Origin of the sequence: Plantactinospora sp. BC1, assembly GCF_003030345.1 — a bacterium.
GTDB lineage: Bacteria > Actinomycetota > Actinomycetes > Mycobacteriales > Micromonosporaceae > Plantactinospora.
Window position 1 is genome coordinate 807,403 of sequence record NZ_CP028158.1, and the last position, 56,011, is coordinate 863,413.

Annotated in this window: 56 protein-coding genes and 2 pseudogenes (2 of these 58 running past the window's edge); 31 read left to right on the forward strand and 27 right to left on the reverse strand. The window is 74.0% G+C overall.

Annotation, left to right across the window (positions count from 1 at the left end; translation table 11 throughout):
• The 8 genes and pseudogenes from C6361_RS03350 to C6361_RS03385 form a co-directional block, all read left to right on the forward strand.
• Positions 1–1,094 carry the 3' portion of an amidohydrolase gene (locus C6361_RS03350; protein WP_107266713.1) on the forward strand. Its footprint begins 505 nt before the window's first position, so 1,094 of the gene's 1,599 nt are visible here — the last part of the coding sequence; its start codon lies beyond the left edge, outside the window; its stop codon occupies positions 1,092–1,094.
• Positions 1,095–1,115: 21 nt separating this feature from the next.
• On the forward strand, positions 1,116–2,714 hold the full coding sequence (locus C6361_RS03355) for a lysine 5,6-aminomutase subunit alpha (RefSeq protein ID WP_107266714.1): 1,599 nt from the start codon (positions 1,116–1,118) through the stop codon (positions 2,712–2,714).
• Positions 2,711–3,439 (forward strand): annotated as a pseudogene (locus C6361_RS03360) (OAM dimerization domain-containing protein); the annotation flags it as partial. The gene C6361_RS03355 and the pseudogene C6361_RS03360, both read left to right, overlap by 4 nt.
• A 104-nt stretch (positions 3,440–3,543) precedes the next feature.
• A complete protein-coding gene (locus tag C6361_RS03365; RefSeq protein ID WP_107266715.1) occupies positions 3,544–3,990 on the forward strand; it encodes a hotdog domain-containing protein in 447 nt (148 codons plus the stop codon).
• Between the two features lie 2 nt (positions 3,991–3,992).
• A complete protein-coding gene (locus C6361_RS03370) occupies positions 3,993–5,336 on the forward strand; it encodes a glutamate mutase L (RefSeq protein WP_107266716.1) in 1,344 nt (447 codons plus the stop codon).
• A 727-nt stretch (positions 5,337–6,063) separates the two neighbouring features.
• The gene (gene lnt, locus C6361_RS03375; RefSeq protein WP_369931478.1) at positions 6,064–7,704 is read left to right on the forward strand and encodes an apolipoprotein N-acyltransferase; all 1,641 of its coding nucleotides are present in this window, start codon (positions 6,064–6,066) and stop codon (positions 7,702–7,704) included.
• Positions 7,701–8,507 (forward strand): polyprenol monophosphomannose synthase, encoded by an 807-nt coding sequence (locus C6361_RS03380; RefSeq protein WP_234359297.1) that lies wholly within the window; start codon positions 7,701–7,703, stop codon positions 8,505–8,507. Before lnt ends, C6361_RS03380 begins: the two co-directional genes overlap by 4 nt.
• 60 nt (positions 8,508–8,567) lie before the next feature.
• A complete protein-coding gene (locus C6361_RS03385; protein WP_107266718.1) occupies positions 8,568–9,104 on the forward strand; it encodes an FxsA family protein in 537 nt (178 codons plus the stop codon).
• Positions 9,105–9,179: 75 nt separating this feature from the next.
• On the opposite strand, the gene C6361_RS03390 is transcribed toward C6361_RS03385, so the two are convergent.
• Both C6361_RS03390 and C6361_RS03395 read right to left on the reverse strand, forming a co-directional pair.
• Positions 9,180–9,521, reverse strand: a complete 342-nt coding sequence (locus tag C6361_RS03390) for an RNA polymerase-binding protein RbpA (protein WP_101366032.1) — start codon at positions 9,519–9,521, stop codon at positions 9,180–9,182.
• Between the two features lie 231 nt (positions 9,522–9,752).
• Positions 9,753–10,910, reverse strand: a complete 1,158-nt coding sequence (locus C6361_RS03395; RefSeq protein WP_234359298.1) for a hypothetical protein — start codon at positions 10,908–10,910, stop codon at positions 9,753–9,755.
• Between the two features lie 65 nt (positions 10,911–10,975).
• On the opposite strand from C6361_RS03395, the gene C6361_RS38815 reads away from it, so the two are divergent.
• Together C6361_RS38815 and C6361_RS03400 are read left to right on the forward strand one after the other, a co-directional pair.
• Complete coding sequence (locus C6361_RS38815; RefSeq protein WP_255416207.1) at positions 10,976–11,098, forward strand: hypothetical protein; 123 nt, start codon at positions 10,976–10,978, stop codon at positions 11,096–11,098.
• A 68-nt stretch (positions 11,099–11,166) separates the two neighbouring features.
• Entirely contained in the window at positions 11,167–11,877 is a 711-nt protein-coding gene (locus C6361_RS03400; RefSeq protein WP_107259106.1) for a class I SAM-dependent methyltransferase, read from the forward strand.
• Between the two features lie 49 nt (positions 11,878–11,926).
• Here C6361_RS03400 and C6361_RS03405 read toward each other — a convergent pair whose 3' ends face one another.
• Together C6361_RS03405 and C6361_RS03410 are read right to left on the reverse strand one after the other, a co-directional pair.
• A complete protein-coding gene (locus C6361_RS03405) occupies positions 11,927–12,931 on the reverse strand; it encodes an NAD(P)H-dependent glycerol-3-phosphate dehydrogenase (RefSeq protein ID WP_199853224.1) in 1,005 nt (334 codons plus the stop codon).
• A gap of 127 nt (positions 12,932–13,058) precedes the next feature.
• Positions 13,059–13,754: a TetR/AcrR family transcriptional regulator gene (locus C6361_RS03410; RefSeq protein ID WP_107266719.1), complete on the reverse strand. Its 696-nt coding sequence runs from the start codon at positions 13,752–13,754 to the stop codon at positions 13,059–13,061.
• Positions 13,755–13,849: 95 nt separating this feature from the next.
• On the opposite strand from C6361_RS03410, the gene C6361_RS03415 reads away from it, so the two are divergent.
• The gene (locus tag C6361_RS03415) at positions 13,850–16,258 is read left to right on the forward strand and encodes a PEP/pyruvate-binding domain-containing protein (protein WP_234359299.1); all 2,409 of its coding nucleotides are present in this window, start codon (positions 13,850–13,852) and stop codon (positions 16,256–16,258) included.
• Positions 16,259–16,454: 196 nt separating this feature from the next.
• Positions 16,455–17,342: an endonuclease/exonuclease/phosphatase family protein gene (locus tag C6361_RS03420; RefSeq protein WP_234359733.1), complete on the forward strand. Its 888-nt coding sequence runs from the start codon at positions 16,455–16,457 to the stop codon at positions 17,340–17,342.
• A gap of 36 nt (positions 17,343–17,378) precedes the next feature.
• On the opposite strand, the pseudogene C6361_RS37490 reads toward C6361_RS03420, so the two are convergent.
• Positions 17,379–17,507: pseudogene (locus C6361_RS37490) on the reverse strand (HTH domain-containing protein); the annotation flags it as partial.
• 134 nt (positions 17,508–17,641) lie between these two features.
• Here C6361_RS37490 and C6361_RS03430 point away from each other — a divergent pair.
• Positions 17,642–17,791 (forward strand): hypothetical protein, encoded by a 150-nt coding sequence (locus C6361_RS03430; protein WP_199853225.1) that lies wholly within the window; start codon positions 17,642–17,644, stop codon positions 17,789–17,791.
• 43 nt (positions 17,792–17,834) lie between these two features.
• Here C6361_RS03430 and C6361_RS03435 read toward each other — a convergent pair whose 3' ends face one another.
• Positions 17,835–19,067 (reverse strand): hypothetical protein, encoded by a 1,233-nt coding sequence (locus C6361_RS03435; protein WP_199853226.1) that lies wholly within the window; start codon positions 19,065–19,067, stop codon positions 17,835–17,837.
• 37 nt (positions 19,068–19,104) lie between these two features.
• On the reverse strand, positions 19,105–19,764 hold the full coding sequence (locus C6361_RS39135) for a MarR family transcriptional regulator (RefSeq protein ID WP_369931230.1): 660 nt from the start codon (positions 19,762–19,764) through the stop codon (positions 19,105–19,107).
• A 199-nt stretch (positions 19,765–19,963) separates the two neighbouring features.
• Between C6361_RS39135 and C6361_RS03445 the strand changes: the two genes are divergently transcribed.
• On the forward strand, positions 19,964–21,169 hold the full coding sequence (locus C6361_RS03445; protein ID WP_107266723.1) for a cytochrome P450: 1,206 nt from the start codon (positions 19,964–19,966) through the stop codon (positions 21,167–21,169).
• Between the two features lie 3 nt (positions 21,170–21,172).
• Complete coding sequence (locus tag C6361_RS03450) at positions 21,173–21,385, forward strand: ferredoxin (protein ID WP_107259098.1); 213 nt, start codon at positions 21,173–21,175, stop codon at positions 21,383–21,385.
• Positions 21,386–21,449: 64 nt separating this feature from the next.
• Here C6361_RS03450 and C6361_RS03455 read toward each other — a convergent pair whose 3' ends face one another.
• The 3 genes from C6361_RS03455 to C6361_RS03465 form a co-directional block, all read right to left on the reverse strand.
• A complete protein-coding gene (locus C6361_RS03455) occupies positions 21,450–21,989 on the reverse strand; it encodes a DUF1062 domain-containing protein (protein WP_234359300.1) in 540 nt (179 codons plus the stop codon).
• Between the two features lie 358 nt (positions 21,990–22,347).
• Positions 22,348–23,091 (reverse strand): class I SAM-dependent methyltransferase, encoded by a 744-nt coding sequence (locus tag C6361_RS03460; RefSeq protein ID WP_107266725.1) that lies wholly within the window; start codon positions 23,089–23,091, stop codon positions 22,348–22,350.
• Positions 23,092–23,431: 340 nt separating this feature from the next.
• Entirely contained in the window at positions 23,432–23,899 is a 468-nt protein-coding gene (locus tag C6361_RS03465; protein WP_107266726.1) for an HNH endonuclease, read from the reverse strand.
• An 86-nt stretch (positions 23,900–23,985) separates the two neighbouring features.
• Between C6361_RS03465 and C6361_RS03470 the strand changes: the two genes are divergently transcribed.
• The 3 genes from C6361_RS03470 to C6361_RS03480 are packed head-to-tail and all read left to right on the forward strand — an operon-like array spanning position 23,986 to position 26,397.
• Positions 23,986–25,014: a tyrosine-type recombinase/integrase gene (locus C6361_RS03470; RefSeq protein WP_107266727.1), complete on the forward strand. Its 1,029-nt coding sequence runs from the start codon at positions 23,986–23,988 to the stop codon at positions 25,012–25,014.
• A 46-nt stretch (positions 25,015–25,060) separates the two neighbouring features.
• Positions 25,061–25,840 carry a class I SAM-dependent methyltransferase gene (locus tag C6361_RS03475; RefSeq protein ID WP_107266728.1) on the forward strand — a complete coding sequence of 260 codons (780 nt, stop codon included), beginning with the start codon at positions 25,061–25,063 and terminating at the stop codon, positions 25,838–25,840.
• Between the two features lie 41 nt (positions 25,841–25,881).
• Positions 25,882–26,397 (forward strand): GNAT family N-acetyltransferase, encoded by a 516-nt coding sequence (locus C6361_RS03480; protein WP_107266729.1) that lies wholly within the window; start codon positions 25,882–25,884, stop codon positions 26,395–26,397.
• 123 nt (positions 26,398–26,520) lie between these two features.
• Here the strand turns inward: C6361_RS03480 and C6361_RS03485 are convergent, their stop codons facing one another.
• The 3 genes from C6361_RS03485 to C6361_RS03495 form a co-directional block, all read right to left on the reverse strand.
• Complete coding sequence (locus tag C6361_RS03485) at positions 26,521–27,009, reverse strand: deaminase (protein ID WP_107266730.1); 489 nt, start codon at positions 27,007–27,009, stop codon at positions 26,521–26,523.
• A gap of 176 nt (positions 27,010–27,185) precedes the next feature.
• Positions 27,186–28,202, reverse strand: coding sequence for an ABC transporter permease subunit (locus C6361_RS03490; protein WP_107266731.1), 1,017 nt, complete (start codon positions 28,200–28,202; stop codon positions 27,186–27,188).
• On the reverse strand, positions 28,199–29,104 hold the full coding sequence (locus C6361_RS03495) for an ABC transporter ATP-binding protein (protein ID WP_107266732.1): 906 nt from the start codon (positions 29,102–29,104) through the stop codon (positions 28,199–28,201). The genes C6361_RS03490 and C6361_RS03495 overlap by 4 nt, the downstream gene beginning before the upstream one ends.
• Before the next feature lie 135 nt (positions 29,105–29,239).
• Here C6361_RS03495 and C6361_RS03500 point away from each other — a divergent pair, with 135 nt between their 5' ends.
• A complete protein-coding gene (locus tag C6361_RS03500) occupies positions 29,240–29,461 on the forward strand; it encodes a hypothetical protein (RefSeq protein WP_159079155.1) in 222 nt (73 codons plus the stop codon).
• A gap of 51 nt (positions 29,462–29,512) precedes the next feature.
• Here C6361_RS03500 and C6361_RS03505 read toward each other — a convergent pair whose 3' ends face one another.
• Positions 29,513–30,376, reverse strand: coding sequence for an ABC transporter permease (locus tag C6361_RS03505; RefSeq protein WP_107266734.1), 864 nt, complete (start codon positions 30,374–30,376; stop codon positions 29,513–29,515).
• Positions 30,373–31,317: an ABC transporter ATP-binding protein gene (locus C6361_RS03510; protein WP_107266735.1), complete on the reverse strand. Its 945-nt coding sequence runs from the start codon at positions 31,315–31,317 to the stop codon at positions 30,373–30,375. The genes C6361_RS03505 and C6361_RS03510 overlap by 4 nt, the downstream gene beginning before the upstream one ends.
• Before the next feature lie 96 nt (positions 31,318–31,413).
• On the opposite strand from C6361_RS03510, the gene C6361_RS03515 reads away from it, so the two are divergent.
• The 4 genes from C6361_RS03515 (at position 31,414) to C6361_RS03530 (ending at position 33,939) form a co-directional block, all read left to right on the forward strand.
• Positions 31,414–32,634, forward strand: a complete 1,221-nt coding sequence (locus tag C6361_RS03515) for a sensor histidine kinase (protein ID WP_107266736.1) — start codon at positions 31,414–31,416, stop codon at positions 32,632–32,634.
• Entirely contained in the window at positions 32,631–33,290 is a 660-nt protein-coding gene (locus C6361_RS03520; RefSeq protein ID WP_107255773.1) for a response regulator transcription factor, read from the forward strand. The genes C6361_RS03515 and C6361_RS03520 overlap by 4 nt, the downstream gene beginning before the upstream one ends.
• 83 nt (positions 33,291–33,373) lie before the next feature.
• Positions 33,374–33,625, forward strand: coding sequence for a hypothetical protein (locus C6361_RS03525; RefSeq protein WP_107255774.1), 252 nt, complete (start codon positions 33,374–33,376; stop codon positions 33,623–33,625).
• Positions 33,622–33,939: a type II toxin-antitoxin system PemK/MazF family toxin gene (locus C6361_RS03530; RefSeq protein ID WP_107255775.1), complete on the forward strand. Its 318-nt coding sequence runs from the start codon at positions 33,622–33,624 to the stop codon at positions 33,937–33,939. The genes C6361_RS03525 and C6361_RS03530 overlap by 4 nt, the downstream gene beginning before the upstream one ends.
• A 79-nt stretch (positions 33,940–34,018) precedes the next feature.
• On the opposite strand, the gene C6361_RS03535 is transcribed toward C6361_RS03530, so the two are convergent.
• Positions 34,019–34,537 (reverse strand): MarR family winged helix-turn-helix transcriptional regulator, encoded by a 519-nt coding sequence (locus tag C6361_RS03535; protein ID WP_199853227.1) that lies wholly within the window; start codon positions 34,535–34,537, stop codon positions 34,019–34,021.
• A 69-nt stretch (positions 34,538–34,606) separates the two neighbouring features.
• On the opposite strand from C6361_RS03535, the gene C6361_RS03540 reads away from it, so the two are divergent.
• The 4 genes from C6361_RS03540 to C6361_RS03555 all read left to right on the forward strand — a co-directional run bounded on the left by C6361_RS03540 (position 34,607) and on the right by C6361_RS03555 (position 38,125).
• The gene (locus C6361_RS03540) at positions 34,607–35,842 is read left to right on the forward strand and encodes an MFS transporter (RefSeq protein WP_107266737.1); all 1,236 of its coding nucleotides are present in this window, start codon (positions 34,607–34,609) and stop codon (positions 35,840–35,842) included.
• Between the two features lie 92 nt (positions 35,843–35,934).
• Positions 35,935–36,432, forward strand: coding sequence for a GNAT family N-acetyltransferase (locus C6361_RS03545; protein WP_234359301.1), 498 nt, complete (start codon positions 35,935–35,937; stop codon positions 36,430–36,432).
• Between the two features lie 114 nt (positions 36,433–36,546).
• Entirely contained in the window at positions 36,547–36,972 is a 426-nt protein-coding gene (locus C6361_RS03550; RefSeq protein ID WP_107266738.1) for an Hsp20/alpha crystallin family protein, read from the forward strand.
• Positions 36,973–37,132: 160 nt separating this feature from the next.
• Positions 37,133–38,125 (forward strand): tyrosine-type recombinase/integrase, encoded by a 993-nt coding sequence (locus tag C6361_RS03555; protein WP_107266739.1) that lies wholly within the window; start codon positions 37,133–37,135, stop codon positions 38,123–38,125.
• Between the two features lie 37 nt (positions 38,126–38,162).
• Here the strand turns inward: C6361_RS03555 and C6361_RS03560 are convergent, their stop codons facing one another.
• Positions 38,163–39,863, reverse strand: a complete 1,701-nt coding sequence (locus C6361_RS03560; RefSeq protein WP_107266740.1) for an acyl-CoA dehydrogenase family protein — start codon at positions 39,861–39,863, stop codon at positions 38,163–38,165.
• A 177-nt stretch (positions 39,864–40,040) separates the two neighbouring features.
• On the opposite strand from C6361_RS03560, the gene C6361_RS03565 reads away from it, so the two are divergent.
• Positions 40,041–40,499 carry a DUF4878 domain-containing protein gene (locus C6361_RS03565; protein ID WP_107255781.1) on the forward strand — a complete coding sequence of 153 codons (459 nt, stop codon included), beginning with the start codon at positions 40,041–40,043 and terminating at the stop codon, positions 40,497–40,499.
• Between the two features lie 19 nt (positions 40,500–40,518).
• Here the strand turns inward: C6361_RS03565 and C6361_RS03570 are convergent, their stop codons facing one another.
• From C6361_RS03570 to C6361_RS03585, 4 genes are all read right to left on the reverse strand, one after another.
• Entirely contained in the window at positions 40,519–41,130 is a 612-nt protein-coding gene (locus tag C6361_RS03570) for a thymidine kinase (protein ID WP_234359735.1), read from the reverse strand.
• 175 nt (positions 41,131–41,305) lie between these two features.
• Positions 41,306–41,677, reverse strand: a complete 372-nt coding sequence (locus C6361_RS03575) for a hypothetical protein (protein WP_107266741.1) — start codon at positions 41,675–41,677, stop codon at positions 41,306–41,308.
• A 278-nt stretch (positions 41,678–41,955) separates the two neighbouring features.
• Positions 41,956–43,332, reverse strand: a complete 1,377-nt coding sequence (locus C6361_RS03580; RefSeq protein WP_107255783.1) for an MFS transporter — start codon at positions 43,330–43,332, stop codon at positions 41,956–41,958.
• Positions 43,333–43,394: 62 nt separating this feature from the next.
• Positions 43,395–44,168 (reverse strand): glycerophosphodiester phosphodiesterase, encoded by a 774-nt coding sequence (locus C6361_RS03585; RefSeq protein WP_234359302.1) that lies wholly within the window; start codon positions 44,166–44,168, stop codon positions 43,395–43,397.
• A 127-nt stretch (positions 44,169–44,295) separates the two neighbouring features.
• On the opposite strand from C6361_RS03585, the gene C6361_RS03590 reads away from it, so the two are divergent.
• Complete coding sequence (locus tag C6361_RS03590) at positions 44,296–45,582, forward strand: Hsp70 family protein (protein WP_107266742.1); 1,287 nt, start codon at positions 44,296–44,298, stop codon at positions 45,580–45,582.
• Between the two features lie 6 nt (positions 45,583–45,588).
• Here C6361_RS03590 and gndA read toward each other — a convergent pair whose 3' ends face one another.
• The 4 genes from gndA to C6361_RS03610 form a co-directional block, all read right to left on the reverse strand.
• Positions 45,589–47,055 (reverse strand): NADP-dependent phosphogluconate dehydrogenase, encoded by a 1,467-nt coding sequence (gndA, locus tag C6361_RS03595; protein WP_107266743.1) that lies wholly within the window; start codon positions 47,053–47,055, stop codon positions 45,589–45,591.
• A gap of 109 nt (positions 47,056–47,164) precedes the next feature.
• A complete protein-coding gene (locus tag C6361_RS03600) occupies positions 47,165–47,809 on the reverse strand; it encodes a hypothetical protein (protein WP_107266744.1) in 645 nt (214 codons plus the stop codon).
• Positions 47,802–49,727 carry a dynamin family protein gene (locus C6361_RS03605; RefSeq protein WP_107266745.1) on the reverse strand — a complete coding sequence of 642 codons (1,926 nt, stop codon included), beginning with the start codon at positions 49,725–49,727 and terminating at the stop codon, positions 47,802–47,804. Before C6361_RS03605 ends, C6361_RS03600 begins: the two co-directional genes overlap by 8 nt.
• Entirely contained in the window at positions 49,724–51,241 is a 1,518-nt protein-coding gene (locus C6361_RS03610) for a dynamin family protein (protein ID WP_107255788.1), read from the reverse strand. Before C6361_RS03610 ends, C6361_RS03605 begins: the two co-directional genes overlap by 4 nt.
• Before the next feature lie 210 nt (positions 51,242–51,451).
• On the opposite strand from C6361_RS03610, the gene C6361_RS03615 reads away from it, so the two are divergent.
• Positions 51,452–54,220, forward strand: coding sequence for a LuxR C-terminal-related transcriptional regulator (locus tag C6361_RS03615; RefSeq protein WP_234359303.1), 2,769 nt, complete (start codon positions 51,452–51,454; stop codon positions 54,218–54,220).
• 22 nt (positions 54,221–54,242) lie between these two features.
• The gene (locus tag C6361_RS03620) at positions 54,243–54,773 is read left to right on the forward strand and encodes a LuxR family transcriptional regulator (RefSeq protein WP_107255789.1); all 531 of its coding nucleotides are present in this window, start codon (positions 54,243–54,245) and stop codon (positions 54,771–54,773) included.
• A gap of 42 nt (positions 54,774–54,815) precedes the next feature.
• On the opposite strand, the gene cpt is transcribed toward C6361_RS03620, so the two are convergent.
• Positions 54,816–55,349, reverse strand: coding sequence for a chloramphenicol phosphotransferase CPT (gene cpt / locus C6361_RS03625; RefSeq protein ID WP_107266746.1), 534 nt, complete (start codon positions 55,347–55,349; stop codon positions 54,816–54,818).
• A 131-nt stretch (positions 55,350–55,480) separates the two neighbouring features.
• Positions 55,481–56,011, reverse strand: the 3' portion of a protein-coding gene (locus tag C6361_RS03630) for a 1-acyl-sn-glycerol-3-phosphate acyltransferase (protein ID WP_107266747.1). Its footprint extends 267 nt past the window's final position; only the last 531 of its 798 coding nucleotides appear in the window; the start codon falls outside the window, past its right edge; the stop codon is at positions 55,481–55,483.

Here is a 56,011-nt window from a genome sequence, read left to right on the forward strand (position 1 = left end):
GTCGGGACGCCCACCACGTGGTGCGGGAGCTGGCGTTGGGTTCGGTGACGGACGCGCAGCGGCGGGAGGCGCAGCGGGTGGCGTTGCGCCGGGCGGCGTCGTTGGGGATCGCGGCGGTGCACGAGTGCGGCGGGCCGGACATTTCCAGCGAGGCGGACTTCACCGCCGTGCTCGGCCTCTCCGGGGTCGACGGTCCGGAGGTGTACGGCTACTGGGGTGAGCTGATGGGTGCGCGGCGGGCCCGGGAGCTGGGTGCGGTCGGCGCCGGTGGTGACCTGTTCGCGGACGGGGCGCTGGGTGCGCGTACGGCGCACGTGTCGGTGCCGTACGACGACGGCGAGCCGGGGGCCTGTGGGCACGGCTATCTGACGGCGGAGCAGGTCCGGGACCATCTGTTGGACTGTGCGGCGCACGGGGTGCAGGGCGGTTTCCACGCGATCGGGGACGCGGCGATCGACACGGTGTTGTCGGGGTTCGCCGGTGCGGCGGAGGTGCTCGGGGTGGAGCGGTTGCGGGCGGCCCGGCACCGGATCGAGCATGCCGAGATCATGAACAAGCGGCTGATCGCCGGTTTCGTCGAGTACGGGATCGTGGCGAGCATGCAGCCGGCGTTCGACCGGTTGTGGGGCGGCGAGCGGCGGATGTACGCGTCCCGGCTGGGTGTGCGACGGTCGCTGGAGTCGAATCCGATGGGTGCGATGCACGGGGTGGGGGTGACGTTGGCGTTCGGTTCGGATTCGCCGGTGACGCCGCTGGATCCGTGGGGTTCGGTGCGGGCGGCGGTGGCGCATTTCAATCCGGCGCAGCGGATGAGTGTGCGGGCGGCGTTCGCGGCGCACACCCGGGGTGGTTGGCGGGCGGTGCCGGCGGGGGCCGGTGGCCGGGATCCGCGGCTGACCGAGGGGGTGCTGGTGCCGGGTGCGGCGGCGACGTTCGCGGTCTGGTCGACGCCGGCCGGGGTGGACGGCGGGCTGCCGGTGCTGGTGTCGGCGAGTCCGGAGGAGCGCGGGCCGGACGATCCGACGCCGTTGCCGTCGTGCCGGCGGACGGTGCTGCGCGGTGCGGTGATCTACGACGGGGAGGACGCGTCGTGACGGGACGGTTGGGGGTCGCCGATGACGTCGGGTAGCACGGGCAAGTTGGCGTTGGATCCGGTGCTGGTCGGTCGGGCGCGGGAGTTGGCCCGGCGGGCGGGACAGCCGGTGGTGGAGTTGGCCCGGGGTCATACGACGGTGTCGGTGGAGCGGGCGGTGTTGCGGCTGGCCGGGGTGACCGGTGCGGATCCGGACGGGATTCCGTGGGTGAACCGGCTGGTCGACGCGGTGGTCGCGGAGGTGGGGCTGGCGCACGGGGTGGCGGTGCCGGTCTTCGACGCGCTGCTGCGTGAGCTGGGTCCGGCGCCGGCGGGTCGGGACATCGGGGCGGCGGTGACGCTGCTGGCGCAGAAGGCGGCGGCCGGGTCGGTGCGGTTCGAGGTGCCGGCGGGTCGGGCGGCGAGGTCGGCCCGGGCGGCGGCGCGGCGGGCGGTCGGCGCCGGGTTGCGCCGGATCGACCGCCGTCGTTCGGAGCGGGATCGGTTGGTACGTCGGCACGGCGATCCCCGGCAGCGGCCGTGGATCTATCTGATCGTGGCGACCGGTGACATCTACGAGGACATTCCGCAGGCGCAGGCGGCGGCCCGGGCGGGTGCGGACGTGATCGCGGTGATCCGGTCGACGGGGCAGTCGTTGCTGGACTACGTGCCGGAGGGGGCGACCCGGGAGGGTTTCGCCGGCACGTACGCGACGCAGGAGAACTTCCGGTTGATGCGGGCGGCGCTGGACGAGTCCTCGCGGGAGCTGGGCCGGTACGTCCGGTTGACGAACTACGCCTCCGGGTTGTGCATGCCGGAGATGGCGGTGCTGGCCGGCCTGGAGCGGCTGGACATGATGCTGAACGACTCGATGTACGGGATCCTGTTCCGGGACATCAATCCGGTGCGGACCTTCGTGGACCAGCGGTTCTCCCGGCAGGTGCACGCCCGGGCGGGGATCGTCATCAACACCGGCGAGGACAACTACCTGACGACGGCGGACGCGGTCGACGAGGCGCACACGGTGACGGTTTCGCAGCTGCTCAACGAGTACTTCGCGCACGAGGCGGGGTTGCCGGACGCGCAGTTGGGGCTGGGGCACGCGTTCGAGATCGATCCGGATCTGCCGGAGTCGTTCCGGTTGGAGTTGGCGCACGCGTTGCTGGCCCGGGAGTTGTTTCCGGACGCGCCGCTGAAGTGGATGCCGCCGACCCGGCACATGACCGGGGACGTGTTCCGGGGCAATCTGCTGGACGGGTTCTTCAACCTGGTGGGTGCGATGACCGGGCAGGGGATCCTGCTGGTCGGGATGATGACCGAGGCGGTGGTGACGCCGTGGTTGTCGGACCGGGACATCGCGCTGCAGAACGTCCGGTACGTGCTCGGCGCGGCGGGCGGGTTGCACGAGGATTTCGTGCCGGCGCCGGGTGGGTTCATCCAGCGGCGGGCGGCGACGGTGCTGACCGAGGCGGTGGCGTTGCTGGAGCGGATCGTCGACGGCGGGTTGTTGCCGGCGATCGCGGACGGCACGTTCGGGATCACGAAGCGGCCGGCGGACCGGGGCCGTGGCCTGGACGGGGTGGCGGCGCACGCCGACGACTACTACAACCCGGCGACGGAGCTGTTGGAGGCGGGGCCGTGAGTGGTGGTCCGGTGGTGCGGCCGTACGGGGACGCGACCGGTGACGGGATGGTGCAGGTGTCGTTCACCCTGCCGGTGCCGCACGACAAGCGGGCCGAGGGGGCGGCGCTGCAGCTGGCGGCGAAGATGGGGCTGGAGCCGGCGATGCTGGTGCACTCCCGGCAGATGGGTGACGGTTTCACCTTCTTCGTCGTCTACGGCCGGGTGAACCATCTGGTGGACCTGTCGGCGGTGCGGGTGGTGGAGCGGGACTATCCGCTGCTGTCGGCGAAGGAGGTCAACGCGCTGATCCGGCGGCGGCTGCGGCGCAAGCTGTCGGTGGTGGGGGCGTGCATCGGTACCGACGCGCACACGGTCGGGATCGACGCGATCCTGAACGTGAAGGGGATTGCCGGGGAGAAGGGCCTGGAGTACTACCGGGAGTTGCGGGTGACGAACCTGGGTGCCCAGGTGAGCGTGCCGGACCTGGTGGCGGCGGCCCGGGCGGAGCGGGCGGACGCGGTGCTGGTGTCGCAGGTGGTGACGCAGCGGGACGCGCACCTGCACAACACCCGGGAGATGTCGGCGGCGTTCCGGGAGGCGATGCCGGCGGGCCGGCGTCCGCTGCTGGTGGTCGGCGGTCCCCGGTTCGACGAGTTGATGGCCGGGCAGTTGGGGGTGGACCGGATCTTCGGCCGGGGGACGACGCCGGGTGAGGTGGCGAGCTATCTGGTGCACCGGCTGGTGGCCGGTGGCGGCCCGGCGGGGCGGGACGGGGCGGTGGCCGGGGTGACGGCGGCCCGGGGTGATCGGGATCGGTCAGTGGGCCGGGGAGCGGAAGGGGTGCACGGATGACCGGAGTGGACGGGGCGGCGGATCCGCGGCTGGGGCTGACGGTGCTGCACCGCCGGTACGTGCCGTACTCGCACGCGCACTATGCCGGCAACCTGGTCGACGGAGCGTACGCGTTGGGGTTGTTCGGTGACGTGGCGACCGAGGTCTGCATCCGGACCGACGGTGACGAGGGGTTGTTCGCCGGTTATGCGCAGGTGCGGTTCCTGGCGCCGATCCGGGCCGGTGACGTGCTGGAGGTGTCGGCGACGGTGACCCGGGTCGGCAGCCGGAGCCGCACCTGCGAGTTCGAGTGCCGGGTGGTGTGCCGGGGGCGGCCGGACCGGGGCGACTCGGCGGCCGAGGTGCTCGATCCGTCGGTGGTGGCGGTGACCGCGGTCGGCACGGTGGTGGTGCCGGCCGGTGGCGGCGGGCCGGTGGCGCCGGCCGACGGCGGGTCCCGGTAGCGGTGCCGTCGTTCGCGGTCTGCGCCGACGTCGGTTCGACCTGGACGAAGGTGGCGGTGGTGGATCTGGCCGACGGCACGTTGCTCGCCTCGGCGTCGGGTCGGACCACGGTCGGCACGGACGTGTTGCACGGCCTGGACGCGGCGGTGGCCGAGGCGACCGCCGGGCTGGCCGGGGCCGGCTCGGCGCCCTGGTACGTCTGCTCGTCGGCGGGTGGCGGGCTGCGGCTGGCGGTGCTCGGCTACGAGGAGCTGATCACGGCTCGGGCGGGGCAGCAGGTGGGGTTGTCGGCCGGGGCCCGGGTGGTGCACGTCGGCGCGGGCCGGCTCGACGGGGCCGGGTTGGCGGCGTTGCGGGCGGCCCGGCCGGACGTGGTGTTGCTGGTCGGCGGGACCGACGGTGGTGACGCGGAGGTGTTGACCGGGAACGCGGAGCGGCTGGCCCGGGCCCGCTTTCGGGTGCCGGTGGTGGTCGCCGGGAACGCGGTGGCGGCTCCGGCGGTCCGGGAGGTGCTGGCCGGGCGGGGGGTGCCGGTGACGGTGGCGGAGAACGTGCTGCCGTCGATCGGCGTACTGGCGGCGGGGCCGGCCCGGGCGGCGATCCGGGAGGTGTTCCTGCGGCATGTGATCGGCGGGAAGCGGCTCTCCCGGGGTCCCCGGTTCGCCCGGCTGGTCCGGGCGGCGACCCCGGACGCGGTGTTGACCGGGGTGGAGTCGCTCGCCGACCTGCTCGGCGGGGATCTGCTGGTCGTCGACGTCGGCGGGGCGACCACCGACGTGTACTCGGTGCTGGTGCCGGACGAGCGGGCCGGTGGTCCGGGGCGGCCGGCGGCCGGGACGCTGTGGCGGGCCCGGACCGTCGAGGGTGACCTGGGGGTGCGGTGGAGCGCCCAGGGGGTGGTGCGCGCGGCGGTGGCCGAGCGGCTGCTGTCGCCGGGCGAGGAGGGCCCGTTGACGGCGGTGGCGGCGACGCTGGCGGCCGAACCGGGCCGGTTGGTGGTCGGTGTGCCGGAGGAGGCGGCGGAGCGGCGGATCGCGGCACTGGCGGCCGTGGTGGCGGTACGCCGGCATGCCCGGGGCGGCGGTGCGGCGGGGCAGCCGGGGCGGGATCTGCGTGACGTGCGGCTGCTGGTCGGCTCCGGCGGGGTGCTCCGGCATGCCGGGCCGGTGGTCGGGGCGGGGCTGCTCGACGGGGTGTCGACGGACCACACCGGCGGCTGGGCGCTGCCCCGGTCGGCTCGTACGGTGGTCGACGCCAGGTACGTGCTGGCGGCGGCCGGGCTGTTGGCGGGGCCGCATCCGGTGGCCGCGGCCGGGCTGCTGCGCCGGCACCTGCTGGCCGGCTGAGCCCGGTTACCGGGCGGTGGTCGAAGCCGGCTGGGCGGTGTCCGGTGGGCGAACGGGAGACGAACCGGCGGTGCTGCGGCGCGCCGGATCCGACACGCCGCATCGAACAGCGCGACTGGCCGGGGGGCGGTTGACAGTGCCCGGGGGGTACCACGTACCGTCTTTGAGTCCTACAACGGGAAGTGGCTGTTGTTCGCTTCGTCCCTTCGTCCGCTGGCCGAGCGGCATGTGTTCGTGTCGTCGCAACGGCCAGGTCCAGCGGGCGGGGGTCGGCGGGGCGGCGCGAACCGGCTGCGGTTACCGGTGTTCGGGCAGGGTTTTGCAGGCGGCCAGTAGACAACGGCCCGACGGGAACAGCCAGTTCACGTCCGGTCGGTCCGAAGGTCGTGTTGCGGCGCCCTACCACACCGGCCGGGGAGGGCCTGGGAGCATCGGGGCGCGGCTTGTCGGCCGCGCCCCGATTTTCGTTCCCGCCCCAGCCCGCCGCCGACCTCACCCTGCCTCCGACCTCTCCGCTGTGCCCCCGGCCTTCTCCGCCTCACCTCACCGCCCTGCGCCGATGTCGCTGCGGTGTTTCGAGCCGGTTCGGGTGGGTTGCGACCCGGGGTGCGGTTCCGGATCGGCGCGACTGCGGATCGGGGCGGCCGGGCCGGTAGCCTTCCGCAGGTGGGTCGACCGGCGCCGGGGCCGGTGGCGTTCGAGAAGACGTGAGGCGCGCGTGACAGTGGTGACGGCCGAGCCGCCGGAGACTGCCGAGGGTGGGGACCGGCCCGCCGAGCCGGCCGGGCGACCCCTGCCGTGGTGGCTGGCCCTGCCGGCCGCGGTCGGCGCCGGGCTGGTGCTGCTGCTGGCGTTTCCGCCGTACGGGGCGTGGTGGCTGGCGCCGGTCGGGGTGGCGCTGCTCTCGGTGGCGGTGCACCGGCGACGGTTGCGGGCCGGGTTCGGGCTCGGCACCCTCGCCGGGCTGGCACTGTTTTTGCCGATGCTGAGCTGGACGAACCTCTACACCGGTAACGTGCCGTGGCTGCTGTTGTCCGGGTTGCAGGCGGCCTATCTGGGGCTGTTGGGGCTGGCGCTGGCCTTCACCGGCCCGCTGGTGGACCGGTTCCGCTGGTGCTGGCCGCTGGTCACCGGGGTGCTGTGGGTGGCGCAGGAGGCGCTGCGGGACCGTACGCCGTTCGGCGGGTTCCCGTGGGGGCGGCTCGGGTTCAGCCAGGGTGACTCGCCGACGTTGCGGCTGGCCGCGTACGGCGGTGCGCCGCTGGTCACCTTCGTGGTGGCGGCGGCCGGCGGGCTGCTGGTGGTGGCGCTGTGGCGGCCGTGGCGGGCGCTGCCGGCGGCCGGATGGCTGCACGGGGCCGGGTTCGTCGCCGGGGCGGCGGCGCTGCTGGCCGGTGGGCTGCTGGTGCCTCTTGCCGAGGCCGGCGCCGACACCGCCCGGGTGGCGATCGTGCAGGGGAACGTGCCCCGGATGGGGCTCGACTTCAACGCCCAGCGGCAGGCGGTGCTGGACAACCACGTCGAGGCCACCATCGAGCTGGCCCGCCAGGTCGCGGCCGGCGAGGCGGAGCGGCCCGACCTGGTGGTCTGGCCGGAGAACTCCAGCGACGTCGACCCGACCCGCAACGCGTCGGCGGGGCGGCGGATCTCGGAGGCGGCGGACGCGGTCGGGGCGCCGATCCTGGTCGGCGCGGTGCTGCTCGGCCCGGACGAGGGGCAGGTGCGCAACGCGGGGCTGGTGTGGCTGCCGGGTACCGGCCTGGACACCTCGCAGATGTACATCAAGCGGCATCCGGTGCCGTTCGCCGAGTACGTACCGTTGCGGGACATCGCCCGGATGGTCAGCAAGGAGGTCGACCGGGTCCGCAACGACTTCGTCGCCGGTACCGAACCGGGGGTGCTGCGGGTCGGCGGGGTGACGCTCGGTGACGTGATCTGTTTCGAGGTCGCCTACGACGAGGTGGTCCGGGACACCGTGACCGGCGGGGCGCAGGTGCTGGTCGTGCAGACCAACAACGCCACGTTCAACGTGGCGGAGGCCGAGCAGCAGTTGGCGATGGTGCGGCTGCGGGCGGTGGAGCACGGCCGGGAGGCGTTGATGGCCTCGACGGTCGGTGTTTCCGGGTTCGTCGGGGCCGACGGGCGGGTAACCGGGGCGACCGGGTTCAACACCAGGGCGGTGGTGACCCGGCAGATGCACCTCGGGGAGACCCGTACGGTCGCCACCCGGGTCGGCCTCTGGCCGGAGGTGGCGCTGCTGGCCATGGCTGCCGCGGCGCTCGCCGCCGCGATGCTGACCCGTCGGCGTCCGCTTCCCGGGGTCGGTACGGCGACGGCCGGCGACCCGGCGGATGCGGAGGAGCGGTGAATGAGTCGACGGGTGGGGCCGGGGACGGCTATCCGGGGGTGGGTCGGGTGCTGGTGGTGGTGCCCACCTACAACGAGGCCGACAACCTCGGGGTGATCGTCGACCGGGTGCACCGGGCGGCGCCGTCGGTGGAGATCCTGGTCGTCGACGACAACAGCCCGGACGGCACCGGGGCGATCGCGGACCGGATGGCGCAGGCCGACGGTCGGGTGCACGTCCTGCACCGGCCCGGCAAGCAGGGGCTGGGTGCGGCATACGTGGCCGGGTTCGGCTGGGCGGCCGGGCAGGGCTACGACGCCGTGGTGGAGATGGACGCCGACGGCTCGCACGCCCCGGAGGAGCTGCCCCGGCTGCTGGACGCGGCCCGGGACGCGGACGTGGTGATCGGTTCCCGCTGGACGCCCGGCGGTCAGGTGGTGAACTGGCCGTGGCACCGGCAGTTGCTGTCCCGGGGCGGCAACCTCTACACCCGGGTGGCGTTGGGGATGCCGCTGTCGGACGCGACCGGCGGTTTCCGGGTGTACCGGGTGCCGGCGCTGGCCCGCCTCGACCTCGACTCGGTCGCCTCGCAGGGGTACTCGTTCCAGGTGGAACTCTCCTGGCGGGCGCACCGGGCCGGGCTGCGTACGGTCGAGGTGCCGATCACGTTCGCCGAGCGGGAGCGGGGGGCGAGCAAGATGAGCCCGGTGATCATCGGTGAGGCGTTGTGGCGGGTCACGCTCTGGTCGGTGGCGGACCGGCGGCCGGTGTCGGGTCGGGCGCGCCGGGACGGTACCGGCGACCATCGGCTGCGCTGGCCGTGACCGGGGGCGTGTCATGCTGGACGTACGGGCTCTGTGGGTCCGACATCCGGATGGGGTGACATGCGCCGAGGGTTGAGGTTCGTGCCGCTGGCACTGCTGCTGACCGGGGTCGTCGAGGTAGCGGTCTTCGTGCTGCTCGGGCGGTGGATCGGGTTCGGCTGGGCGCTTCTGCTGGTGCTCGCCGCCTCGCTGCTGGGGCTGGCCCTGCTGCGCCGGGAGGGGATGCGGGCCTGGCGGGGGTTGCGGGCCGCCGTCGAGGGTGGCCGGCCGCCGGGCAGTGAGGTCAGCGACGGGCTGGTGGGGCTGCTCGCGGGGCTGCTGCTGGCGGTTCCCGGCCTGCTCACCGGGGTGGCCGGGCTGCTGCTGACGGTGCCGGTGCTGCGTCGGCTGGTCCGCGGGCAGGTGCAGCGGATAGCCGAGCGGCGGGTTTCCGCGCAGGTTGCCGGGGACCTGTTCGGGCCGCGTCGGGTGCGGGTCCGGCGGGGTCAGCCGCGACCGGACGCCGGGCCGGGGCCTGCCGAGAGCGCACCGACACCGCCGCCGGCCGCGCCGGGTGGGGCGATCGAGGGCGAGATCGTCGAGCCGCGCCGACCCTGACCGCCAGCCGGCCCGGGATACGGTACTGCCCCCACGGCGGCGCCGTGGGGGCAGTGGTGTGCTGTCGTGTCGGTGTCAGGCCCGGCCGCGGCGGGTCCGGACCTCTTCGAGCCGCTCGGCGAGGATGCTCTCCAGCTCGGCGATCGAGCGGCGCTCCAGCAGCATGTCCCAGTGGGTACGCGGCGGCTTGGCCTTCTTCTGCTCCGGCTCGCTGCCGTCGACCAGCCGGGCGACGCTGCCGTCGAACTTGCATTCCCAGGTCATCGGCACTTCGGCATCGACGGCGAAGGGCACCTCGAACTGGTGGCCCTTGGCGCAGAGGTACTCTCGGGTCTGTCGCGGGGCAAGCTCGGTGTTGCGGTCGGACTCGTAGCTGACTGCTCCCAGACGGCTCCCGCGCAGCATGCGCTCGCCCATGATCGGCTTTCCCCTCGGTCGTGATGCTTGTTCTTATCGGTGTAACGACAGGTGCCGGGTGGGCGATTCCCGCCGCCGGCAGAAACGTACAAGTGGTCAAACGCTCCGAGCGTAGCCGGATCTCCTCGCAGGTGATCGAGATCACCGGTAGCCGTGCTGAATTGCCGGGATATGTCGTCTTGCTCCGGTCGTCCGGTCCGGGCCCACGTCAGCGGGGACGCTATCCGGCGGTCACGGCTCGGGTGCCGGCCCGGCCGGGTGGGCTGCGGCGGCGCCCGGGCGGCCGGTCGAGGCGTCGGCGACGGCGCGGGCGCTGAGTCCGGCCAGCGCGGCGGCGAGGTCGCTGACCTGGGTGGAGAGCTGACCGGCCCGCTCCCGGGCGGCGTCCCGGTCGGCTAGCGCCGCTGACAGGCGTACCGTCAGCGCGTCGAGCCGGGCCTCGGCGGCGGCCGCGGCGTCCCGTGCGGCCCGCAGGTCGCTCCGGGTCCGCTCCAGGTCGGCGGCTGCGGCGGCGGCCGTGGCGCGGGCCTCGACGGCGTCGGCCGCCGCCCGCTCGGCCTCGACGCGGAACCGGGCCGCCTCCTCGGCCGCCCGCTCGGCGGCGGTCCGGGCCTCGGCCGCCGCCGCCCGGAACCGTTCCGCCTGGCCGACCGCCTCGGCGGCCGACCGGGTCGCCCGCTCCGACTCGGCCCGGGCCGCGTCCCGGTCCCGGGTCGTCTCGGCCAGTTCTCGGGTCAGTTCGGCCAGCCGCCGCCGGTCGGCGTCCGCCTCGGTGCGCACCGCCCGCAGCTCCCGGCGGGCCGCGTCGCGGTCCTGCTCGGCCTGGGTACGCAGCGCGGCGGCGGCGCTGGCCGCCTGCTGGGCGGCGTCCCGGGCGGCGAGCGCGGCGGCGGTCTCGGCCCGGGCCTGCTCGGCGGTCCGGGCGGCCCGCTCGGTCTCGGCCCGGGCGGCGGCCCGCTCGGCGACCGCCGTGCTCGCCGCCTGCTGGGCCTGGTGCAGGGTGACCGCCGCGGTCTCGGCGTCCCGGCGGGCCTCGTCCCGTTCGGTCTGCGCCGCCGCGATCTGGCTGGCCGCCTCGGCCCGCACCTCGGCGAGCCGGCGTTCCACCCCGGCGGGGGAAAGTTCGGCGTGCAGCGCCTCGGCGAGCGCGTCGGTGACCTGGTCGAGCCGGTCCACGACCTCCCAGGTGCGGGCCACCTGGCCGGCCAGCCCCGGCGCGTTGCGGTGCCGCATCCGCTGGTTGCGGGAGGCCCGCTGGCAGGCGCCGTCGTTGTCGCGGCAGTACCGGAACGGCCGGCCCGCCGCCGCCCGCTGCGGTACCGGCCGTCCACAGTGGGCACATGGCCGGGTCTCGACCGGCGGCTCCGGGGTCGGGTTCTGCTCGTCCATCGCCGGGGAAGTCTAGTGCGGGCCGTCCCGGGTGGCGGCGGTGCGGCCGGCGGGCGAACACGGGGTTGCACGGCATCGAGGAGATCGGCGTGGTCGACCGGGCGTACATCGAGCCGAACGGCATGATCAGCGTGATCCGTCGGGACCATGCCGAGACCGACCCGGTCGAGCCTCCCGAAATCCGTTGACGGCAGCAGGACCCCATTCCGTAGCCTTGCCGGGCCGAAGGAGTACGGGCGGCCCGTGGAGGAGACGAATGACCCCCGAACACCCCGACTGGTGGCTCGACGAGCTGGCACACGCCGGACCGGAGCACCTCGACCCGGCGTACGTCGACGGCTACGACCGCAAGGCCGGACACGACCCGCTGGCCGACCTGGAGCTGCTGCGCCGGCACGGGCTGGACGGCGACGCCACCCTGGTCGACCTCGGCGCCGGTACCGGCCGGCTCGCCCTGGCCGCCGCGCCGCTGTGCCGGCGGGTCGTCGCCGTGGACGTCTCGGCGGCGATGCTGGCCCGGCTGCGGGCCGGTGCCGACCGGGCCGGGCTGGGCAACGTCGAGGTGGTCCGGGCCGGCTTCCTCAGCTACCACCACCAGGGCCCGCCGGCCGACCTCGTCTACAGCCGGCACGCGCTGCACCAGCTACCGGACTTCTGGAAGGCGGTCGCGCTGACCCGGGTCGCCGGGATGCTCCGGCCGGGCGGGGTCCTGCTGCTGCGTGACCTGGTCTACAACTTCGAGCCGGCGCAGGTGGCGGAGCAGTTCGAGACCTGGCTGGCCGGGGCGGCCGGCTCCTCCGACGACGGTTGGACCCGGGAGGAGTACGCCACCCACATCCGCACCGAACACAGCACCTTCGGTTGGCTGCTCGAACCGATGCTGGTCAGGGCCGGTTTCCGGATCGTCGAGACGACCGCGAGCCGCGACCCGGCCACGTACGCCAGCTACGTCTGCGTCCGGACCTGACGCCCCCGGCCGAGGCGGTCGGCGGTCGTCCCGCGGCCGGGCGGGGCGGTCAGCGCCGCTCCGGCTTCGCCGAGCGGGCCATCAGCTCCTTCACCGCGATCTGCGGCGACTTCCCGCCGCGCACGATGTCGACGACCATCTCGGCGATCGGCATCTCCACGTCGTGCCGGCGGGCCAGGTCGAGCACGGACTCGCACGAGGTGACGCCCTCGGCCGTCTGCCGGGTCGCCGCGACCGTCTCGGCGACCGTCATGCCACGGCCGAGGTTGGTGCCGAAGGTCTGGTTGCGGGACAGCGGCGAGGAGCAGGTGGCGACCAGGTCACCCATCCCGGCCAGGCCGGCGAAGGTGAGCGGGTCGGCGCCCATCGCCAGCCCGAGCCGGGTCGTCTCGGCCAGCCCACGGGTGATCAGCGACGCCCTGGTGTTGTCGCCGAGGCCGAGACCACCGGCGATGCCGACCGCCAGCCCGATGACGTTCTTGACCGCCCCGCCGATCTCGCAGCCGACCACGTCGGTGTTGGTGTAGGGGCGGTAGTAGCCGGTGTGGCAGGCGGCCTGGAGGTGTCGGGCGACGGTCTCGTCGCGGCAGGCCACGACGCTGGCGGCGGGCTGGCGGCGGACGATCTCGGGGGCGAGGTTGGGGCCGGAGACGACCGCGATCCGGTCCGGACCGGCGCCGGTGACCTCCCCGACGACCTGGCTCATCAGCTTGGCGGTGCCGAGTTCGACGCCCTTGATCAGGCTGACCAGGACACTCTCCGGTGGGATCAGCGGCGCCCAGGCGGTGAGGTTGGCCCGCAGGGTCTGCGACGGCACCGCGAACACCACGAACTCGGCGCCGTCGGCGGCCTCAGCCGGATCGGCGGTTGCGGTGATGCCGGCCGGTAGCGGGATGCCGGGGAAGTAGTCGGGGTTGGTACGGGTGCGGTTGACCGCGTCGACGAGGTCGGGGCGGCGCCCCCACAGGGTGACCCGACAGCCGGCGTCGGCGAGGATCATCGCGAAGGCGGTACCCCAGGAACCAGCGCCGAACACGGCCATGCGGGTGGTCACCGGGCGGCCTCCCTCTCGCGGCGCCGCCGGGGCGCGGCGCGGGTCCGGTCGTAGCGTACGGGGCCTACGGCGTCGACCCGTACGGCCGAGCGGGTCGGCGGTGCCGGGCCGGGCCGGCGTACCCGGGTCACCCGGTAGCGGCGGACGGGACAGCCGCGGTGGTGCTCGGCCCGGCCGGTGTGCCGCCGGCGCCGGCGGGCGGAGTGGTGCTCGGCACGGCAGGTGTGGTGCCGAAGAGCAGCCCGAGGTGGGCGTCGAGGACGGCGACCGCCTCCTCGCCCGAGTAGTGCCCGCTCAGGACGTGGATGCCGAGCCCGTCGACCAGGGCCAGCAGGGCGGTGGCCGCGTGCGTCGGGTCGACGGGTGGCACCGTCCCGCCCGTCGCCTGTACGGCCCGGATCTGGTCGGCGAGGAAGTTCCGCATGTGGCCGGAACTTTCCCGCAGCCCCTCGGCGATGGCCGGCTTCACGGCCGCGTAGGCGAGGAAGGCGAGGGTGACGTGCCCCTCCAGCCGTCGGGGTTCGTCCAGCGGCAGGATCTGGACCATCAGCGTCCGGACGAGTTCGGCGGGGGCGAGGACCCGGCCGGCGGCGGTCGCCTCGGCGGTGACCCTCCGCTCCGCGTCCCGCATCACCATGTCGAGGGCGAAGGTCATCATCTCGTCCTTGGTGCGGAAGTAGTGCTGCACCATGCCGGTGGAGACCCCGGCCTCGGCCGCCACGTGCCGGAGGCTGACCGCCTCCAGGCCCTGGGTGGCGGCGAGTCGCATCAGGGCGTCGGCGAGCTGCCTCCGGCGGGCGACGTGGTCGGTTCTCCTGGGCACCCGACCACTTTACATTGCAGTCGTATTGACGTGACCTCGCCGAGCCGGTTACATTGCAGTCGTATTGGAAAAGGTGGAGGGGGACCGGGGTGCACGTGGTCACGTTGGCTGAGACGTCCGGCGGCATGGTGGAGCTGGTCGGTGGCAAGGCCGCCGGGCTCGGCGAGCTGATCAGGCTCGGCGAGCGGGTGCCGGAGGGGTTCTGCCTCACCACCGCCGCCCACGACCGGGGGGTCATCCCGGAGGCGGAGCTGGCGGCGGCGTACCGGGCGCTGGGCGGCGGGCCGGTCGCGGTCCGGTCCAGCGCCACCGCCGAGGACCTGCCACACGCGAGCTTCGCCGGCCAGCAGGACACCTTCCTCGGCGTCACCGGCGTCGACGCGCTGCACGACGCCGTCGCCAAGTGCTGGAGTTCGCTGCACACCGAGCGGGCCGTCGCCTACCGCGAGGCCAACGACATCGACGGGCGTACCGTCCGGATGGCCGTGGTGGTGCAGCGCATGGTCGACCCCGTGGTCGCCGGGGTGCTGTTCACCGCCAACCCGCTCACCGGTTCCCGCGCGGAGATGGTGGTCGACGCCGCCCCCGGGCTCGGCAGCGCCGTGGTCGACGGCACCGCCCCGGCCGACCACTACGTCCTCGACGGCACCCGCCACCACGAACGCGGCTGCCTCAGCCCCGACCAACTCGCCGAGCTGCACCGGGCCGGCGAGCGGATCCAGGCCCACTTCGGCGTCCCCCAGGACATCGAGTGGGCGATCGACTCCGACGGCACGCTCTGGCTGCTCCAGTCCCGGCCGATCACCACACTCTTCCCGCTGCCGCCGCCGACCGACCGGCCGCAGCCCCGGATCTACCTGGAGTTCGGGCACGTGCAGGGGATGCTCCGTCCGGTCACCCCGATGGGGATGTCCGCGCTGCGGGTGCTCCTGGCCGCCATGCTCGGCTCCTTCGGCATCAGGGCCGAGATCGTCGACATCGGCGGACGCCTCTACGGCGACCTGACCGACCTGGTCCGCGATCCCAGGAGCCGCAAGCGGCTGGTGAAGCTGATGGCGGTCGACTTCGGCCCGCGCGCCCAGGCGGTGGTCGAGCACATCCTGACCGACCCGCGCTTCTCGCCCGCGCCCACCCGCCGGTCCGGCTCCGGCGGTGGTCTCGGCCCGGCGCTGCGTACCGCGCCCCGGGCGGTCGCCGGGATCGTGGGCGCGCTGGCCCGGCCCGAGGCGGCCCGGACCCGACTCTTCGAGGAGATCGACCAGCTCCGGCAGCGGGCCGCCGCCGGACCGGCCGGGCCGGAGACCGCCGCCGAACGGCTCGACTACGTCGAGGCACAGGACCACACCACCCGGTACGACCGGATCATCTGGCCGATCGTCGCCGGGATCCTCACCACCGCCCTGCCGGCCGGACTGCTCAAGGGGATCGCCAGCCAGGCGGAGATCCACACCGTGCTCGGCGGCATGCCGCACAACGTCACCATCGAGATGGACCTGGCGCTGTGGCAGCTCGCCCAGCGGGCCGGCCCGCACCGCGAGCTGCTCTCGACCACACCGCCGGAGGAACTCGCCGCCCGATACCTCGACGGCACCCTGCCGGAGATCGGACTTGCGGCGTTCCTCGACACGTACGGGCACCGGGCCGCCGCCGAGGTCGACCTCGGGGTGCCCCGCTGGGCCGAGGACCCGACCCCGGTCTTCGCCTCGATCGCGAACTACCTGCGGGTCACCGATCCCGAGCAGGCTCCCGACCGGCGGTTCGCCCGGGCCGCCGCCGAGGCCGAGGCGACGCTCGCCGAACTCGTCGTACGGGCCCGGCGCCGGCGACCCGTCCGGGGCCGGGTCGCCGGGTTCCTGCTGCGCCGGGCGCGGGTGCTGGCCGGGCTGCGCGAGGCGGGCAAGTTCGCCGGGCTGTATCCGCTGCGGGAGAGCCGCCGGCAACTGCTGCTGGTCGGCGCGGAACTGGCCGACGGCGGACTGCTGGAGCGGGCCGACGACATCATGTTCCTGACCCTCGCCGAGGCGCGGGCCGCCGTGCGTGACGGGGTCGACCATCGGAACCTGGTCGCCGACCGGCGGGCCACGCACCGGCGGGAGCTGCGCCGTCGGCACGTACCCGTCTCGGTGCTCTCCGACGGCACCGACGTCGAGGCGATGCTCGCCCCGGCCGCCGCCGCACCCGGCGCGCTGCGCGGCGTCGGCGCCGCCCCGGGCACGGTGACCGCCCCGGCCCGGGTGGTGCACGACCCGGCGACCGCGCATCTCGAACCCGGCGAGATCCTCGTCGCCCCGACCACCGATCCCGGCTGGACGCCGCTGTTCCTGACCGCCGGGGGACTGGTCACCGAGACCGGCGCGCCGATGGCGCACGGCCCGACGGTGGCCCGCGAGTACGGCATCCCCGCCGTGATCTGCGTCCTCGGCGCCACCGATACGATCAGAACCGGTCAGGTGGTCACCGTCGACGGTGCCGCCGGCACGGTGACCGTCCATCAGGGACAGTAGGCTCACCCGTCGGCTGTCGGCACCGGAGCGGTTCGGCGGCCACCAGCGCCGCCAGCCGGGCCGGTGGCGACGACGGGAGGAGCCGATCCTGGAGGACGAGCCGACGGCGTCGCCGCGTACGGTCCGGTGGTCCTGGGGCGTCGACGGGCGCGGCCGCTCGACGTGGCGACGAGGGTCGGTTCTCGCCGCGTTGGCCGTGCTGGTCGGCGCGCTGCTGGCCGGGCACGCCCTGCTGCCCGCCGGGATCGGCCGGCTGGGCAGCCTGGTGCAGACCTTCCTGCCCTGGCTGGGCCTGGCCGTCCCGGTCCTGCTGGTGCTGGCGGTGCTGCGCCGCTCGGGCACCGCCCTGGTCGCGCTGGCGCTGCCCGGCGCCGCCTGGCTCGGCCTGTTCGGCCCGGCACTGCTGCCCGGCGGGGACGACCGCGCGGGCGACCTCACGGTGGTCCAGCACAACGTCAGCGACACCAACGCCGATCCGACCGGTACGGCCAGGGCACTGGCCCGGGTCCGGCCCGACCTGATCGGGGTGCAGGAACTGACCGCACCGGCGCTGCCGGCGTACTCGGCGGTGCTCGCCGGGGAGTACCCGTACCGTTCGGTGCACGGCACCGTCGGGCTCTGGTCACGGTATCCGCTGGTGGACGACCGGCTGCTCGACATCAGGCCGGCCGGGCTGGACCCGGACTGGAACCGGGGATTGCGGGCCACGGTCCGGATGCCCGGCGGTGACATCGCCGTCTACGTGGCGCACCTGCCGTCGATCCGGCTCGGCCTGCCGGACGGATTCGGCTCCGCCCGGCGCGACGAGAGCGCCAGGCTGCTGGCCCGGGCGCTCGCCGCCGAACGGCTGGAGACGGTGATCCTGCTGGGTGACCTGAACAGCACCGTGCACGACCGGGGGCTGGCGCCGGTCGGCGACCTGCTTCCGTCGACCGGGCCGGCCTTTCCGTTCAGTTGGCCGACGGCGCTGCCGGTCGCCCGGATCGACCAGGTGATGGCCCGCTCGGCGAGCGTCACCGACCTGTGGGCGCTGCCGCCCACCGGCAGCGACCACCTGCCGATCGCCGCCCGTCTCAGGCTCTGACATCCCGTACCGACTCGGTGGGGTAGGTCCGGCCGTCGACAGCGCCGCCAGGTCGCGGCGGGCGGTGGCCAGTGACACCTCCAGCTCCCCGGCCAGTTCGGCGGCGGTCACCCGGCCCCGGGCCTGCATCAGCAGAAGGGCGGCGACGAGACGGTCGGCACGCATCCCGCCAGCCTGCCGGAAAAAGCGGTCAATACGCCCCGCACGGCCGTCCGGATCGAGTCGGCGGCGCCGTCGTCTACTGGTACGTCGACGACGTCCGGGCCAGCTTCGACCGGCTGCTGTCGCTGGGCGCCACGGTGCACGACAAGCCGGTCGAGCGCGGCCCCGGATTCGTCACCGCGTCCGTCGTCGACCCGTTCGGCAACATCCTCGGCGTGATGGAGAACCAGCACTACCTGGAGGTTCTCCGCTCGTGGGCGGCGGCCGGCAGCCCGGAGCGGCGGTAACGGCGGCGCGGTGACAGGGCCGGCCGGACGGATCCCGGTCGGCTCAGTCCAGCCAGCCAAGGTGCCGGACGACCTCCCCGGCGATGTCGGACACCGTCCGGCCGTCCGTGTCGACACGCAGGTCGCCGAGGCCCGCGTCCGCCAGGGCGTCGGCGTCGGCGGTCGCGGCGTCGGCGATCTGGCGCAACCGGGCGGGCGGCTGCCCCCTCAGGTCGTCACCCGCGAGCAGCGGCCCCTGACCCTGTCCCCGGAACACGACCCGCTCGGCGATCGAGTCCCGGCCGGCGTGCAACCGGCACAGCGTGATCCGCACGGCCGGTAGCGCCTCCCGGTATGTCCGTACCGCGTCGGCGTGGTCGGCTGGGCCGACCACGACCAGGCGGCGCAGCCCGGTGGCCCGGAATGTCTGCCATACCGCGGCGAGGTTGCTCGCCCGGAGCCGATGGTTCCGTGGCGTCGGCGGGCCGGCGGGCCGGTAGAACCCGATCTGGTCGAGGTCGACGAACGCGGCGCGGCGCCCGGCCTCGCGGACGGCGGTGTAGACCTGCCAGCCAACCGTGGACTTGCCGACCGCGGTCGCACCGCAGAGCCAGAGGATCTCGCCGGGGCCGGTGGGGTAGCGAGGGTACGACCCGAGCGCTGCCGTACCCGGGCCGGTCAGGGCCGGCCAGTCGCCGGTCTCGGCCAGTACCAGCCTGGCGACCTCGGTGACGCTGCGCCCCGTCGTGTCGACGCGGCGATCGGTCGGATGGTTCCGGTCCAGCGCCGCCGCGTACGCCAGTACACTCTCGACCGGCTCGTCTCCGGCCCTGCCCCGACCCGCCAGCCGCTGCCGCAGCTCGTACGGCTCGGCGCGCAGCCGGCACGTCGTCAGGGCCACCTGCGGCAGCAGGTCCACGTCGATGCCCCGGACGGCGTCGACGACTCCGGAGGCGACCAGACAGCGGGCACCGGCGGCCCGGACGTTCGCCGCCAGCAGGTTGAGGTTGCGGGTCTGTCGGCGGTGACGCCCCGGATCGGAAGCCGGCTCCGGTGCCCAGTTGTCCGGCGTCGGCGCGCCGTAGCAGATGCCCAGCTGGTCGAGGTCGACGTAGGCGGTGGGGATCCGGTGGGAGAGCTGGTTGAACAACTCCCAGCCGACGGTGCTCTTCCCGACGGCGGGCGGCCCGTAGAGCCACAGCACCGGCAGCGGTGCCGTACTCGTCGCCGGTGGACCGGCCGACGCGTCCGCAGCCGGCGGCGTCGGGCCCGGAGTCATGGCCGTGAGTATGGTCATCGATGCCCGGTAGGTCGATCGAATAACCCGGCAGCCGTCAGGACAGCAGGCCGCGCCAGCGTTCGGCCGACTCCATGATGTCCAGGCTGACCCGCTCCAGGAACGCTCCGGCCCTGGAAAGTCGCTGCCCGACGGGGCTGTCGAGTCCGGACGTCTCCGCGGCGGCCATCGCGGCCTGCGCCGATTCCAGGGTGTACCGAGTGCTGATCACGACGGAGTGATACCAGGCCTGGTCGTCGACCACGTAGACGTCGCGACGTCCCTGCGGATCGCGTTCGCGCCGGACGTAGCCGTGCTGGACGAGGTAGTTCACGGCCACGGAGACGGAGGCGGGGCTGACCTTCAGCCTGCGGGTCAGCTCGGCCGCGGTGCGCCTGCCGTTTTCGGCGAGCAGCAGGTCCACGTGTACCAGCGCTGTCATCCTGGGTAGCCCGGTCCGGACCGCCATCTCGACGATCTCCGCTCCCGCCGTGCCACCCGGTGGTCCGGTGGCGCGCGAGGTCGCCGGGGTGCCCCGCCGCGCGCGTTGGGCCGTCGCCCGGTGCGCCTGCTGGGGCCGGTAGCTCTTCGGGCCGCCGTTGCGTCCGACTTCCCGGCTGATCGTCGAGGTCGGCCGGCCGAGCCGCCGGGCGATCTCGGCGTAGGAGAGCCCGTCGGCGAGTCCGGTCGCGATGCGCTGGCGCTCCTGCTGGGTCAACCGTCCTCCTGGCATGCCGCCAGTATTGCCTTCGTCCCCATACATTGCAACGAAGCATTGCATTCGTGTCCAGTGTCATTGCACCAATTTGTCGCCTCTGACCTGCTGTAACGGCTCATAGCAAATTGACCTTTGCTTCGAATGCAACGTAGCGTTTAGCTATCGCCAAACACGTACTATCGCGAGATGAGGAATGGCCATGGGGGAATCTCCGCACGCCGTGACGACGATGCCGACGGCGCGCCGACCCGGCTGCCCCTTCGACCCGCCGGCAGAGCTGGTCGAGGCCCGCCGGCACGGCCCGATCAGCCGCTACACCTTCCCCGGCAACAGACCCGGCTGGCTGATCACCGGATACGACCTGGTCAGGTCGGTGCTTGCCGACTCGCGGTTCAGCTCACGCAAGGAGCTCATGCTCCATCCGACCATCGACTACGGGGACATCCAGATCCCACCGGCGCCGCCCGGCGAGTTCCTCCTGATGGACGAGCCCCAGCACAGTCGCTACCGCAAACCGCTGATGGGCAAGTTCACCGTACGGCGGATGCGCCTGCTCACCGACCGCGTCGAGCAGATCACCGCCGAGCACCTGGACGCGATGGCGAAGGCCGGACCGCCGACGGACCTGGTGACCGCGTTCGCCAGGCCCATCCCGGCGATCATGATCTGTGAGCTGTTGGGCGTGCCGTACGAGGATCGGGGCTCCTTCCAGGAGCAGGTCGACTCGTTCATGAACGGGGAGACCAGCGACGAGGACCTGATCGCGGCCTACACCGCGACCCAGGACTACCTGGCCGGCCTGGTGGCCAGCAAACGCGCGAACCCCACCGACGACGTGCTCAGCGACCTCACCGACAGCGAGCTGACCGACGAGGAACTGAAGGGGATCGCCCTGATCCTGCTGGCGGCCGGGCTCGACACCACCGCGAACATGCTGGCCCTCGGCACCTTCGCGCTGCTGCGCAACCCGGAGCAGCTCGCCGCGCTGCGCGCCGATCCCGCGCTCGCCGACCGGGCCGTGGAGGAGCTGCTGCGCTACCTCAGCGTCGCCAAGACGTTCATGCGGACCGCGCTGGAGGATGTCGAGCTGGGCGGCCAGACGATCCGGGCCGGCTCCCGGGTGATCCTGTCGTACCACACCGCCAACCGCGATCCCGAGCGTTTCACCGAGCCGGACGTGCTGGACCTGAGCCGGCAGGAGGGCGGGCACCTGGCCTTCGGGCACGGCATCCACCAGTGCCTGGGCCAGCAACTCGCCCGGGTCGAGATGCGGGTCGCGTTCCCGGCACTGGTCAACCGGTTCCCCACGCTGCGCCTGGCCGTACCGCCGGAAGAGGTTGCCCTGCGTCCGGAGACCGCGGACATCTACGGGGTGAAGAGCCTCCCGGTCACCTGGGATGCGTGACCGATGAGGATCACCGTGGACACCGAACGCTGCATCGGCTCGGGGATGTGCGTGTTGACGGCCGGCGAGGTCTTCGACCAGGGACAGGACGACGGCAAGACGGTCGTACTGCAACCCGAGCCGCCGCCGGAAACGTGGGGCTCGGTTCGCGAGGCCGTCGACCTGTGCCCGGCCGCGGCGATCGTCCTGTCGACCGACCGCCGATCCCCGGGCTGAGCACGGGGGCTTTCACGGGGTGCGGCCGGGCGGGCAGCGTAGCCCCGCCCGGCCACACCCCCGCCTAGTCTCCGGCCATCACGACGAAGGTGAATCCCGTACTCGTCGAACGGCGCAACGGGATGTCGCACTTCACCCGGCGCAGTACCTCGTTCCGGCTGAGGCCGAGCCCTTGCGCGATGAGGCGTTCCGGGCGTACCGGTACCGGATCCTCGAAGACGACCTCCACCTGGACCGGCCACGCCTCGTCGCGCCACGCCGACGGGGTCTCCAGCCGCCAGGCACCCGTCCAGTCCAGGGTGAAGCGGTTACGCCGGGCCAGCAGCGGATCCAACAGCCTGGACGTCACCAGTTCGGGATCGTTGACGCGGTAGCCGTGGAGTTCGACCGGATCGAACGATCTGACCGGCGTCCGTTCGTGCACGGTGAGCTTGCTCGTCCGATCGCAGGCCACGCAGCGGACCAGCAGCCATACGTCCAGCAACTTGCCGTTGGCGTTGACGCGGAACCTGCCCTGGCCGGTGGTGGCCGATTCCGCCCGGCAGTCCACGCAGCGCAACGACAGCAGCGGCAGCCTGGTCCGACGGACGACCCAGGGCAGCACGATATGAGGTTGTGAAGACATGATCTCTAGACCTGATCTCTTTAGACCTGACACGAGGCCGATTGCGCGCGGCCTCAAGCGCCGTATGACCGGGCGCACAGGGGCAGCCCGGCAGAACCGACGGGATCGTCGGCTACCGGTGAGCGGAAGAAGGTGTCAGGTCTAGAGAGCGGGCGGGGTCACGCGGTCTTGTCCTCTGTCCTCACGGCGTCGGGCGCAGGCAACCTACGGGAACGCGGCAGCAAGGCTCAACCGGTTTTCCACCGGACCCTGGTCGGTGCACCCCGGGTGGGGAGGCGAACTTGTGCCTAGCGGTCGGCCGGGAAAGCGCGACGGGTCTTCCGGGGTTGGGTCGGCCTCAGCGGGTGGCCGGGAGGCGGTAGACGGAGACGTGGGATCGAGACTCGGCGGTGAACTCCGAACCGGTCCAGTCCGCGTGCCGGGACTCCAGCTCGAACCCGGCCAACTGGGCCATCAGATCCAGTTCCGCCGGCCAGACGTAGCGGTGCGGGCTGCGGAACACCCGCGCGTCCCGACCGTCGCCGAACCGGAAGTGGTGCGAGACCACCTGCTGCCGCAGGACGTCGTAGGTGTCCAGCCCGATGTAGCCAGCGGCAGCCCCGAAGACCACCGCCTCCTGGCCGGGCGGGAGTTTACGCAGCTCAGGTACCCAGAGTTCGATGACGAAGCAACCGCCGGGCAGCAGGTGACGGGCGGCGTTGCGGAAGCACGCGACCTGCTCGGCCTGGGTCAGCAGGTTGGAGATGCCGTTGTAGACGAGGTAGACGAGGGTGTGCTGCCCGCCGGTGGTGGCGGTGGCCATGTCGCCGACGACGACCGGGATTCTCGTCTCGTCGGCCTTGGTGCGCAGCCGGTCCACCATCGGACGGGACAGTTCGATGCCGCTGACCGGTACGCCGCGCTCGCTGAGCGGTACGGCGACCCGTCCCGTCCCGATGGCGAACTCCAGCGCCGGTCCGGCGTCGGCAAGCTCGGCGAGGCGGTCCACGGCGGGACCGAGAACCTCTGGGGCGAACATCCCCGCGCCCGGGGTGTCGTAGTTCTCGGCCGTCGCGGCGTCCCAGATCTCGTCCTGTCGCATCCGCCCAACGATCGCGACCGGCGCGCGCCTCGTCCACCGATTTAGCCCCGCCGATCCACACCCGACCCCACCCGTGCGGAGCCACGGCAGCCCCCGTCATGCCTCGATTATTGAATTTCCATTACCGATAATCCGTTAATGCCGGTCCCGGGTGCTGGAGAGCCTCCCGGGCGGCGCGAGCGGGGGGTACATCATAATGACAGTTCTTTGCCGTAAAGACTTACGCTGGTGTAAGACGGCCGCCCGCGCTGACCTTCTGAGCATCGGCTGACCTTCCGGGCGTCACTCCGACAGAGCGCCCGGCAGACACGGAAGGCCCGGACCCCGGCGGGGCCCCGTTTCAGTCCGTGGCGCGGCCGTAGCTGGCGCGGCCCTCGGCGACCTCGCGGGCCTGCCGTTCACGCCACCGCTTCTGCGCGTCGCTGTTGCAGCGTCGGCAGACTCTGCGATAGCGGCCGGTACGGGTGTCGATCTCGCGGTCGTGACCGTTGCGGCACCGGGGATGCTGCCTACGGCCGCGACAGTTCTCGGCATGACTGAGCTGCCGCAGGTGGCTCGGCTCGATACAGTCCGGCACACCGCAGAGGTGGGCGACCTCCAGCTCGGGATCGTAGCCGCCGACGAAGACGACATATGCGGCGATGTGCGCCCAGGCCCGGCCCGCGACCTTCTGGTACACGCCCCGCTGGCTACCGTAGCCGCGTACGACGAGGCAGCCGTCCTCGCTGCGTACCGAGCGGTCCAAGAGGTACGTCCGGAGCGTTTCCTCGGTGAAGTGGCGGGACAGGCCCCTGATCTGGGAGAGCACGCGGGGAGAGTAGCCGGCACCTCCGACGGCGGTCTGCCGGGCGCGCCTCGGTGCGATTCCACGGCCGACCTGAGAACCTTCCTCACATGTCGTCGTCCGAGGTGGTGCCGCGCAGGTCGAGCAGCCCTGCGCTGACGACCGCCGGGCCCGCCGACTTCACCGAGGCCTGGCTGGACAACCGACGGCTCTCCGCGCACACCCGGGAGGCGTACCGGCGGGACGTCGCCGGCTGGCTGACCTGGTGCGGGAGCCGGGACCTCGATCCGCTGCGGGCCTCGTTCCTCGACGTCAACGCGTACGCCCGGCAGTTGGAGGCGACACTGGGGCGGCGTAGCGGCCGCCCGCTCACCCCGGCCACCGTCGCCCGCCGCCTCTCCGCGCTGTCCAGCTGGTACGACTTCCTGGTCAAGCTGCACGCCGTCGACGCCAATCCGGTGGCCGGCGCCGACCGCCCGAGGGTCGACCGGGACCACTCCGCCACCGTCGGGCTGACCCCCGACGAGGTCGACGCGCTGCTGGCCGCGGCCGAGGCCGACACCGAACCGACCGCGATCCGGAACCGGGTCACCATCGCCCTGCTGGCCGACCTGGGACTGCGGGTCGGCGAGCTGATCTCGCTGGACCTGACCGACCTGGGTACCGAGCGAGGGCATCGCAGCATCCGCTTCGTCGGCAAGGGCGGCAAGGTCCGTCGCCGCGCCCTCACCCCCGGCACCGCGTACGCGGTGGACGCCTACCTGGCCGCCCGGGCCGCCGCCCAGGGGTGCAGCGTGCCGGAGTTGACCGGTCCACTGCTGGTCACCGCGACCGGTGCCCGGCTGGATCGGAACTCCGTGTTCCGGCTGGTCCGTCGGCTCGCCCGGGCGGCGGGCATCCACGCCTGGGCGCGGTTGTCGCCGCACTCGCTGCGGCACGCGTTCGCCACCACCGCCCGGGCCGAAGGGGTGTCCCTGGAGGACGTGCAGGACGCGATGGGACACGCGGACCCGCGCACGACCCGCCGGTACGACCGGGACCGGCACAACCTCGACCGCGATCCCGCGTACGTCCTCTGGACGGCGCGGGCCCGTCGCCGCGGCCGGCGCAACGGGACCGGCGGGGCGGATTTTCCCTGAGGCGCGGGTGTGTCCCACCCGCCGCACCGATCGGTAGGTTGATCGCGTGGAACAGCAGAAGCGACATCTGCACGCCTCGTCGTTCGGTGCGGCAGCGACCGCGTACGCCGAGCATCGCCCGGACTACGCGCGGACCGCCATCCGCTGGGCACTCCAGCCCGCGCCCGGCCCGCGGGTGCTCGACCTCGGCGCCGGGACCGGCAAGCTCACCGCCACGGTGGTCGAGACGGGCGCCGACGTGACCGCGGTCGAGCCCGACCCGGCGATGCTGGCCGAGCTGTGCGGCGCACTGCCGGACGTTCCCGCGCTGCCGGGTAGCGCCGAGGCGATACCGCTGCCGGACGCGTCCGTCGACGCCGTACTGGCCGGCAACGCCATGCACTGGTTCGACATGGCCGTCGCGGGGCCCGAGATCGCCCGGGTCCTGGCGCCCGGCGGCATCCTGGCCGGCCTGTGGAACACCGTGGACGATCGGGTCGACTGGGTCGCCGGGCTGGCGCGGGTCAGCGGAAGCGCGGCGATCGGCCCGCGTGACACGCCCGCCAGTTGGCGCGCCGTGACGGCCGACGCGCACCTTCCGAAGACTGGCGTGGCCGCCCGGTTCGGCTCGCCGGAGCAGGCCGAGTTCCCGCACGGGCAGCTCCGTACCGCCGACTCCCTCGTCGCGACGCTTGAGACGAGGGCGGGGATGTTGGTCATGCCGGAGCAGGAGCGGCAGGCCACGCTCGGCCGGATCCGGGCTTTCCTGGCCAGCCGACCGGAGACCGCGGAGGGTGAGTTCACCCTGCCGATGCTGACCTGCGTGCTGCGCGTCCGGCGGCTGTGACGGGCCGCGGCGGGGGCCGTCCCGCGCGGCGTGGAGGTGGGATGCGCACCTCGTTGACCACGCCCCGACTGCGACTTCGGCCCTTCGTGCCGGCCGATGCCGAGGAGCTGCACGGCCTCTTCTCCGATCCGCTGACCAACACCATCGGGTCGGGACCGTTCACCGCGCTGGCCGAGACCGAACGGTGGATCCGCAACCGGATGAGCGCCCAGCGGGAGCACGGTCTGTGCTGGTACGCGGTGCGGGATCTCGACACCGACACGTTGGTCGGCAACTGCGGCATGCTGAGTGGACGGACCGGGTACGCCGAGCCCGAGATCGGCTACCTGATCCGGAAGAGCCACCAGGGTCACGGGTACGCCTCGGAGGCCGCCAGCGCCGTCCTGGGTGAGTGCCGGTCGGCGGGCATCGGTCGGGTCTGGGCCACTATCCGCCCGCACAACGCCCCGTCACGCCGGATTGCCGAGCGACTGGGCATGCGCGTCGCCCGGACCGAGCACGACGATTGTGGACCGCTGATCTTCTACGTCGTCGACCTCGGCCAGGCCGACGCCTGACAGCACCCCGGACGAGCCACGGGTCGACCCGGGTCGCATTCCAAGCACCCGCCGTCCGGCCCCAGCCCGCCGTTCGGCCATCCTCCGGTCCGTCGCTGTCGCCGTCTTCGTACGCCGCCGGCCTCACCAGCCTTCGCCGGCACGGTCGGCGGTGCCGAGCACGTGGGCGTTGATCGCCACGACGAGATGGCCCAGCTCGCTGATCTCGACGACCTCGACCCCACCCTCGCGCAGGGTCCGTACACCATCGCAGTCGGCGAAGAGCAGCGGCTCGCGCAGCGCGAGTACCACCCGGGCGATGCCGGCGTCGAGCAGCAGGTCGGTGCAGGGGTCCGGCCGCGACCTGCGCATCGTGCACGGCTCCATCGAGGTGTAGAGCGTCGCCCGGGCCAGCTCCAGGTCGGTACGGCCGGCGAGCTTCGTCAGGGCGGCCTCCTCCGCGTGGTGGTGCGGTTCGGTCTCGCCGGTGTAGCCGGTGGCGAGTACGTCGCCGTACCGGTCGACGATGATCGCGCCGACGGCGTAGTGGGTCGGCGAGGGTGGCGAGAGCCGGGACAGGTCGATGGCCGCCCGAAGCCATCGCCGATCCTGCGCGGTGCCGCCGCCGTTCATGCCCCGCCGTCGAACGACGGCACGTCGGTCACCGTCCGCATCCTGATCACCACGACATTCAACTCCGGGCGGGTCCGTCAGCGGTGCGCAGGGTGGTCGGGTCAGGACCCGTCACCGCCGGTGGAGCTGTCGCGGGCCGGCCGGTCGGTGCCGCCGGCCGGCCCGCGCCGGGCGGGTCAGCCGACCCGCCGCTGGATCCGCCACAGCCCGAAGACGGTCAGCAGCGCGCTGAGCGCCAGATAGATCGCCGACTCCAGCCACTGGAACGGCCAGTAGCGGTGGTTGGGCTGGTAGGAGAGGTCGACGTGCAGGTCCAGTTCGCCGAGGCACCGCGCGGAGTCACCGAACGTGCCGGTCGCCCCGGTCCGGGGCGGCCGCATCAGGCAGTCGTCGAACCGGGCGGCGTCGAGCGTCCGGCCGTCTGCGGTACGCAGCTCGCTGGTCCGGGTGACCCAGGCGTCGGGCACGGTCAGTCCACGTACGACGGCGGCGCCGCTGATGCTGCCCAGTCCACGCGCCTCGTTGATCGCCTCGGCCGTCATCGGCCGGGTGACGTCGACCGGCTCCATCAGGTACGGCCGCACCAGGTTCGGCATCCCGAACTGGACGACGGCGAAGACGCCGATCGTGAGGGCCATCGCGGGCAGGGTACGCCGGGCGAGGAGTCCGAGCACGGTGCCGAGGGTGACCGCGAAGAGGGCGTACCCGATGGGTGCGATGTTCCGGGCGCCGAACACGACGGTGCTGAACCGGTCGTCGGCGACCGCGTCGACGGGGCTGGCCGCCCAGGTGAGCAGCAGGCTGACCAGCCCGACCATCGTCGCGCCGGCCAGGCCGACGACGAGCAGCCTGGTCAGCAGCCAGCGGCGGCGGGAGATGCTCTGGTTCCAGACCAGCCGGTGGGTGCCGGCGTCGAGTTCCCGGGCGACGAGCGGCGCCCCCCAGAACATCCCGAGGATTCCGGGGAGCAGGCCGAGGAGACCGGCCAGGATCAGCAGGGTGTTCTGGTGCTCGGCGACGAACTGCCCCATCGCCTGGGCGCAGTCGCCGTGCGGCCGGCACCGGTCGAGATAGCCGTCCCGGCTGTCCCGGATCCGTGTGCCGAGCCAGAGCAGGTAGCCGGCGAGCACCACCAGGGCGGCGGCGCCGACGAGGGCCTGGGCGCGGAACTGTCGCCAGCTCATCCAGATCATCGCCGGACCTCCCCGGCGGCATCGGCGGCCGACGACTCGGACGCCCGGGTCAGATAGCCGAGGACCAGCTCCGCCAGCCCGACCGGTTCCACCGGCCACGGTAGCGGCGGCAACCCGCCGCCGGCCCGGACCAGCAGCCGCGAGTGCCGGTCGGTCCGCTCCGCCCGGATCACCTCGACCCCGGCCGGCAGCCGGTCCAGCTCGTCGCGGGGCGCGAGGAGCCGGTGGTGGGCGGCCAGCAGATCGGGTACGTCACCAGCCAGCTGCACCCGGGACCCGGAGAGCACCACGAGGTGGTCGCAGACCCGTTCGACGTCGCCGAGCAGGTGCGACGAGAGTACGGCGCTGGCGCCGAGTTCGGCGACGAACTCCCGCAGGTTCCCCATGAACCCCTCTCGGGCCAGCGGGTCGAGCGCGGCGGCCGGCTCGTCGAGGATCAGCAGCTCGGGGCGTTTCGCGGCGGCGACCGTCAGCGCCAGTTGGGCGCGCTGGCCGCCGGAGAGCCGCCCGGCCCGCTGCGCCGGGTTGAGGCCGACCTGTGCGATCCGGCGTTCGGCGAGGGCCCGGTCCCAGGACGGGTTCAGCCGGGCACCCATCCGCAGGTGGTCGGCGACGGTGAACGAGGCGTACACCGGGGTGTCCTGGGCGACGAAGCCGACCCGGGACAGGTGGGCCGGGGTCGAGGCCGGGCGTGACCCGAGCACCCGCAGTGTGCCCGAGGTCGGGGTGATCAAGCCGCAGGCCAGCTGCAACAGCGTCGACTTGCCGGCCCCGTTCGGTCCGACCAGGCCGATCAGCCGCCCGGCGGGGATCGTCAGGTCGCAGTCGGTCAGCGCCGGGCGGCGGCCGTAGCGTTTCGTCACGTGCTCGGCGTGCAGCACGGCAGCGGGATAGGTTCGCATCGCCCCATGCTCGGCAGCGCGGTCGCCGCCGGCATCGGTCCACAGTACGGTCGCCGGTGCTCGCGACCGTACTTTCGGCCGGTTCGCCGGTGGGTCGAAGCTTCCCGGCCTTCCGGTCCGGTCCGGACCCTACCGGTGCCGGCGGCCGCTGCCGTGGCGGTCGCCGGGTTCGGGGTACCCGTCGGCACCTGGTGGTCCGCCCTGCCGGACGAGCCGGGATTCACCGCCGTGACGGTGCTGAACTCGCTGGGCTGGCTGCTGGCGGTACTGACCGGGCTGGGGCTGCGCGCCGCCGACGCCCGCCAGCCCGACACGGCGAAGCCGACCGTCCGGGCGCAGCCGGCGGGCCGGGACTGAGGGCGCCGCCCGGAGCGCGTACCGGTGACGGGTCGCGGTCCGGGCGGCCGGTCACACGTCGCGGCGGCGTACCACGACCAGGGCGAGGACGATCGCGACCAGTGGCCAGGCCGCGTAGACGATCCACGACTCGGTGACGCCGGCCCGGTGGAAGCCGTCACCGGACGGCGGCACCCACATCGCGGTCAGCCGTTCCCAGGCGGTGAGCACCATCGCGTGGTTGATCTCGGCGGACCAGCGGGTCCGGATCGAGAAGAACTGCGGCAGCATCAGCAGGGCGAAGATGCCGGTGACCATCGTGGTGGCGCCGTGCCGGATCAGCACCCCGAGGCCGAGGCCGATCAGTGCGCAGACCGTGGGGAGCAGCGCGGCGGCGACCAGGGCACGCAGCGCGACCGGTTCGGTGACCGATATCGCGGCGCCCCGCCTGTCGAGGATGGCCTGGGAGACCGCGAACGCGCCGCTGGCGGCGAGGGTGCCGGCCGCCGTCCAGAGCGCGGTCACCACGGCCGCCTTGGCCAGTACCACCGACTCCCGGGCCGGTACCGCGATGGTGGTGGTCCGGATCAGGCCGCTGCCGTACTCGCCGACCACCGTGATCGCGCCCGCGCTGACCGCGACCAGCGCCAGCGTCCAGTAGCCCACCAGCGGGAACGCGTCGGAGAGCGCGAAGATCGGCTCCCGTTGCGCCTCCGGGCTCATCGTCGGGAAGTCCCGGTAGTCGTCGAGCGCCTCCATCGTGGCGGTACCGATCACGAAGAGCGTGCCGAGGAGCAGCGTCCAGGGTGTCGACCGCAGCGACCAGACCTTGATCCACTCGGCGGCGAGCAGGTCCCGGAACCGGGCGGGTGGTTCGGTGGCCGCGTCGGCCCGGCTCGCCGGGGTCGGGGTCGAGCCGGCGGTGTCGGTGCTCATCGGGGCCGCCCCGCCAGGTATTCGACGCGGTCGGCGGTGAGTTCCATGAAGGCGTCCTCCAGTGAGGCGGTCCGGGTGGCGAGTTCGTGCAGCACGATCCGGTGGTCGAAGGCGAGGGTGCCGATCTGCTCGGCCGGCAGCCCGGTCACGGTCAGTGCCCCGTCCGCCGCCTCCACCCGGGCCCCGGCGGCGGTGAGCAGCGCGGCGAGTTCGGCGGCACGTGGGGTACGCACCAGCACGCCCTGCCGGCCGCTGCGGGCGGCGAAGTCGGCCAGCGGCTCGGCGGCGACCAGCCGGCCCTGGCCGATCACGACGAGCTGGTCGGCGGTGTTCTCCATCTCGGTCATCAGGTGGCTGGAGAGGAAGACCGTCCGGCCCTCGGCGGCGAGCCGGCGGAACAGGTGGCGGACCCAGAGCACCCCCTCCGGGTCCATCCCGTTGATCGGCTCGTCGAAGAGGAGTACCGGCGGGTCGCCGAGGAGTGCGGTGGCGATGCCGAGCCGCTGCCTCATGCCGAGGGAGAATCCGCCGACACGCTGCCGGGCCACCTCGGTCAACCCCACCTCGTCGAGTACCTCGTCGACCCGGCGCGGCGACAGGCCGTTGCTGCGGGCCAGCGCGGACAGGTGTGCCCGGGCGCTGCGTCCGCCGTGCACGTGGTTCGCGTCGAGCAGGGCACCGACGTGCCGCAGTCCACGGCGGTGGCTCCGGAACGGCACGCCGCCGACCGTGGCGGTGCCCCGGGTCGGGGCGTCCAGGCCGAGGATCATCCGCAGCGTGGTGGTCTTGCCCGCCCCGTTCGGGCCGAGGAAGCCGGTGACGTGCCCCGGCCGTACCGTGCAGGAGAGGCCGTCGACGGCGGTCCGCCGGCCGTATCGCTTGGTCAGGTCGTGAAGTTCGATCACGACCGCAACGCTGCCGGTCCGGCCGGACCCGGTCATCGGGCCGGCGGCGGCAATGCCCGCAGCGCCGCCCGCCTGCGGGATTACGTCCGTGGACCGATGTCGGGCGGGCCGCCCGGTGGCTAGTCTCGCGGCGTGGACGCCACCTCACACCCGCTCCGGCCACCGCTGCGTCACCGCCTGCCGGCGACGGTGCGCACGGTCCTGGTCTGGTGCGCACTCGCCGCGTTCCCGGTGGTACTGGCCCTTACCGTGCCATTCGTCTCGGGCGCGCCAGGGCACTACTACAACGTGCTGGAGACCATTCCCCGGTACGCCCTGCCGGCCCTGGTGATGGCGCTGCCCGCCGTCCTGCTCCGGCGGAGTCCGCTGGCGACCCTGGCGCTGATGCTGCTCGGCTCGGCGGCGATGACCGTGACGGTCCATCCCTGGCACCAGGACTACCTGGCCGACCTGCGGTACCTGCAACTGCTGGCGATCAACCTGGTCGTCGGGTACGTCGCGGCGACCAGGTCCCGGCGGCTCTCGGTGACCGTCGCCGTGCTGACGCTCTGCGCCGAGATCGCCGTCGGCTATCTCAACCCGGGCGACAACGCCGTCTTCCAGCCGGAGATTCCCACCCTGGGAATGCTGGCCGCCTGGATGATCGGCAATTCCGTGCGGGCCCGGCGGCGGTACGCCGAGGTGCTGCGCTCGCAGGCCACCACCCAGGCGGTCACCGCCGAACGGCTGCGGATCGCCCGCGAACTGCACGACATGGTGGCACACAGCATCGGCATCATCGCGATCCAGGCCGGGGTGGGCAGCCGGGTGATCGAGACCCAGCCGGCCGAGGCCGGTGCCGCGCTGCGGGCGATCGAGACGACCAGCCGGGAGACCCTCGCCGGGCTGCGCCGGGTGCTCGGTGGACTGCGCCAGGCGGACCCGTCCGATCCGGCGTCCACGGATCCGGCGCCCACGCTCGGCGACCTCGACCGGCTGGCGGCGGTGACGGCGGAGGCCGGGGTCCGGGTCGAGCTGTGCCGGCGGGGGGAGCGGCGCGCGCTGCCCGCCGACATCGAGCTGTCCGCGTACCGGATCGTGCAGGAGGCGGTGACCAACGTCGTCCGGCACGCCGGCGTCGCATACTGCCGGGTGACCCTGGACTACCGGGTCGACGACCTGCACGTCGAGATCGTCGACGGGGGGCGCGGCGGTCCGGTCACGGCCACCGGGTTCGGGATCACCGGCATGCGGGAGCGGGTCGGCCTGCTGCACGGCGACTTCGCGGCCGGCCCGGTACCCGACGGTGGTTTCCGGGTGGCGGCCAGGTTGCCGCTGCCGGCGACCGTCCCGGTCCCGGCGGCGCCGGCGTGAGCGTCCGGGTGCTGCTCGTCGACGACCAGCCGCTGGTCCGCTCCGGGCTGCGGGTACTCATCGCCGACACCCCGGACCTGGCGGTGGCCGGCGAGGCGGGGTCGGGTGCCGAGGCGGTCCGGCTGGCCCGGGAGGTCCGGCCGGACGTGGTGGTGATGGACATCCGGATGCCCGGCATGGACGGCATCGAGGCGACCCGGCAGATCGTGGCCGAGAACGCGTCGGCCCGGGTGCTGGTGCTGACCACCTTCGACGAGGACGAGCACGTCTACGGCGCGCTGCGGGCAGGTGCCAGCGGTTTCCTGGTCAAGGACATGGCCGTGGACGACATCCTCGGGGCGATCCGGGTGGTCGCCGCCGGTGACGCCCTGATCGCGCCGAGCGTGACCCGCCGGCTGATCGCGGGCTTCGTCGGGGCGGCCCCGGCGGCCGCCCGTCCGGTGCGACCGGTCGCCGGCATCACCGAGCGGGAGCGTGAGGTGCTGACCCTGATCGGGCAGGGCCGGTCGAACGGCGAGATCGCCGAGGAGTTGTTCATCACGATGGCGACGACGAAGTCGCACGTGGCCCGGCTGCTGACCAAGCTCGACGCCCGGGACCGGGTACAGCTCGTGATCATCGCGTACGAGCTGGGGCTGGTCGCGCCGGCCCGCTGACCGGTACCCGCGGTCGCGGTGCCGTCCCTCGACACACCCGCGCCGATGCCTGCGCCGATACCGCCGGGCGTACCATCGCGGACGTGGCGGACAAGGTGACGCTCGGCCTGAGCCGGGACACGCTCGCCCGAGCCCGTGCGGCGGCGAGGCGGGACGGGCTCTCCCTGTCGGCCTGGATCGACCGGGCGGTACGCCGGGAGGCGCTCCGCGCCGCGGCTCGGCAACAGGAGGCGTGGCTGGCCGCGAATCCGGAGGTCCGGGACGAACTCGACGCCTTCGACCGGTACGCCGACCGGGTCGACGCGGGCTGGTCCGACCTGGCCGGCGCCGCGTGAAGCGGGGCGAGATCTGGACCGTCGGCGACCGTACCCAGCAGGCCAGGCATCGGGTCGTCGTGCTCTCCGGCGAGGGGCACAACGACCGGCCGTCCGCCTCGCCGTACTGCGCGCCGATCGTCCGGCAACGCGGCGGCGGTGAGCTGCCGCCGTTCGTGGTGCCGCTGGCGGAGACGGATCCGGTGACCGGGGTCGTGGTGGTGAACCGGCTGCGCCGGGTCCCGTCGGCGGTGGCGGTGGAGCGGGTGGGGATGGCGACCGGCGCGAGCATGGCCCGGATCGGCGAGGCGCTGCGGGACCTGTTCGAGCTGTGACGGCCGGGCGGCGCTCTACGCGCCGGAGGGGCCTGCCGGCTTTCCTCGCCCCGGAGGGGCCCGTCGTTGACCGTGCCGGTCAGGAGGACGGTGGCCGCTCGGCGGCGAGCATGATCCGGCGCAGCAGGTCGGAGAGGGTGCGTCGCTCGTCCGCGCTGAGCGCGCCGAGCAGCCGGTATTCCTCGTCGCCGAGGACGTCCATCGCGCCGAGCCAGGCGGCCCGGCCCTGCTCGGTCAGTTCGATGTCGACCCGCCGCCGGTCGGTGGCCGACGGGGTCCGCCGGACGAAGCCGCGGGCGACCAGGGCGTCGATCCGGGCGGTGACCGAGGGCGGCGCCAGGTTGAGGTCGTCGGCGAGTTGGGAGGGCACCGCCCGGCCGTGCCGGCCGGCGAGCGCGTGCAGGGTGTCGAACTCGGGCCGCTGGAGGTCGAAGTCGGCCAGCGACTTCTCCCGGACCCGGCGCAGGTGCTGGGCCAGCAGTTTCGCCCGGGTCACCGCACCCTCCACGTCGGGGTCGAGGTCGGGCAGCACGGGCAGCCAGCGGGCGACGTGCCCGTCGGTCCAGTCCTTCTGGTCCTCCACGCGACGATCCTGCACGCGACGATTCTACGTCGAAGCGGAATTATTCGTTGACGAAAGGTTCGGCTCCGAAATAATCTGCGGATCGTGTCCCACCCGCTCCGGCTCCGCGCCTTCCGGCTGCTCTTCCTCGGCCGTACGCTCTCCGCGCTCGGTGATGCCGTCGTGCCGGCCGCGCTCGCCCTCGCCGTACTCCGGGCCACCGGCTCCAGCTCGGCGCTGGCCCTGGTGCTCGGCTGTGCGATGGTGCCGAAACTGCTGCTGCTGCCCCTCGGCGGCGTACTCGCCGACCGGCTCGACCCCCGGATCGTGGCCATCGGCAGCGACCTGGTCCGCTGCGCCGTGCAGGTCTTCATCGGGGTCGAACTGCTCGGCGACGACCCGACCCTGCTGCCGATCGCCGCCGCCTCGGCGGTCGGTGGGGTCGCGTCCGCCTTCGCGATGCCGACCACCTCACCGCTGGTCGCCGGGGTGGTCGACGCGGCCGGCCGGCAGCAGGCCAACGCCGCGCTCGGTGCCGCCCGCAGCGCCACCGGCCTGGCCGGGCCGGCGCTGGCCGGCGCGTTGATCTGGGCCGCCGGACCCGGCTGGGCGTTCGTGCTTGACGGCGCCAGCTTCGCGGTCAGCGCCGCCCTGCTGGCCGTGCTCCGGGTACGCCGGATCCAGGTGGAACGCCAGTCCCTCCTCGCCGATCTGCGGGAGGGCTGGTCCGAGGTCCGCTCCCGGGACTGGTACTGGAGCAGCCTGGTGGCGCACGCGGTCTGGAACGGCGTGGCGGCGGTACTGGTCACCCTCGGCCCGGCGATCGCGGTCGACCGGCTCGGCGGCGAGGGTGTCTGGGTACTGGTCCTCCAGGCGGGTGCCGTCGGCCTGCTGATCGGCTCGGTGCTGGCCGGACGGGTCCGGCTGCGCCGGCCGATCCTGGTGGCGAACCTGGGGCTGGCCACGTACGCGCTGCCGCTCGTCCTCTTCGCGGTGGCCGCTCCGCCGTGGACCGTGATCGGCTCGTACGGCGTCGCGCTGGCCGCCCTCGGCTTCCTCAACCCGGTCTGGCAGACCGTCGTCCAGACGGAGATCCCGCCGCACGTGCTCGCCCGGGTCAGCTCCTACGACTGGCTGCTCTCGCTCGCCGCGATGCCCCTCGGGTACGCCCTCGCACCGCTCGCCGCCGACGCCTGGTCGCCGGCCGTACCGCTGGTGCTGTCCGCCGTCGCGGTCACGGTGGCCTGCCTGGGCACCGCCGCGTTCCCCGGGGTACGCCGCCCCGCGACCACCCGCCCGGAGCCCGTACCGGAACCCGAGCCGCTCGCCGCCGTCACCTGACCGGGCAGCGCGCTGCGCCGGTCGGCACCCGGCACCGACCGCCGGCCCCCTCCAGCGGGGAAACCGCTGGACGCGGCGGCCAGAATGACCGGGTGGAAAAGATCTTGACCCGGGGCTGGACGGTGCGGGCCGAGCCGGTCGACGGCCCGGTGGCGGGCGCCCTGCTGCGGGACTACTACACCGAGATCGTCGGCCGCTACCACCAGCGGCCGGCCACCGACGCCGAGGTGGACCAGGTGCTGGTGGAGGAGTGCAGTGCGGACCTGACCCTGCCGACCGGGCTGTTCCTGGTCGGCCGGTACGACGGCGAACCGGCCGGCTGTGTCGGCGTACGGCTGGACGCCCTGCCGTACGCCGAGGTGACCCGGGTCTTCGTCCGGCCGGGGGCGCGACGGCGCGGGGGCGGGGCGCGGCTGCTCGCCGCCGTGGAGCAGGCCGCGGCGGTGCACGGGGCGACGACGATGCGGCTGGACACCCGGCACGACCTGGTGGAGGCCCGGGCGCTGTACGCCGGGCACGGCTACCGGGAGGTGCCCGCCTACTCGACCTCGCCGTACGCCGACCACTGGTTCGAGAAGCGGCTCGGCTGACCGTCCCGGTACTGGGGGTTGACGCCGGAGCCAGAGCGCGGTAATAAAGAAGAGGACTTGAGTCACCTAGACTCAACTTAACCTTCGGCTTAGGAGAACCGAGGAGGATCGACGATGTTGATGCGTACCGACCCGTTCCGCGAGATCGACCGGATCGCCGAGCACTTCTTCGGCACCAACAGCCGCCCGGCGGTCATGCACCTGGACGCCTACCGCGACGGCGACTACTTCTACGCGGCCTTCGACCTGCCGGGCGTCGACCCGGACAGCATCGAGTGCACCGTGGAGCGCAACGTGCTCACCGTCCGGGCCGAGCGGCGCCGGCCGACCGGCGACAAGGTCGAACTCGTCGCCGCCGAACGCCCGATGGGCGTCTTCACCCGCCAGCTCTTCCTCGGCGACACGCTCGACACCGAGAAGCTGGAGGCGGGCTACGAGGCCGGGGTGCTGACGCTGCGCATTCCGGTGGCCGAGCGGGCCAAGCCGCGCCGGGTCGAGGTCACCGTCACCGGCGGCGGCCCGCGCCAGATCAACTCCTGACCGTCCGTCCAACCCCGCTCACGCGACGCGCGCCTGTCCGAGCGACACCGGACCGGCGCGCGTCGGGCGTCGAGGGGAAGTGGCCGCCCGGTGAAGAGTTCCCGGATCGCCGGGCGCGTCTGGCACGGTCCCGGGCGAATGGTCTGAAAAACTTTCTCGCGTGTCCCGATCCGCCCTGGTTCGCCGCGCGGCGACCCGACCGGTGTCGACGTCCACCCCGGCCGACTTCACCGAGGCCTGGCTGCGTAACCGTCGGCTCTCCGAGCACACCCGGGCCGCGTACCGGCGGGACATCGCCGGCTGGCTCGGCTGGTGCGCCGACCGGCAGGTCGACCCGCTCGGCGCGACGTTCCTGGACGTCAACACGTACGCCCGGGAGCTGGAGTCGAGCGTCGACCCGCGCAGCGGCCGCCCACTCACCGCCGCCACGGTGGCCCGGAAACTCTCCGCGCTCTCCAGTTGGTACACGTTCCTCGGCAGGCTCGGCGCGGTGCCGGCCAACCCGGTCTCCGGCGCCGACCGGCCCCGGGTCGACCGCGACCACTCCGCGACGGTGGGGCTCAGCTCCGACGAGGTGGACGCGCTGCTCGCCGCCGCCGAGGCCGACGCCGGCCCCAACGCGCTGCGCAACCGGGTGGTGCTGGCCCTCCTCGCCGACCTGGGGCTGCGGGTCGGCGAACTCGTCTCGCTCGACCTGGCCGACCTGGGCCAGGAACGCGGGCACCGCAGCGTGCGGTTCGTCGGCAAGGGCGGCCGGGCCCGCCGTCGGGCGCTGACCCCGGGATCGGCGTACGCGGTGGACGCCTACCTGACCGCCCGCGCGGTGGTGGCGGGGCGACCGGTGGAGCAGCTCACCGGGGCACTGCTGGTGACCGCCACCGGCAACCGGCTCGACCGGCACGCCGTCTTCCGGCTGGTCCGGCGACTGGCCCGGGCGGCCGGCATCCCGGCCTGGGAACGGCTCTCCCCACACTCGCTGCGGCACGCCTTCGCCACCTCGGCCCGCGCCGAGGGGGTGCCACTGGAGGACGTGCAGGACGCGATGGGACACGCCGACCCGCGCACCACCCGGCGGTACGACCGGGACCGGCACAACCTGGACCGGGACCCCGCGTACGCGATCTGGGCCGCCCGGGCCCGCCGCCGAGGCTGACCCGACCGCGGACCCCGGGCTCCGGTCCACGACCGGTTCAGCAGAGCAGGTCCAGTTCGTGGTGCGCCTCCGCCGCGATGTCCGCGCCGCGCAGCCAGCGCCGCGCCCAGAGCCGGGCCGCCACCTCCGCCGTCTCGTCGCCGCCGGCCGCCTGCTCCACCAGCAGGGCGGTGGCCAGCGCGTACGCCATCCGCAGCGCCAGCCCGCGCGCCCCGGCCAGTACCCCGACCGCCTCCGGGGTCACCTCGGCGAGCGAGTCGCGCAGCTCGGCGATGGTGTCGGCGAGCGCGTCGGCCAGCGCCGGGTGCAGCCGCCGGGCGGTGTCGGTGGCGGCGTCCAGCCGGGCCAGCAGCGGGGTGGCGGCGTCCTCCCGCAGCACCGCCCGGAGCACGTCCAGCGCGAGCACGTTGGTGGTGCCCTCCCAGATCGGCAGCACCTGGGCGTCGCGCAGCAGCCGGGGAATCCCGGTGTCCTCGACGTATCCGGCGCCGCCGAAACACTCGACGTACTCGCTCGCCGAGGAGACCGCCAGCCGTCCGGTGGCGAGTTTGGCCAGCGGCGCCACGATCCGCAGTTCGGCGGCGGCGGCCGGATCCGAGCCGACCTCGACCCGGCCGAGCAGCGCGAACGCGTGTCCGGCGAGTACGAACGCCCCGGCCGCGTCCACCGCCAGGGTGCCGAGGGTGGCCCGGTGCAGAGGCGAGGTGATCAACCGTCCGCCGGCCACCTGCCGGGCGTCGGCGTACGCCCGGACGTACCCGAGTCCCCGCCGCATGCCGGCCGCGGCCGCCGCCGCGTTGTGCAGCCGGGTCACCACGACCAGGGTCATCGCCCGGCTCAGACCCGGCCCGGACGGGTCACCGAGCGGCCAGGCGTACGCGTCGCGCAGCCCGATCTCGGCGGTCGGCAGCGCCCGGGTGCCGAGCTTGTCCTTGAGCCGGTGCACGGTGATCCCCGGCGCCGGGGCGTCCGGGTCGACACCCGGCCCGGCCAGCGGCGAGTCGGCGGCGTAGCGGGGCACCAGGAACGGCACCAGCACCCGGCTGCCCGCACCGGCGCCCTCCGGCCGGGCCAGCGCGACCGCCAGCTCCGCGTCGGCGGCCGAGCAGAACCACTTCTCGCCGGTGAGCCGCCAGGAGCCGTCGGCGGCGGGCCGGCCGCTGGTGGTCGACCCGGCCAGGTCGGAGCCGCCCTGCGACTCGGTCATCCACTGCCCGCTGCTGACCGCGACGGCCGGGTCGGTGGCGGTGAGCCGGGGCAGCCAGGTGTCCCGCAGCGCCGGATCGACCTCCGGGCGGGCGAGCAGCGCGGCGGTACCGTCGCTCATCGCCACCGGGCAGGAGAAGGTCGCCGACTCCGGGCCGTACAGGTGCAGCAGGGCGTGTTGGACGACCCGGGCCGCCGCTCCCCAGGTGCTCCGGGCCGACGCCAGGTAGGGGAGCGCCACCACGGCGTGCCGGGCCGCCGCCGTGCGCTGGGCCTGCCAGCCGGCGGAGGTCTCGATCCGGTCGATCCGGGCGCCCCACGGGCCGTAGCGGACCAGGGTCGGTGGGTGCGCCTCGGCGTCGGCGTGCGCGGCCCGCAGTGGTCCGGTGACGTCGGTGGCGAGCGCGGCGAGCCGGTCCGCGGCGGCGGCGTGCCCGTCCGGGCCGAGCTGCCGGTCGAGCCAGGACCGCAGCAGCCGGTCGCTGAAGTACGGGTCGGCGGGCGCCGGGACCACCTGGACGTAGCGCTGCATCGTCGTCCTTGAGGGGCGAGGGCCGGCCGGTGGACCGGCGAGGCTGGCGGGGGATGGACCCGACCGTAGTCCACGGCGGGCCACCGGTGACACCGACCGGGCCGATCATGGCCGGTCGGCGGTGGAGCCGGCCGGTTCGGCACCCGCCGGACGCGGCCGCTATCTACCGTCGGTGGCATGGCCTACGAGCTGCCCGGCGGACGCGGGGCGCGGCGACCGCGCCGGCTGCGGGGGGTGCTGTCGGTGGTCGCGGCCGGCCTCTTCGTCTGCTGTGTGGGCGCGGCCGGTCTCGGAGCGTGGAACTACCAGCACGTCCGGCAGTCCTCCGGCGCGGCCCGGGACGCGGCGGAGGCGTTCCTCCAGGACGTGACCAGCGGCGACGCGGGCGGCGCCTACGACCGGCTCTGCGTCGACACCCGGGAGCGGTGGAGCCGGGAGGAGTTCGAACGGCGACTCTCCGTACCACCGACGATCACCCGGTACGCCGTCGACGACGTCACCGTCGCCAGCGACCAGGGTCAGCTCCGGGCGACCGCGACGGCGGAGCTGACCCGCCGCTCCGGCGTGGTGGACCGGCGGGAGATGCCGATGGTCAAGGACGGCGACCAGTGGCGGGTCTGCGGCGACCCGTTCTGACCTCGTGCGGAGCCGGAGGTCAGCGGTTGCGGGCCAGGTCGCCGGAGCGGAAGTGCCGCCGGCAGAGCACCTGGTAGCGCACCTCGGCCGCCTCGACGGTGTCCCCGATGACCACCTGCTCGCCCTGCCGGACCACCGCGCCGCCGACCACCCGCGCGTTGAGCTGCCCCGGACGTCCGCACCAGCAGAGCACCTCGACCTGGATCCGGGACACCTCGTCGGCGAGTTCGAACAGCCGCTGCGCCGCCGGGAACAGACAGGACCGGAAGTCGCTGGCCAGGCCGAACGCGAAGACGTCCACGTCGTAGCAGTCGACCAGTTCCGCCATCTGCTCCACGTGCCGCACCGTGTAGAAGCACGCCTCGTCGCAGATCAGATAGTCGAGCCGGTCACCCTCGGCCCAGCGGCTCCTGACCAGCTCACACAGGTCCAGGTCGTCGGTGACCTCGATCGCCTCGTGCGCCAGGCCGATCCGGGTGGTGATCTGCGGCCCGAGGGAACGGTCGATCCTGGTCAGCACCAGCCCACGCCGGCCCTGCCGGGCATGGTTGTAGTTCATCTGCAACGCCATGGTCGACTTGCCACAGTCCATCGGTCCCCAGAAGAACTTGAGCGCGGCGCCCTGACGCAGCCGGCCGTCGCCGGCGGCGGCACACGCCTGGGCGAGCGCCGATTCGTCGCCGGCGAGAGGGGTACGGCTGGTGCGGCTGTCGTCGGTCACGCTCGGGGAGCCTAGGCCACCAGGCGTTTCGGGTTCGACCCGCCGTGTCGTTGACCACTTCGGTCCGGTTGAGCGTGCACGCGACTCAGCCCGGACCGGGATCCCCGTCCGGCCGCCGCCCGGTGAGCCGGGCCCGCTCGTCCGCCGGCAGCGCCGGCAGGAGATGCCGCTCGACGAGATCACGCAACCCGGCGGCGAGGGCCCGATCGCCCTGCACCAGGTCCCGCAACCGGCGCTGCCAGCCGTGCGCGAGCACGCGCTCCAGGTCGTGGTCACCGGCCTGGCGGGCGGCGAGCACCTCGGCGCGTACCTCGGTCAGGTCGGTGGCGACGTCGTCCGCCTCCGCCGGCCGGACACCCCGCCAGAACGCCACCGCCTCGGCCCGGGCCGCCGGCCAGCCGGCACCGGCCATCGCGCCGACCAGCGCCGTACCGGCCGTCACCTCGATCGGCTCCATCCCGCGCCTCCTGCCCACATGCCGCCCCGGGCCCACCCTAGGACAGATCGTCCGGCGGGGTGGGGCGGTGCTCGGTGCCGGTCGGCCAGCCGGTGCGGGCCCACGCTCCAGGCGAGCAGGCGACGACCGCCCGGGCCACCGACACCGTCCCGGCCGAGGGTGCCGCCGACGGTCGCCAGCGCCCGGGCCGACTGCACGCCCGGGTAGCCGAGGCCGAGCCTGACCTCGGCCTCGGCGGCATCGCTGTCGGGGCCGGGCTGTCCCTGCTGCTCGTTGGATCAGAGGCGTTCCGGCGGGGTGTTGCCGGCGGCGACGATCGCCCGCCGGATCGGCACCGCCGCCAGCAGCACGAACCCGATCACGAAGAACGCCAGCAGCGAGATGATCGCCACCCGGTAGCTCTCGGTCAGCCCGTACGCCAGCCCGAACAGCAGCGGGCCGAGCCAGCTCGTGCCCTTGTCGGAGATCTCGTAGAGCCCGAAGTACTCGGCCTCCTTGCCCTTCGGGATCAACTGGCTGAACAGCGACCGGCTCAGCGCCTGGCTGCCGCCGAGCACGATGCCGATCCCGCCGCCGAGCAGCACGAACGGCAGCGCCTGGTTCGCCGGCAGCCGGAACGCGACCGCCAGCACCACCGTCCAGAGCACCAGGCTGATCAGGATCGTCTTCCAGGCGCCGATCCGCTTCGCCAGCGCGCCCATGCCGAGCGCGCCGAAGAAGGCGAGGAACTGCACCATCAGGATGGTCGGCACCAGGACGTCGTCGGAGAGCTTGAGTTCCTCGGTGCCGTAGACCGCCGACAGCGAGATCACCGTCTGGATGCCGTCGTTGTAGACCAGGTAGGCGACCAGGAAGAACAACGTCAACGGGTACGCCTTCAGGCTGCGCAGCGTGTGCCAGAGCTGACGGAACCCGTCGAGGAGTACCGGCCCCTGCGCCGGGCCGGCGACCGGCGGCCGGTTACGCAGCCGGATCAGCGGGATGGTGGTGAACGCCGCCCACCAGATGCCGGCCGACACCATGCTGTACCGGGCGACCTCGCCGGTGTCCATCCCGAGCGAGTCCTTGAACAGCACCGCCGCCACGTTGATCGCCAGCAGCAGCCCGCCGCCGATGTAGCCGATCGCCCAGCCGATGCTGGAGACGCTGTCGCGTTCCTCCGGGCCGGCGATCTGGGGCAGGAACGAGTAGTAGACGACGATGCTCGCCCCGTAGGAGATGTTGGCGACCAGGAACAGCCCGGCGCCGAGGAGGTAGCGGTCGCCGGTCAGGAAGAGCAGGCCGACGGTGGCCGCCGAGCCGATGTAGGCGAAGAGGGCCAGCATCTCCTTCTTCCGCGGCGACCGGTCGGCGACGGCGCCGACCAGCGGCAGCACGAAGACGGTCAGGAAGACCGACAGCGACACCATGTACGGGAAGAGCGAGCCGGGCGCGATGTCGATACCGAGCAGGCTGATCCGCCCGCCCCGGCACGGGTCGTCGGAGGCGCAGCCGGCGGCCGCCTTCGCGATCGAGGTCAGGTACGGGCCGAGGAAGACGGTGATCACCGTCGTGTTGAACGCCGAGTTCGCCCAGTCGTAGAAGTACCAGCCGACCCGCTCGTGCCGGGTGCTGGGTGGCGCGTCCGGCGCCGTCGCGGGGATGGTCTCGGCCATGTCGGTCCTTCGGTATCGGGATCGGGCGGCGAATCGGGGTCGGGCGGCCTGGTCCGGCCGACCTACCGATCGGACGGCCAGTGGCCACGGCTCAGGTACGCCTCGCGCAGCACGTCGACGTGATCGGTCATGATGCCATCCACACCGAGGTCGAGTAACTCGTTCATCTCGGTGATGTCGTCGATGGTCCAGACGTGCACCTGGAGGCCGAGCCGGTGCACGTAGTCGACGAACCGCCGATCGACCACCCTGATCCCCCGGTAGCGGACCGGCACCTGGGCGGCGACCACCGTCGGCGGCAGCACCAGCCGGCGGTTGGCCAGCGAGGCGAGCCGTACCCGGGCCACCCCGCGCATCCCGAGCGAGGTGGCGACCTTCGGCCCGGCCAGGATCCGCAGCCGGGCCAGCCGGGTGTCGCTGAACGAGGCGAGCAGCACCCGGTCACCGGCGCCGGCCGCCTCGACGGCACGCACGGTCGGCACCACCGCGCCGTCGGCCTTCACGTCGACGTTGAACCGGATCTGCGGCCATGCCCCGAGTACGTCGTCGAGCCGGGGCACCGCCGCCGCCCCGCCGACCCGGATCGTCCGCAGGTCCGCCCAGCGCAGCTCGGCGATCCGGCCGGGTTCCCCGGTCATCCGGTGCAGTGTCGCGTCGTGGAAGACCACCGGCACCTCGTCGGCGGTGGCGTGTACGTCGGTCTCGACGTACCGGTAGCCGAGCCGGACCGCCCGGGCGAACGCCTCGGTGGTGTTCTCGTCGCCGCGCGCGGCGCCGCCCCGGTGCGCGAACGCCAGCGGCGTCGGCGCGTCGAGATAGCCGAAGTCCCGGATCACGGTGCGAGTATGCCCGGCCGGGTTGGCCGTCCGGTGACCGGTCGGCGGCACCTTTCCCCGATCGACGGGAACTCTTCCGGCGGCGACGCGGCGGGCGGTCGAGCTGGGGTTCAGTAGGGTGCTCGCCATGCGGCTGCTCGCCATCGACTTCGGTACCTCCAACACCGTCGCCGTGGTACGGGGCGTCGACGGCCGGGGCCGGCCGCTGCTCTTCGACGGCACCCCGCTGCTGCCGTCGGCGGTCTGCCTCGACCTGAACGGCGCGCCGCTCACCGGCCGGGACGCGGTCCGGGCGGCCCGGCTCGACCCGGCCCGGTTCGAGCCGGCGCCGAAACGGCGGATCGACGACGGGACGGTGCTGCTCGGCGACCGGGAGGTACCGGTCGCCGAGCTGGTCGGCGCGGTGCTGCGGCGGGTCCGGGTCGAGGCGGACCGGCAGCTCGGCGGGGTCGACGAGGTCCGGCTCACCCATCCGGTCCGGTGGGGCGAACGGCGTCGTGGCGTGCTGGTCGCCGCCGCCCGCGCCGCCGGGCTGCCGCCGCCCCGGCTGGTCGCCGAGCCGGTCGCGGCGGCGGCCCACTATCCGGCGGTACTCGGCACCGCCGTGCCACCCGGCCGGGCGCTGGCCGTCTACGACCTGGGCGGCGGCACCTTCGACACCGCCGTGGTCCGCCGCACCGCCGCCGGGTTCGACGTGCTGGCCGAGTCGGGCCTGACCGACCTGGGCGGGCTCGACTTCGACCAGGCCCTGGTCGAGCAGATCGGCCGGGACCACGCCGCCGGCCGGACCGAACAGTGGCACGGCCTGCTGAGCCCGGTCGACCCGCACCAGCGCCGGGCCCGGGAACTCCTCTACGACGACGTGCGGGCGGCGAAGGAACTGCTGTCCCGGGCCGCCAGTGCGCAACTGCACCTGCCGGCGCTGGACCTGCGGGCACACCTGACCCGGGAGGAGCTGGAGTCGCTGATCCGCCGGCAGCTCCAGCAGACCGTCGACTGCCTGGCCCGGACGATCGCCGACGCCCGGCTGGACCCGGCTGACCTGGTCGGGATCTTCCTGGTCGGCGGCTCCAGCCGGATCCCGCTGGCCGCCCGGCTGATCCACGCCGAGCTGGGCGTCGCCCCGACCACCCTGGAACAGCCGGAGACGGCGGTGGCCGAGGGCGCCCTCCGGCTCGACGACCCGCCCGCCGGCCCCGCCCACCGCCCGGTGCCGGCCGGAGGCGACGTCGGGGTGCCGCTCCGGGCCCGGGCCGCGATCCCGGTCCCGGCCCGGGCCGGGGTGCGGCCGGTCGACCCGGCCGGCCGGTTCTGGACCGGCACGGCCGGGCTGGTCTGGACCGGGACGCTGGCCCTGCTGGTGGTCGCCGCGCTCGTCGTACTGGTCGCGGTCGTCACCGCCGGGCCCGGCTGACCGGGGTCAGGCCGGAGACTCGGTACGGTCGGCGGCCCACCGGGTGTGGAAGCTGCCCTCGGCGTCCACCCGCTGGTAGGTGTGCGCCCCGAAGTTGTCCCGCAGGCCCTGGATCAGCGCGGCCGGCAGCCGGTCCCGCCGCAGGCCGTCGTAGTAGGACAGCGAGGAGCCGAAGGCGGGGGCCGGCACGCCGGCCTGCGCCGCGTAGCTGACCACCCGCCGCCAACTGGCGACACTGTCGGCGACCCCCTGCACGAAGTACGGCGCCACCAGCAGGGTCGGCAACTGCGGGTCGGCGTCGTACGCCTCCCGGATGCGGTTGAGGAACCGGGCCCGGATGATGCAGCCGCCCCGCCAGATGGTGGCCAGCGCCGCCGGGTCGATGTCCCAGCCGTACTCCTGGCTGCCGGCCCGGATCTGGTCGAAGCCCTGCGCGTACGCGACGATCTTCGACGCGTAGAGCGCCTTGCGGACGTCCTCCACGAACGCGTCCCGGTCCACCTCGTCGGTCGGCGCCTCGCCACCCGCGTCGGCGTACGCCCGGGCGGCGGCCTCCCGCTGGTCGGCGTGCCCGGAGAGCGACCGGGCGAACGTCGCCTCGGCGATTCCGGTGATCGGCACGCCGAGGTCGAGCGCGCTCTGCACCGTCCACCGGCCGGTGCCCTTCTGCTCGGCCCGGTCCTGCACGATGTCGACGAACGCCTTGCCGGTGCGGGCGTCGACGTGCCCGAGCACGTCGGCGGTGATCTCGATCAGGAACGACTCCAGGTCGCCCTCGTTCCACCCGGCGAAGATCTTGCCGATCTCGGCCGGTGTCGCACCCAGCCGCTCCCGCAGCAGGTCGTACGCCTCGGCGATGAGCTGCATGTCGGCGTACTCGATGCCGTTGTGCACCATCTTCACGAAGTGCCCGGCGCCGTCCGGCCCGATGTGGGCGCAGCACGGCACCCCGTCGACCTGGGCGGCGATCGACTCGAAGATCGGCCCGAGCTTCCGGTACGCCTCCACCGAACCGCCGGGCATGATGCTCGGCCCGAGCAGCGCACCCTCCTCGCCACCGGAAACCCCGGTGCCGACGAAGTGCAGCCCGTGCTCGCGCAGCGTCTCCTCCCGGCGCCGGGTGTCGGCGAAGTGCGCGTTGCCGCAGTCGATGACGATGTCGTCGGGTTCGAGCAACGGGATCAACTCGTCGATGACGGCGTCGGTGGGACCGCCCGCCTTCACCATCACGATCACGGCCCGGGGCCGCTCCAACGAGGCGACGAAGTCGGCCAGCGACTCGCTCGGCACGAACGTGCCCTCGTCCCCGTGCTCGGCGACCAGGCTCCGGGTCCGCTCCGGCGACCGGTTGTGCACCGCCACCCGGTGACCGTGCCGGGCCAGGTTGCGGGCCAGGTTGCGGCCCATCACCGCCAGCCCGGTGACCCCGATCTGGGCCGTGGCGCCGGTGCCGCCACTCGTCGTCTCCGCCATCCGCTGCTCACTTCCGTCTGGGCCTGAAAGGTTCGGCCGGTTGCCACATCCGTGCCGGCGTCGGAGCAGCGCGCGGGAGCCCGCAGCAGGGCGGAAGGCCCGGTGTTCCTCAGCGCTCCTCCGGCAACCAGAACCGGGCAAGCGTACTCGTCGCCGGGTCGTCGGAGGCGGCCAGCGCCGCCCACGGGTCACCGTCGGCCGGTAACTCCGCGCCGGCGTACCCGGCCAGCTCGTCCGCCTCGACGGTCCCGGTGTCCGGCTCGGACGGCGGCGCCACCACCGGGTCGACGGGCTGGCCGAGCAGGGCGGGATCGGCCCACGGAAAGCCGTCGACCGGCTCCGGCGGTGCGCCGAGGTCCGGCAGTTCGGTCGACTCCCACCAGGCCGGCCCGGTGTCGGCGTACGGGTCGAGGTCCGGGTCGGCGCCGACCGGCGGGTCCGCCGCGCCGAAGCCGACCTCGGCGGGTACCTCCGGAGAGCCGTCCGGCCCGAACCCCGACTCCTCCGCCGGGTACGGGTCCGCCTCGGCGTACGGGTCGGTGGTCGAGGCGGTCGGCAGGTCGTCGTAGCCGAGCGGCACCGCCGGGTCGGCGGGCTCCCCGGGCAGTTCGCCGGGATCGGGGTCGGCGGCCCCGAACCCCTCGACCGGGAAACCGTCGTCGGGCTGCTCCGCGGCCAGGTCGCCGAAGTCGTCGCCCTCCGGGCCGCCGAACTCCGGCTCGTCGGCGGACCAGCCGCCCCAGTGGTCAGTCATGTTCCCGCCCTCGTGCGTCGGTGCCGGCGGCCGGGGCCAGCGCCCGGGCCCGCCCCAGCACCTCGTCGACCTGCTTGACCCGGGCCCGGACCGTCTCCCGCTGCGCCTGCGTCGCGGCGCGGCGCCGGGCCCGTACGGCGGTGTCCTCGGCCGCCGCCGCGTCGATCTCGGCGATCCGCTCATCGAGCTGCCGCAGCCGGCGCTCGATCGCGTCGTCGAGGGCGAGGGTCAGCGCGTACTGCAGGTCGGTGAAGCGGTGGGTGATCTCGTCCGACAGTGCCGCCCGGGCGTCGGCGACCACCTCCCGCAGCCAGGTCCGGGCCTGCTGCCGGTCGGTCTGCACGCGGCGCCGGTACAGGATGAAGCCACCGGCGGCGAGCCCCAGGCCGAGCCCGGCGAACGGGATCAGCAGGCTGCCGCCGACCAGCGCACCCGCGCCGAGCGCGGAGGCACCGGCCATCGCGCCCCGGCCGGCCAGGAACGCCATCGACCCGGCCGACATCGCGATCATCATGTTGTCCGGGCCGCCACCGGACCGGCGCGGCTTGCTGGCCAGCGCGTGCCGCAGGGTCGCGTTGAGCCGCCCCAGCACGAACCGCAGCTCGTCGGGTTGGAACACCTCGGCGAGCACCCGCTCGCCGACCTGCCGGAACCGCAGCTCCAGATCGTCGGAGAGCCGCACCGACAGCGCGTGCAGCGCCTCGTCGACCTGCTGCGGCAGCCCCTTGAGGTCCTCGCCGCGGGCCTTGTCGATCCGGTTCAGGAACTCCTCCTGGAGGGCGCCGGCATAGCCGCGGAGCAGTCCGGTCGCCTCGACCCGGGCCCGCTGCGTCTCGGTGCTCAACGCCAGCGACCACTGCCGCGACTCGGTACGCTTCCGCGCCGCCAGCGCCGCCCGATCCTGCTTGATCCGAACCAGGTCCGCCGGATCGGGGTCGGCGGCCCGCAGCCGGTCGCCGAGTTCCAGGTCGTACCGGACCAGCTCGCTGCGGACCGTGCGCAGCAGGTTCGCCTGCCGCAGCAGGTGCCCCCGGCCGGCCACCCCGATCAGGGCGTGCTGCAACTGCGCGATCCGGGACTCCCGGAGCAGCTCACCGGCCGCCTCCGCCGGCATCGTCCGGGCCAGCTCGGCCAGCCGGGCCGAGACCGGGAACCACGACGCGCCGCCGAACCGGGGGGCGTGGGCCTGCAACTGGGCCCGGTTGTCGGCCAGGATCGTCCGCCAGCCCGGGTACGCGTCGGTCTTGGTCAACGCGAAGACCACCAGGTTGACCCGCTTGCTCGCCTCGACCAGGAAGTCGAGTTCCGGCTGCGCGAACGGGGCGGCGGCATCGACCACGAAGAGCAGCGCGGTGGCCCGGGCCGCCGCGTCCAGGGCGATCTCGGCGTGCGCCGGGTCGAGCCCGCCGGTGCCCGGGGTGTCGACCAGGCTCAGGTACTGCAACAGCGGCGCCGGATGCGTCACCTCGATGTGCCGGGGCGGACGCTGGTCGTCCGGCAGCCGCCCCAGCGGGGTGGCCCAGTCCCGCAGGTCGGCGACGCCCAGCGGCAGCGGCTCGGGACGGCCCGGCAGGAAGGCCCGGGCACCGGCCTCGGCGCCCGGCACGAACTCCAGATAGCAGCAGGTGGCGACCGCGACGTCGACCGGCGACAGCCCGGGCACCCCGACCAGCGCGTTGACCAGGGAACTCTTCCCGCGTTTCGTCTCGCCGACCACGACGATCGAGGGACGGGTCACCACCTGGCGGCGCAGCGTGTCGACCTCGGCGGCGGCGTCCGGGGCGACCTTGCGCAGGTACGCCAGCCCGCTGTCGACCGCCCCGGTCAACGCCGCGCCGAGCGCCGCCTCCGGGTTGGCGCCACCGCCGCGCTGGGCCGGCGCGGCATCCGCCCCGGTGCTGGTACGGCCGGTGGTCATCGCAGGCTCCCCTCGGCGCGTACCCGCTGGGAGAGCAGGAAGAAGCCCCGGTGCGCCACCTGCGCCACCCGGGACTGCGCCGGGCTCGCCCCGGCGACCGCGTACACCCGCCACCGGGTGGCCGCCTCCAGCGCGGCCCGGGCCAACTGCTCCGGTGCGGCGGCCGGCAGGCTCAGGATCCAGCGCGGGTCGGTGGAGAGCGCCAGCCGGGTCAGCTCCTGCTCCATCGGCTCCGGCAGCTCCACCGAGCCGGAACTGACCAGCTGGGCCACCTCCAGCAGCCGCAGGCGGTGGTACTCCGGCTGTTGCAGCACCTGCTCGATCGCGTCCCGCAGCAGCTCCCGGTCCTCGGGCCGGGGAGCGTGGCTGGCCAGCTTCTCCAGGGTGGCGAGCCCCCAACCGGCCTTGATCGCGTCGGTACGCCACCGGAACGCCTGGTCGAGGGTGTTGCGCAGCCGGGGGAAGCCGGACGCGGCGAAGAGCAGGCGTACCAGGTCACCGCTGGACAACTGCGGCTCGGCGGCGAACTGGGCGATGGCGAAGCCGATGCCGTACAGGTCGAGCAGCCGCAGCAGCCGCTCCCGCTGCTGCCCGGGCACCGGACAGTCCCGGGACGTGAACAGGTCGACCGAGGCGAGCAGTACCGCCCGTTCCGCGGCCGGCAGCCGGGCGATCGTCCGCAGCGCCTCGCAGTCGGCGGCGGTGAGCCGACCGGCCTCGGTCGTCTCGGCCAGCAGCCCGACGATCGGCACCACCTCGGAGACGACCCGACGCAGTACCCCGGTCTGGTCGGCGGCGAGCGGGCCGGCCACCGGCCACGGGTCGGCCGCGCCGCCGACCAGCTTGTCCACCTTGTTGAACAGGCCGAGCGAGTTGATCGGGTTGCTGGCCAGCCGGGCCGAGACCGACCGGAACGCCTCCAGCGCCGCCAGGTCGTCGTCCCGGACCGACTGGGTGAAGACGTAGACGATCGCCTCGGCACCGGCGATCGCCCCGGCCGAGTCGTCGTCGATGTTGTCGTCGAACGGCGCGGTCGCGGCCTCGAACAGGAACCGGCGGGCACCGGCGCTGACCGAGGTGTTCGTCGAGGCGAGACCGGGGGTGTCCAGCACGGTCAGGTCCCGCAGGTGGTCGCTGGTCAGCGTGACGTCGACGTAGGAGATCTCGGCGCGCGGCACGCCGAGCCGCTGCGGGATCATACCGGCGTCGTCGAGCGGCAGGCTGAGCCGGCTGCCGTCCCGGCGTACCACGTCGACCCGGTCGGCGGTGCCGTAGCGGAACTGGGTGACGATCCGGGTGCACTCGCCGACCTCGGTCGGCGCCACCCGTCGGCCGATCAGCGCGTTGACCAGCGTCGACTTGCCGGCCTTGAGCCGGCCGGCGATCGCCACCCGCAGCGGCTCGTCGAGCCGGCGGCGTACCCCCGACACCTGGGCTCCGGTAGCGGCACCGAGTCGCGGACCGACCTCGTCACAGAGGCCGGCGACCCGGGCGCTGAGCGGACCTGCTCCCATCGCTCGTCAGCCGGCGGTGCGGTCGGCGACAATGGCAGCAACCCGGTGGTGGAGCACGCTCATCTCGTCTGCTGTCCTTCCGACACGACGGCGGGGGGCGGGCTGCCCCTGCCGGACATCACACTACGAATATCCTGCCGGCGCAGGATCCCATGTTCGTGCCACCGTCTTCCACGGTGGTGCGGCGTCGACCCGGGCGGGGGAGGGCCAGTGCGGCAAGCGTCGGTCGGTGACCTGCCCGACCAGTTCCGCCCCGCCGACCTGCCCGGCGACGGGTCCGCCGGCGATCCGGCACCGGACGTCGTCGCGGTCGGCTCCGCCCTGCTCGCCACCCCCGGCCTGGTGGTGCTGCACAGTGGACCCGGCGGCGGGCGCAGCACCGCGCTGCACCGGCTCGGCGCCGCGTTCCGGGGACCCGTCTTCGCCGGTGGCGGCCTGGCCAGCCTGCCCGGCGAACCGGCGTTCGCGCTGACCCGCGCCGTCCGGGTCCGGCTGCCCGGGCACGATCCCGCACTGCTCGCCGAGGCGGTCCGATCCCGGGTACGCGCCGGCCTGCTGCTCCTCGACGACCTCCAGTGGGTCGATCCGGCCACCCTCGCCGCCCTGGTACCGCTGGCCAGGCACTGCCGGGTCGCGGTCGCGCTGCGTACCCCGCACCGGCTGCCGCCGCCCGCGGTGGCGGCGTTGCGGTCCGTCGCGGCCGGCTGGCTCGCGGTGCCGCCGCTGACCGTGGACGCGGCGACCGCGCTGGCCGGACGGATCGCCCCCGGGCTCGGCCCGTCGACCGTCGCCGACGTGGTCCGGCAGGCCGGCGGCACACCGCTGGCGGTGGTGACCCTGGCCCGCCAGGCGGCCGCCCGACGGGCGACCGGAACACACCGACCCGACACCCCCGGGCAGCGGCGTCCGGAGCCGGTGCCGGCGGACCGCGACGCCGACCAGGTCGGCTACGCGGTGGCGGCGGCGCTGGCCGACCTGACCCGGCCGGCCCGCACCACGCTGGCCGCACTCGGGCTGCTCGGCCGGCCGGCACCGGCGGGCCTGCTCGGCGCCGGGGTCGACGAACTGGACGCCGCCGGCCTGGTCACCGTCGAGCGGGACGCGGTCGCCCCGGTGTCGCCGTACGTCGCCGAGGTCGCCGCCGGGCTGCTCGACGAGACCGGCCGGCGGGCGCTGCACCGGCGCCTCGCCGACCTCGTACCGCCGGTCGAGGCGGTCCGGCACCTGGCGGCGGCCGGTGACGGCGCAGCGGCGTACCGCCGGGCACTGGCCGTCGCCGCCACCACCGACACCGCCGGTACCCGCGCCGAACTGCTGCTGCTGGCCTGCGCGCTGCCCGGCGTCGAGCCGGACCCGGCGGTACGGGTCGACGCCGCCCGGGCCGCGCTCGCCTGCGGCCGCCCCCGGGCGGCGGCCCGGGCGCTGACCACCGGCACCCCGCTCGGGGTCGACCCGGACCTGTTGCGGGCGGAGGCGCTGGTCCAGCTCGGCGACCTGACCGGCGCCCGGTCGGCGGTGGCCCGGATACCGGACTCGGCCACGCCGGAGCAGCTCGCCGCCCGGGACCGGATCGTGCTCCTCGCCCAACTCGGCGCCGACCCGGCCGAGGCGACCCGGTCGGCGGCCCGGATCACCGCCGTGCACGGCCCGGAGCCGGCGCACCCGGGCCTGCGGGCCGCGCTGGCGGCGGTACGCGCCGCGAACCGTGCCCCGGGCTGGGAGTCGGCGCTCGCCTCGGCCGCCGCCGAGGCGGGTGCGGCCGGTGATCCGCTCTCCGCCCGCTGGAGTGCCTGGCTGCTGGTCGAGACGCTGCTCGCCGACGGCCGGCTCGCCGAGGCGGGACAGGCCGCCGAGGCGGCCGAAGACGCCTGCGCGGCCGACCTCGCCTACAGCTGGCAGACCCGTTTCCTGGCCGCCCGGCTCTGGTGCGCGGCGCTACGCGGCGGGCCACCCGCCCTCGACCCCCACGGCACCCTCGACCGCGACGGCGCCCTCGACCCGGATGGTGCTCGCGACTCCGGCAACGTCCTGGGCCCGGACGGCGCCCTCGGCCCGACTGGCGCTCTCGGCCCGGGCGCGGCGCTCGACGCCGGCAACGCCGTCAACCCGACCGGCGCCCTCGGCTCGGACAGGGCGCTCGACGCCGACGAGGCGCTGCGGCGGGCCGGTGACCTGACCGACCGGACCCTGCCCGCCCCGGCCCGGGGCTACGCGGTGGCCGCCGCCAGCCTGATCGAGGCCGACGGTGGGCTGCTCGGCCCGGCCCGGTCCCGGCTGGCCACCACCACCGGCGGCTCCGCCGGCACCGACGCGCTGCTCGACTGGGTCGGCCGGGAGGCGGCCTGGCTCGACGGCCAGCCGGACCGGGCCGCCGGGCGGTCCTCCGGCGGCCCGCCGCTGATCGACGGGCTGCGGCAGATCACCGCACGCTGGGCGGCCTACGACGGCGCGGAGGCAGAATCCGCTTCGGTTCTGCCCGACGGTGCGGTGACGGCGGTGCCGCCCGAGCCGGTGCCGGTGTGGCAGACACTCGCTGCCTGGGACACCCCGGGCGGTGACCCGGCCGGCTTCACCCGGGCCGCGAACGGCTGGCGGGACGTGGCGGTCCGCGAGGAGGTGCGCTGCCTGCTCGCCGCCGGCCTGCACGAGCCGGACCCGTCCCGGAGCGTCCCGCTGCTGCTGACCGCCGAGGAGCGCGCCGAACGGGCCGGACTGGTCGTGCTGCTCGGCCGGATCCGCCGGGCGCTGCGCCGGCACGCCGTACGGCGGGAGGTCCGGGGCGCCCGGGCGGACGGCGACCTCACCGACCGGGAGCGGGAGGTACTCCGGCTGGTGGCGGCCGGTGAACCGACCCGACGCATCGCCGGCCAACTGGGTATATCCGCTGAGACGGTGGAGACCCACGTCCGGTCCGGGATGCGCAAGCTGGGCGCCCGTACCCGTACCGAGGCCGCGGCCCTCGCCTTGGAGGCGCTGTGACTGGTGCTGTGGAGGTGCAGCGATGACCGATCCGCCGCGCTACGTCGTACCGTCGGCGACCGACGCGACCACGGTGCTGCGCCGACTGGCCCGGGACGGGTGGTCGACCCGGGAGGGGTTCGCGGTCGCCGAGCCCGGCTGGGACCTGGCCGCCGCCCGGCTGGTGCTCTTCGGCCGGGTACCGGATGCCGAGACGGTCCGGCTGGCGGTGCTGGCCGCCGCCCGTGGTGCCGGTGTGGTGGCCATCGTGGACCCGGCCGGTGAGGTCGGCCGGGCACTCGTCGACGACCTGAGCCGGCTCGGCCCGGTGCACCGGGATCCGGACGAGGCGCCGGAGTCCGACACCGAGTCGGTGCTGAGCCGGCTGATTCCCGAGCAGCGGGCACTGCTGGAGCGGCTCGCCGACGGCGAGACGATCGCCGCCGCCGCGGCGGCGGAGTTCCTGTCGCTGCGCACCGCCAACCGGCGGATCGCGCAGGCCCGTGAGGCGCTCGGGGTGCGCACCACCCGGGAGGCGGTCCTCGCCTACCTGCGGCAGCGCCGCTCCGGCTGACCGACGCAGCAGGCACTTTCCGGGGTCGACGCGGCGGCGCGGTCAGACCACGTACGAGGCGATGGTGCGCGCACAGTCGAGAGACTCGGTACGGCCGGAGTCGACCTCGACGTCGTAGCGGACGCCCCGGTGCACGATCTCGGCCTGCGACACCGCCATCCCGATCACGCGGTCCCCGCGTGCGATCTCCCGGCCCGCCGCCACGTCCGCCGCGCAGCGCACCCCGACCCAGAGCACGTCGAGGTCCGTCAGGTAACCACGGGTGCGCTCCTGGGAGGCGGCGCCGCCGAGGAACACCTCGTCGAGGATGATCCGCGCTCCGGCGCGCGCCATCGCGGCGATGCCGACCAGCCAGGCGTGCTGCAACTCGTCGAAGTCCTCGCCGACGATGACCTCGCCCTCGGGGCCGAAGGTCAGCCCGGAGGGGGAGTTCAGCATGGCCGGTGGCAGCCGGTCGATCAGGTCGTCCACGCCGAAGCTGATCCACGGGCGCGGCAGTATGTGCTTGAGGCACCGGGCGATCGCCGACTTCCCCGAGCTGGAGCCGCCGTTGAGCACGATGACCTGTGTCGTCACTTGATCGTTCGCCTTCCCCGGGAGATCCGCTCCACCCTGCGCGGACCTGCGGGGGTGGCGGTCCGAGACAGCGTAGTGCCGCTCGTCGGAATCGGATCGGATCCGCCGGTCGGGGCGGTCGCGAGCGAGGCTCAGTTGCCGGGTGCGGCGCCGGGGTCGCTGCGGCGATGCTGGCGGCGAGTCTCGGTCGGCCGGGTCGGGTCGACGTAGCGGGGCAGGTCGGGTTCGTCGGGGCGCAGCGGGACCAGCGCGACGGTGAGCGCCTCGATGATCGCCTCGGTGGCCCGGGCGGCGGCGCCGGGGCTGGCCGGGTCGATCCGGGTCAGGTCGACGGGTGGGCCGAAGTGCACCCGGATCACCGGACGGCGGAGCATCGCCCGGCCGACCGCCCGGAGCATCCCGGCCGGTGCGGCGTACGGCAGTACCTCGTGCGCGCCCCACTGGGCGACCGGTACCACGGTGGCGCCGCTGGCGAAGGCGAGCCGGGCGGTGCCGGTCTTGCCCCGCTCGGGCCACATGCCGGGGTCGAGTCCCATCCGCCCCTCCGGGTAGACCAGCACCACCGAGCCCTGGGTGACGGCGGCCGCCGCGTGTTCCAGGGCGAGCCCGACGGTCGGGGTGCGCCGGTCGACCCGGATGTGTCCGCTGGCCCGCATCGCGGA

What these genes read in the sequence shown, in the direction of transcription:
- C6361_RS03355 (WP_107266714.1), top strand. Translation starts at nt 1,116, where the DNA reads ATGACGTCGGGTAGCACGGGCAAGTTGGCGTTGGATCCGGTGCTGGTC.
- C6361_RS03365 (WP_107266715.1), top strand. Translation starts at nt 3,544, where the DNA reads ATGACCGGAGTGGACGGGGCGGCGGATCCGCGGCTGGGGCTGACGGTG.
- C6361_RS03385 (WP_107266718.1), top strand. Translation starts at nt 8,568, where the DNA reads ATGCGCCGAGGGTTGAGGTTCGTGCCGCTGGCACTGCTGCTGACCGGG.
- C6361_RS03390 (WP_101366032.1), bottom strand. Translation starts at nt 9,521, where the DNA reads ATGGGCGAGCGCATGCTGCGCGGGAGCCGTCTGGGAGCAGTCAGCTAC.
- C6361_RS03395 (WP_234359298.1), bottom strand. Translation starts at nt 10,910, where the DNA reads ATGGACGAGCAGAACCCGACCCCGGAGCCGCCGGTCGAGACCCGGCCA.
- C6361_RS03400 (WP_107259106.1), top strand. Translation starts at nt 11,167, where the DNA reads ATGACCCCCGAACACCCCGACTGGTGGCTCGACGAGCTGGCACACGCC.
- C6361_RS03435 (WP_199853226.1), bottom strand. Translation starts at nt 19,067, where the DNA reads ATGACCATACTCACGGCCATGACTCCGGGCCCGACGCCGCCGGCTGCG.
- C6361_RS03445 (WP_107266723.1), top strand. Translation starts at nt 19,964, where the DNA reads ATGGGGGAATCTCCGCACGCCGTGACGACGATGCCGACGGCGCGCCGA.
- C6361_RS03450 (WP_107259098.1), top strand. Translation starts at nt 21,173, where the DNA reads ATGAGGATCACCGTGGACACCGAACGCTGCATCGGCTCGGGGATGTGC.
- C6361_RS03460 (WP_107266725.1), bottom strand. Translation starts at nt 23,091, where the DNA reads ATGCGACAGGACGAGATCTGGGACGCCGCGACGGCCGAGAACTACGAC.
- C6361_RS03470 (WP_107266727.1), top strand. Translation starts at nt 23,986, where the DNA reads ATGTCGTCGTCCGAGGTGGTGCCGCGCAGGTCGAGCAGCCCTGCGCTG.
- C6361_RS03480 (WP_107266729.1), top strand. Translation starts at nt 25,882, where the DNA reads ATGCGCACCTCGTTGACCACGCCCCGACTGCGACTTCGGCCCTTCGTG.
- C6361_RS03485 (WP_107266730.1), bottom strand. Translation starts at nt 27,009, where the DNA reads ATGAACGGCGGCGGCACCGCGCAGGATCGGCGATGGCTTCGGGCGGCC.
- C6361_RS03490 (WP_107266731.1), bottom strand. Translation starts at nt 28,202, where the DNA reads ATGATCTGGATGAGCTGGCGACAGTTCCGCGCCCAGGCCCTCGTCGGC.
- C6361_RS03495 (WP_107266732.1), bottom strand. Translation starts at nt 29,104, where the DNA reads ATGCGAACCTATCCCGCTGCCGTGCTGCACGCCGAGCACGTGACGAAA.
- C6361_RS03505 (WP_107266734.1), bottom strand. Translation starts at nt 30,376, where the DNA reads ATGAGCACCGACACCGCCGGCTCGACCCCGACCCCGGCGAGCCGGGCC.
- C6361_RS03510 (WP_107266735.1), bottom strand. Translation starts at nt 31,317, where the DNA reads ATGACCGGGTCCGGCCGGACCGGCAGCGTTGCGGTCGTGATCGAACTT.
- C6361_RS03550 (WP_107266738.1), top strand. Translation starts at nt 36,547, where the DNA reads ATGTTGATGCGTACCGACCCGTTCCGCGAGATCGACCGGATCGCCGAG.
- C6361_RS03560 (WP_107266740.1), bottom strand. Translation starts at nt 39,863, where the DNA reads ATGCAGCGCTACGTCCAGGTGGTCCCGGCGCCCGCCGACCCGTACTTC.
- C6361_RS03565 (WP_107255781.1), top strand. Translation starts at nt 40,041, where the DNA reads ATGGCCTACGAGCTGCCCGGCGGACGCGGGGCGCGGCGACCGCGCCGG.
- C6361_RS03575 (WP_107266741.1), bottom strand. Translation starts at nt 41,677, where the DNA reads ATGGAGCCGATCGAGGTGACGGCCGGTACGGCGCTGGTCGGCGCGATG.
- C6361_RS03580 (WP_107255783.1), bottom strand. Translation starts at nt 43,332, where the DNA reads ATGGCCGAGACCATCCCCGCGACGGCGCCGGACGCGCCACCCAGCACC.
- C6361_RS03590 (WP_107266742.1), top strand. Translation starts at nt 44,296, where the DNA reads ATGCGGCTGCTCGCCATCGACTTCGGTACCTCCAACACCGTCGCCGTG.
- gndA (WP_107266743.1), bottom strand. Translation starts at nt 47,055, where the DNA reads ATGGCGGAGACGACGAGTGGCGGCACCGGCGCCACGGCCCAGATCGGG.
- C6361_RS03600 (WP_107266744.1), bottom strand. Translation starts at nt 47,809, where the DNA reads ATGACTGACCACTGGGGCGGCTGGTCCGCCGACGAGCCGGAGTTCGGC.
- C6361_RS03605 (WP_107266745.1), bottom strand. Translation starts at nt 49,727, where the DNA reads ATGACCACCGGCCGTACCAGCACCGGGGCGGATGCCGCGCCGGCCCAG.
- C6361_RS03610 (WP_107255788.1), bottom strand. Translation starts at nt 51,241, where the DNA reads ATGGGAGCAGGTCCGCTCAGCGCCCGGGTCGCCGGCCTCTGTGACGAG.
- C6361_RS03620 (WP_107255789.1), top strand. Translation starts at nt 54,243, where the DNA reads ATGACCGATCCGCCGCGCTACGTCGTACCGTCGGCGACCGACGCGACC.